Annotated in this window: 43 protein-coding genes (1 of these 43 running past the window's edge); 22 read left to right on the plus strand and 21 right to left on the minus strand. The window is 37.1% G+C overall.

All coding sequences use genetic code 11. From position 1 onward, the window contains the following. Positions 1–147 precede the first annotated feature (147 nt). The 12 genes from AC00Y6_RS05095 to AC00Y6_RS05150 all read left to right on the plus strand — a co-directional run bounded on the left by AC00Y6_RS05095 (position 148) and on the right by AC00Y6_RS05150 (position 16,072). Positions 148–681 carry a beta-barrel domain-containing protein gene (locus AC00Y6_RS05095; RefSeq protein ID WP_474489540.1) on the plus strand — a complete coding sequence of 178 codons (534 nt, stop codon included), beginning with the start codon at positions 148–150 and terminating at the stop codon, positions 679–681. Positions 682–683: 2 nt separating this feature from the next. Next, positions 684–2,009 (plus strand): TolC family protein, encoded by a 1,326-nt coding sequence (locus tag AC00Y6_RS05100; protein WP_474489541.1) that lies wholly within the window; start codon positions 684–686, stop codon positions 2,007–2,009. 338 nt (positions 2,010–2,347) lie between these two features. Continuing rightward, positions 2,348–4,726: a TonB-dependent receptor domain-containing protein gene (locus tag AC00Y6_RS05105; RefSeq protein ID WP_474489542.1), complete on the plus strand. Its 2,379-nt coding sequence runs from the start codon at positions 2,348–2,350 to the stop codon at positions 4,724–4,726. Positions 4,727–4,811: 85 nt separating this feature from the next. Next, entirely contained in the window at positions 4,812–4,997 is a 186-nt protein-coding gene (locus tag AC00Y6_RS05110) for a class I lanthipeptide (protein WP_474489543.1), read from the plus strand. Between the two features lie 143 nt (positions 4,998–5,140). Beyond that, positions 5,141–8,233, plus strand: a complete 3,093-nt coding sequence (locus tag AC00Y6_RS05115; protein ID WP_474489544.1) for a lantibiotic dehydratase — start codon at positions 5,141–5,143, stop codon at positions 8,231–8,233. Continuing rightward, complete coding sequence (locus AC00Y6_RS05120; RefSeq protein WP_474489545.1) at positions 8,217–9,455, plus strand: lanthionine synthetase LanC family protein; 1,239 nt, start codon at positions 8,217–8,219, stop codon at positions 9,453–9,455. The genes AC00Y6_RS05115 and AC00Y6_RS05120 overlap by 17 nt, the downstream gene beginning before the upstream one ends. A 2-nt stretch (positions 9,456–9,457) precedes the next feature. After that, a complete protein-coding gene (locus tag AC00Y6_RS05125; RefSeq protein ID WP_474489546.1) occupies positions 9,458–11,659 on the plus strand; it encodes a peptidase domain-containing ABC transporter in 2,202 nt (733 codons plus the stop codon). A 9-nt stretch (positions 11,660–11,668) separates the two neighbouring features. Beyond that, complete coding sequence (locus AC00Y6_RS05130) at positions 11,669–12,754, plus strand: serine hydrolase domain-containing protein (protein WP_474489547.1); 1,086 nt, start codon at positions 11,669–11,671, stop codon at positions 12,752–12,754. 255 nt (positions 12,755–13,009) lie between these two features. Further along, the gene (locus AC00Y6_RS05135) at positions 13,010–14,278 is read left to right on the plus strand and encodes an aminotransferase class I/II-fold pyridoxal phosphate-dependent enzyme (RefSeq protein WP_474489548.1); all 1,269 of its coding nucleotides are present in this window, start codon (positions 13,010–13,012) and stop codon (positions 14,276–14,278) included. A gap of 10 nt (positions 14,279–14,288) precedes the next feature. After that, complete coding sequence (locus tag AC00Y6_RS05140) at positions 14,289–14,987, plus strand: TetR/AcrR family transcriptional regulator (protein ID WP_474489549.1); 699 nt, start codon at positions 14,289–14,291, stop codon at positions 14,985–14,987. Positions 14,988–15,059: 72 nt separating this feature from the next. Then, positions 15,060–15,434 (plus strand): DUF1304 domain-containing protein, encoded by a 375-nt coding sequence (locus AC00Y6_RS05145; RefSeq protein WP_474489550.1) that lies wholly within the window; start codon positions 15,060–15,062, stop codon positions 15,432–15,434. Between the two features lie 26 nt (positions 15,435–15,460). Continuing rightward, positions 15,461–16,072 (plus strand): 5'-methylthioadenosine/S-adenosylhomocysteine nucleosidase family protein, encoded by a 612-nt coding sequence (locus AC00Y6_RS05150; RefSeq protein ID WP_474489551.1) that lies wholly within the window; start codon positions 15,461–15,463, stop codon positions 16,070–16,072. A 10-nt stretch (positions 16,073–16,082) separates the two neighbouring features. On the opposite strand, the gene AC00Y6_RS05155 is transcribed toward AC00Y6_RS05150, so the two are convergent. Further along, entirely contained in the window at positions 16,083–21,506 is a 5,424-nt protein-coding gene (locus tag AC00Y6_RS05155) for an N-6 DNA methylase (RefSeq protein WP_474489552.1), read from the minus strand. After that, complete coding sequence (locus tag AC00Y6_RS05160) at positions 21,493–21,930, minus strand: DUF1896 domain-containing protein (RefSeq protein ID WP_125019352.1); 438 nt, start codon at positions 21,928–21,930, stop codon at positions 21,493–21,495. Before AC00Y6_RS05160 ends, AC00Y6_RS05155 begins: the two co-directional genes overlap by 14 nt. 164 nt (positions 21,931–22,094) lie before the next feature. Between AC00Y6_RS05160 and AC00Y6_RS05165 the strand changes: the two genes are divergently transcribed. Both AC00Y6_RS05165 and AC00Y6_RS05170 read left to right on the plus strand, forming a co-directional pair. Beyond that, complete coding sequence (locus AC00Y6_RS05165) at positions 22,095–22,907, plus strand: alpha/beta hydrolase (protein WP_474489553.1); 813 nt, start codon at positions 22,095–22,097, stop codon at positions 22,905–22,907. Between the two features lie 84 nt (positions 22,908–22,991). Beyond that, positions 22,992–23,168, plus strand: coding sequence for a histone H1 (locus tag AC00Y6_RS05170; protein ID WP_474489554.1), 177 nt, complete (start codon positions 22,992–22,994; stop codon positions 23,166–23,168). Positions 23,169–23,203: 35 nt separating this feature from the next. Here the strand turns inward: AC00Y6_RS05170 and AC00Y6_RS05175 are convergent, their stop codons facing one another. The 7 genes from AC00Y6_RS05175 to AC00Y6_RS05205 all read right to left on the minus strand — a co-directional run bounded on the left by AC00Y6_RS05175 (position 23,204) and on the right by AC00Y6_RS05205 (position 31,341). After that, a complete protein-coding gene (locus tag AC00Y6_RS05175; protein WP_474489555.1) occupies positions 23,204–24,082 on the minus strand; it encodes an ORF6N domain-containing protein in 879 nt (292 codons plus the stop codon). Beyond that, complete coding sequence (locus AC00Y6_RS05180) at positions 24,082–26,166, minus strand: type IA DNA topoisomerase (RefSeq protein WP_474489556.1); 2,085 nt, start codon at positions 26,164–26,166, stop codon at positions 24,082–24,084. The genes AC00Y6_RS05175 and AC00Y6_RS05180 overlap by 1 nt, the downstream gene beginning before the upstream one ends. Before the next feature lie 6 nt (positions 26,167–26,172). After that, complete coding sequence (locus AC00Y6_RS05185) at positions 26,173–27,657, minus strand: DUF3945 domain-containing protein (RefSeq protein ID WP_474489557.1); 1,485 nt, start codon at positions 27,655–27,657, stop codon at positions 26,173–26,175. Between the two features lie 98 nt (positions 27,658–27,755). After that, positions 27,756–28,037 carry a helix-turn-helix domain-containing protein gene (locus AC00Y6_RS05190; protein WP_124898923.1) on the minus strand — a complete coding sequence of 94 codons (282 nt, stop codon included), beginning with the start codon at positions 28,035–28,037 and terminating at the stop codon, positions 27,756–27,758. 25 nt (positions 28,038–28,062) lie between these two features. Beyond that, complete coding sequence (locus AC00Y6_RS05195) at positions 28,063–28,416, minus strand: helix-turn-helix domain-containing protein (RefSeq protein ID WP_474489558.1); 354 nt, start codon at positions 28,414–28,416, stop codon at positions 28,063–28,065. A 264-nt stretch (positions 28,417–28,680) separates the two neighbouring features. Beyond that, on the minus strand, positions 28,681–29,532 hold the full coding sequence (locus AC00Y6_RS05200; protein ID WP_474489559.1) for an RteC domain-containing protein: 852 nt from the start codon (positions 29,530–29,532) through the stop codon (positions 28,681–28,683). A 576-nt stretch (positions 29,533–30,108) separates the two neighbouring features. After that, on the minus strand, positions 30,109–31,341 hold the full coding sequence (locus tag AC00Y6_RS05205; RefSeq protein ID WP_474489560.1) for a sugar transporter: 1,233 nt from the start codon (positions 31,339–31,341) through the stop codon (positions 30,109–30,111). Between the two features lie 265 nt (positions 31,342–31,606). On the opposite strand from AC00Y6_RS05205, the gene AC00Y6_RS05210 reads away from it, so the two are divergent. From AC00Y6_RS05210 to AC00Y6_RS05220, 3 genes are all read left to right on the plus strand, one after another. After that, entirely contained in the window at positions 31,607–32,365 is a 759-nt protein-coding gene (locus tag AC00Y6_RS05210) for a Rossmann-fold NAD(P)-binding domain-containing protein (RefSeq protein WP_474489561.1), read from the plus strand. Between the two features lie 72 nt (positions 32,366–32,437). Beyond that, positions 32,438–32,827 carry a DoxX family protein gene (locus tag AC00Y6_RS05215; RefSeq protein WP_474489562.1) on the plus strand — a complete coding sequence of 130 codons (390 nt, stop codon included), beginning with the start codon at positions 32,438–32,440 and terminating at the stop codon, positions 32,825–32,827. A gap of 172 nt (positions 32,828–32,999) precedes the next feature. Next, entirely contained in the window at positions 33,000–34,451 is a 1,452-nt protein-coding gene (locus AC00Y6_RS05220) for an LptF/LptG family permease (protein WP_474489563.1), read from the plus strand. Between the two features lie 232 nt (positions 34,452–34,683). On the opposite strand, the gene AC00Y6_RS05225 is transcribed toward AC00Y6_RS05220, so the two are convergent. The 4 genes from AC00Y6_RS05225 to gldD all read right to left on the minus strand — a co-directional run bounded on the left by AC00Y6_RS05225 (position 34,684) and on the right by gldD (position 39,590). Then, positions 34,684–36,060 carry a peptidylprolyl isomerase gene (locus AC00Y6_RS05225; RefSeq protein WP_474489564.1) on the minus strand — a complete coding sequence of 459 codons (1,377 nt, stop codon included), beginning with the start codon at positions 36,058–36,060 and terminating at the stop codon, positions 34,684–34,686. Positions 36,061–36,127: 67 nt separating this feature from the next. Further along, entirely contained in the window at positions 36,128–37,963 is a 1,836-nt protein-coding gene (locus AC00Y6_RS05230) for a hypothetical protein (protein ID WP_474489565.1), read from the minus strand. Positions 37,964–38,026: 63 nt separating this feature from the next. Then, entirely contained in the window at positions 38,027–38,947 is a 921-nt protein-coding gene (locus AC00Y6_RS05235; RefSeq protein WP_474489566.1) for a PfkB family carbohydrate kinase, read from the minus strand. Between the two features lie 88 nt (positions 38,948–39,035). Continuing rightward, the gene (gldD, locus tag AC00Y6_RS05240; protein WP_474489567.1) at positions 39,036–39,590 is read right to left on the minus strand and encodes a gliding motility lipoprotein GldD; all 555 of its coding nucleotides are present in this window, start codon (positions 39,588–39,590) and stop codon (positions 39,036–39,038) included. A 391-nt stretch (positions 39,591–39,981) separates the two neighbouring features. On the opposite strand from gldD, the gene AC00Y6_RS05245 reads away from it, so the two are divergent. Further along, the gene (locus tag AC00Y6_RS05245; RefSeq protein ID WP_474489568.1) at positions 39,982–40,848 is read left to right on the plus strand and encodes a sigma-70 family RNA polymerase sigma factor; all 867 of its coding nucleotides are present in this window, start codon (positions 39,982–39,984) and stop codon (positions 40,846–40,848) included. A gap of 33 nt (positions 40,849–40,881) precedes the next feature. Here AC00Y6_RS05245 and AC00Y6_RS05250 read toward each other — a convergent pair whose 3' ends face one another. The 8 genes from AC00Y6_RS05250 to AC00Y6_RS05285 all read right to left on the minus strand — a co-directional run bounded on the left by AC00Y6_RS05250 (position 40,882) and on the right by AC00Y6_RS05285 (position 49,977). Beyond that, positions 40,882–41,253, minus strand: a complete 372-nt coding sequence (locus AC00Y6_RS05250) for a response regulator (RefSeq protein WP_474489569.1) — start codon at positions 41,251–41,253, stop codon at positions 40,882–40,884. 19 nt (positions 41,254–41,272) lie between these two features. Beyond that, positions 41,273–41,842, minus strand: a complete 570-nt coding sequence (locus AC00Y6_RS05255) for a chemotaxis protein CheB (RefSeq protein WP_474489570.1) — start codon at positions 41,840–41,842, stop codon at positions 41,273–41,275. An 18-nt stretch (positions 41,843–41,860) separates the two neighbouring features. Beyond that, on the minus strand, positions 41,861–42,691 hold the full coding sequence (locus AC00Y6_RS05260; protein WP_474489571.1) for a CheR family methyltransferase: 831 nt from the start codon (positions 42,689–42,691) through the stop codon (positions 41,861–41,863). Beyond that, positions 42,678–43,058, minus strand: coding sequence for a response regulator (locus tag AC00Y6_RS05265; RefSeq protein WP_474489572.1), 381 nt, complete (start codon positions 43,056–43,058; stop codon positions 42,678–42,680). Before AC00Y6_RS05265 ends, AC00Y6_RS05260 begins: the two co-directional genes overlap by 14 nt. Positions 43,059–43,076: 18 nt before the next feature. Further along, on the minus strand, positions 43,077–46,658 hold the full coding sequence (locus AC00Y6_RS05270; RefSeq protein WP_474489573.1) for a response regulator: 3,582 nt from the start codon (positions 46,656–46,658) through the stop codon (positions 43,077–43,079). A 7-nt stretch (positions 46,659–46,665) separates the two neighbouring features. Continuing rightward, entirely contained in the window at positions 46,666–48,129 is a 1,464-nt protein-coding gene (locus AC00Y6_RS05275) for a hybrid sensor histidine kinase/response regulator (protein ID WP_474489574.1), read from the minus strand. A gap of 216 nt (positions 48,130–48,345) precedes the next feature. Beyond that, the gene (locus AC00Y6_RS05280) at positions 48,346–48,522 is read right to left on the minus strand and encodes a histone H1 (RefSeq protein WP_076783442.1); all 177 of its coding nucleotides are present in this window, start codon (positions 48,520–48,522) and stop codon (positions 48,346–48,348) included. 198 nt (positions 48,523–48,720) lie between these two features. Continuing rightward, positions 48,721–49,977: a DUF4960 domain-containing protein gene (locus AC00Y6_RS05285; protein ID WP_474489575.1), complete on the minus strand. Its 1,257-nt coding sequence runs from the start codon at positions 49,975–49,977 to the stop codon at positions 48,721–48,723. A 400-nt stretch (positions 49,978–50,377) separates the two neighbouring features. On the opposite strand from AC00Y6_RS05285, the gene AC00Y6_RS05290 reads away from it, so the two are divergent. The 4 genes from AC00Y6_RS05290 to AC00Y6_RS05305 form a co-directional block, all read left to right on the plus strand. Further along, positions 50,378–53,140, plus strand: a complete 2,763-nt coding sequence (locus AC00Y6_RS05290; protein ID WP_474489576.1) for a hybrid sensor histidine kinase/response regulator transcription factor — start codon at positions 50,378–50,380, stop codon at positions 53,138–53,140. 235 nt (positions 53,141–53,375) lie between these two features. Then, positions 53,376–54,692, plus strand: coding sequence for a sugar porter family MFS transporter (locus AC00Y6_RS05295; protein WP_474489577.1), 1,317 nt, complete (start codon positions 53,376–53,378; stop codon positions 54,690–54,692). Beyond that, positions 54,692–56,251 carry a glycoside hydrolase family 32 protein gene (locus AC00Y6_RS05300; RefSeq protein WP_474489578.1) on the plus strand — a complete coding sequence of 520 codons (1,560 nt, stop codon included), beginning with the start codon at positions 54,692–54,694 and terminating at the stop codon, positions 56,249–56,251. Before AC00Y6_RS05295 ends, AC00Y6_RS05300 begins: the two co-directional genes overlap by 1 nt. A gap of 11 nt (positions 56,252–56,262) precedes the next feature. Further along, positions 56,263–57,671, plus strand: the start of a protein-coding gene (locus AC00Y6_RS05305; protein ID WP_474489579.1) for a SusC/RagA family TonB-linked outer membrane protein. It continues 1,693 nt past the right edge of the window; 1,409 of the gene's 3,102 nt are visible here — the first part of the coding sequence; it begins with the start codon at positions 56,263–56,265; the stop codon falls past the right edge of the window.

Below are 57,671 nucleotides of genomic sequence, written 5' to 3' on the forward strand. Positions count from 1 at the left end.
AAATTATTAACAAAAAACTCTACTTTTGAGTGTGCCTAAGATGGGTGAGATTACAAAAGCAGTTATAATTCTAAACAGTATGACTACAATAACTTAACCAACAACTTTAATAAGACAAATAATGATTTAAGAAGAAATCTTATTGAAATGGATAATCAGATTTTAGAATACAATCGTGAAATTATTGATTTGGAGTCTCAGATTAAAAACAAGGAAGGGGAAAAAGTATATTTAAAAGATCAGCTTGATAAGCTTATGATTATAGCACCATACGATGCAACCGTATCGCAGCTTTTCAACAGCAAACAAAATTTTTCAATAGTAAATAAAAATGAATTATTAGTCATATTAGCCCCGGTACAGGAGCATTTTTACGCTAAAGTAACATTGCCGGAAAGAGATCTGATATATCTTAAAAAGGAGCAGGATGTTAATCTAAAGCTTGATGCGTATAACTATTATACCTATGGGGCTATCAAAGGTAATGTTTCATACATCTCTCCTTCTGATGTAGAAGAAAATTTTTACTGTTTGGTAAAGTTAAGACCGCATACAAGTCAAATGAAATTAAAGGCTGGTTACAAACTAAAGGGAGATATTATTATAGATGAAATGAGGCTTTATCAATACATTATAAAAAAACTATTTAAAAAAATAGACAATACAGTAAATCCATCTTAAAAATGTTAGATATTGTTAAATACGTATTTGTGGTTTTTTCTGTTATATTCCCAGTTACCGGTATAGCACAAGAAAAAATTTCATTTGAGGACTGTCTGGAACTTGCATTCCAAAACAATCTGGAAATAAAAGATGCGGAATATTCAGAAAAAATCGCAGCAATTAGCCATCAAAGTAAAAGGGTTGCACTACTGCCAACAATAAATGGAAATATTGGTAATAATTTCTCATTTGGTAGAGGTATTGACCCCTATACAAATTCATTTATTGATACTAAATTCAAATCTTATTCCGGTAATATTAAAAGCAGTGTAATACTTTTTGATGGTTTTGCAAATATTAATAGTATCAAATTGGCAAAACACGAATTAGACATTAACAAATCAACAATTCACAAAATCAAAAATGATATAACTATTGATTTAGCTTCTATTTATGTAACTATTATTTATTTACATGAAGTTATTAAAGCAAATCAGGAACAAATAGAAACTTCTGGTAAACTATTGGAAATGCTGAATCTTAAGTTTAATCATGGATATATTCCGGAGAGTGAAGTTTTTAAAATGCGATCACAAATATCCAATGAGGAATTGACCCTAATAGAAAATCAAAATTTATTATCAGTAAAATATCTGGAATTAAAACAGTTGTTAAACCTCCCAATCGAAGATGAAATAAAAATAGCTCCTATTGAGTTATTGGATTTAGAGATTAACACAAATGAAAATCACTCGGAAATTATAAACCGCTCCATTGCAATAAGTCCATTGTTTGAAATAGCAAAACTTCGGGAGGAACAATATAAGACAGAATTGTCAATTTCTCGTGCTGGTTTATGGCCAAAATTAGAAATGGGAATGTATTTCGGTTCAGCCTATAGTAACAGTAATATTTTCTATGATTTTAATCAACAGATAGGGAACAATAAAAACTATGGAATTAATCTTTCTCTATCTTTTCCCTTGTTTAATGGACTTGAAACAAGGTATAAAATAAAAGAGTCTAAATTGGCATATGAGCAAAGTTTGATTAAGACTGAAATTGAAAAAAATAACCTGTCAAAAATTGTTCAACAGGCAATAAATGACGCAAACACTTCATTGCTAAAGCTCCGATCCGCGGAAAAGGCTTATGAATATGCTTATAAAAGTTTTGAAGCGGATAATCTGAAATTTGAACTAGGTAAAATTAATATCAATGAGTTTTCGATAACAAAGAATAATTACATTAATGCCCAAGCAGAACTTATAAAAGCTAAACACGAGCATTTCTACAATGCAAAATTGATAGATTTTTATATGAATAATTCTTTTTCAATTAAGTAGTTCCAAAATATTCTAACCCTAAAAGGCAATTCAATAATGTTATTGAGTTGCCTTTTTTTATTTTCAAACCTTTATTTTTATTTTATTATTCTTTAATCAGGGAATAAATAAATTATTTTTAGGCAAAAAAGTATAGTTTTTTCAGATATAAAAAACATACAAATAAATCAGCAAAACCCTTATATACTCTAATGTTTTCATAATAATATTCAGTATTTCAGTATATTGCATATAACTCAGTGTCGCAATTTTATAATCAAATGTTTGGTCAATTAAAATAAATTGTTTTTCTTTGATTAGAGAAAAATAAAGCGTATTATTACAATAAAAACATGATTATGATTAACCGAAAGACACCCGTATTACTTTTTTATCTCGCTATCTCATTTCTCAGCACAGGCATTGCTTCAGCACAGCAGCAAACTCTTAAGGGGAAAGTTGTAAATAAAGACAAGTTGCCTGTAGAGTTTGTTCATGCCACTTTGTTGAAAAATGATACCGTTTTTGTTGAAGGAATGGCTACTGATAGTTTGGGCACTTTCTTATTTAAAGCCGAGAAAGGTAATTACAGGTTGATTTTGGAACAATTCGGTGCTGAGTACTTTAACCAGCATCTGGAACTTAATCAAGATATAGACTTGGGAGAAATTGAAATTGATGAGTCCGTAATGTTGGAGGGGATAACAATAACTTCAAGAAAAAAGCTAATAGAGCAGAAAGTGGATAGAATGGTATTTAATGTTGAAAATTCCATCGCTTCGCAGGGAATGAGCGGATTAGATGCCTTAAGAAACACCCCTTTGGTTCGTGTACAGAATGACAACGTATCAATAGTAGGTAAAGGTGGTGTTGCTATAATGGTAAATGACAGGATGCTTAATCTTTCAGGAAGCGAATTAACTAACTACCTTCAATCTTTAAGATCAGAAGATATAGCAAGGATTGAAGTTATTACGACTCCTCCATCAAAATATGAAGCTCAGGGAAATAGTGGTATTATCAATATCATATTAAAAAAGAACCCTAACCTTGGATGGAGCGGAAATGTAAATGGTGCGTATCAAAAAACCACTTATTATGGTTTGGGGTTTAATGCCACTCTTAATTACCAATCGAATAGAATTAGTTCTTCGTTAAGACTACGCCAATATGACTACTCTTTCAAACCTGAGGGGACACGAAATCTATTGGGGACTGAAAATAGCATTTACACAACTGAAACAAGAAAGGATCAATCTAAAGCTGTAGGTTTAAATTACAGCCTCGATTACAAAATTAACGATAAACAAAATATTGGCTTTATCTATGATTTTAATAGTTCAAGATATAATATAGATGCTGAGGGAACAAGTTTATATGAACATCAAGCTGTAACAGACTCAACTCTCTACACGAAGCAGAAGCAGGTTTGGAAAACACCAACACATACACTAAATGCCTATTACGATATAAAATTGGATTCTTTAGGCAAGAAATTAAGCTTTACAGGAAATTACCTTAGTAATATTCCCGATAAAGTGAATGATTTCAACACTTTAAACAATATAACTACAGATCAAGATGTAGTGCGTAATAATAGTAAAATGAATTACAACATTTATTCAGGACAAATTGACTTAACGCTCCCTTACAAATGGGCAAGTATAGAAACAGGAACAAAATATACCTTACTAGATAATAGTTCCAATGTTGGCTACTATAATCTATTAGGTACTGAATATCTACTAAATCCAGACAACAGTAATGTATTCGATTACAAAGAACATAATTATGCTGTGTATATAAGCATGCAAAAAGACTTTAACGAAAAATGGTCTGCAAAAGCTGGTTTAAGGTACGAGTACACTTCATTGGAAGGGCAAACTCCGGGAAATGGAACCAGCAAAGTGACTGATGACTATGGGAAACTATTTCCTACTGCCTATATTAGCTACAAACACAATGATAATCATTCCTTTTCATTAAATTATTCCAAACGAATTGATAGACCTGGATTTCAATCGTTAAACCCTTTTAGATGGTACACCAATACTTATATGTATTACACCGGTACGCCAACACTAAAACCTTCTTTCAATGACAATGTAGAGTTATCATATACATTTAAGAATAAAATCACCTTTAGTTTATATAACCAATATACAAAAAATAGTATATCCAATATAGCCAGGTTAGAAAATGGTATATATAGTAACACTATAGAAAATAGTTTCAATCAGAACACTACAGGTTTGAGATTGAACTACTATGAAACATTCTTTAAAGTATGGGATTTTGCCTTTAGCGTCAATGGAACTTACACAAGTACAACACCGACAATACAGGAAGTTGAAAGTTTAAAAATGTTTTCGATGGCTTATACGGTTAATAACACTATTGCATTAAATAATAATAAAACATGGTTTCTTCTTTTGAATTTATGGCATGATTTGCCATATGTCTATGCTAATATAAAAATTCAGGAGCAATTAAATTTTTCACCTGGGATAAAAGCGTCTTTTCTTGATAAAAAGCTGAATGTTAGTGCTGTCTTAAGTGATGCTTTCAGAACTTTAAATAGTGAAGGCTACTCTTATAATGCTGGATATCGATCTGAATTTTATAATTACATGGATCAAAGAAGATTTACGCTTAGTATGTCGTACACTTTTGGAAACAACAAAGTAAAAGGAGCAAACAAGAATGTGAAATTTGATGAAAAGTCAAGAGCAAACTAGCATCAAATAAAAAATATTACGCGCGTATAGGAGTAACTCGAAAATCCTTAATAGAGTAGAGATAATCTTTTAAATTTTTAATGTCATGGACAAAAAATTCAGCAAATTGCAATTAAACAAAAAGTCGATTGCAAAATTAAACGAAGCACAGTTAAGTACTGTAAAAGGTGGTAACAAATCCTTAGATTTAGTTAAGGATGGAGATTGTGGATTTACAGCCACAACAAACAACTGCTCTACTACATCAACTACTGGTGCTACTAAGGGGTAATTTTTAAATCCCTTTAATGAATGACCTTCCCAATTTATATTTTGATTGGGAAGGTTTTTAAAAAAAACTAATCGAACCAGTTAAATCCTCATTCGAAAGTTGGAAAACATCAAAAGTTTCATATTGATATAAAAAGCCTAAAATTGAAACACTTCAACCCTACAGATTTTTTTATTACCCGGATACCCGCCTTACCATTTAAGAATGTAAATTCTTTAAATGAAGCTATGATTGACAATGATTTAATGTCAGTAAAAGGTTTCTTTTCCGATATAAGGTTTTTAAACGCCTTATATTTTGCCTCTAACGATTTCTATCATATTACAATTCAATGGCTAAAAGAAGAGGAAGTCTTTGATGCATCTGATAAAATCCTAATTAGCTTATATAAATATTACTCACGTATGGCTGCAAGATGCACACCGTATGGTCTATTTGCAGGTTTTGGTATGGGTACAATTCATAATAAGGAATCGAATCTATCATTAAAAGATTTTCACCTTAATCCTAAAGTAAGAGCAGATGTGTTTTTCCTTAAGAAAATAAAAGATTATATACTTAATGAAGAGCATTTGAATAATATACCATATTATTCAAATAATACCATCTATGATTTTGGTGATTATATCAGGTATATCAGTTGGGACGGCACCTATAATTATGAAATTTCTGAGATAGATAAAGATTTCTTCTTGGAATCCATAATAGATTTAGCTAAGAATGGCGCTCTCTTGGATGATATCAGAAAATTTCTAACCGATCAGTTGCCATCCGGTGAAGTTGATGAGATTGAAGATTATTTAATTTCTCTGATCGATTCTAATATTTTAGTAGATAGGCTACCTCCCTTTATGACAAGTACTTTGGACCCTGTAAAAGAATTAAAAACGTACTTGGAAAAATATACCATACCTACTAATATACTTGATGAAGTGAAATCAGTTCAAGATAAAATTGATAGCACTTCAATTTTTTTGGAAGAGACTGTCATAAATATTGATAATTTAACCAAAAATTTATCCACAATTATTGATTTAAAAAATCAAATGTTACAAATTGACTCACAGATTTTTTTAGATGAGTCTAAAATAAGTAATAAAGTAACATCCCTGCTTTCAAAAAGAGCAGAAGAACTAATCCCTTTAGTAAAAAGAACAACTAATTACAGGCTCGATAACTTCACAAATAAATTTTATTCCAAATTTGAAAATATGGAAGTACCTCTCGTCAAGGCTCTCGACCCTGATTTTGGAGTAGGTTATGATTTTCAAGTTAGTGGAAACCTTGAAGAAACCCCTCTTCTTGATGATATATATTTTACATTCAAAAACAGAGAGAATACAAGTAATATTTCTCCTTTACTTCAATTAGTGCTTGATAAGTATATTAATTGTTTTTCTTACACTGATTTTAAAGCGATAACTATCACAGAAAATGATATAAAGAAAATAACTGACAGTAACCCCGATGAATTATCATTTGGATATAATCATCACATATTTGGATCATTTATTTGTGATTCACTAAATGATCTTGATTCTGGAAATTTTAAATTTTATGCAAATTCTCCTATACCAACCCCATTTGCAAATATTGTATTATCAAGATTTGCCTATCATGATGATGAACTAAATGAAAATGTAAAAAAAATCACAGAAAGAGATAAAGAAGATCTTATATATGTTGAATTGATACATCATAGAGAAGATAGATTAGGAAACGTATTATTAAGACCTAATTTCTACAATTTCGAATTATCATACGCCTCTGAAAGCAAAGGAAGTGATTCTAACATTATTCATATCAATGATTTATGGGTTAGAATAGAAAATGGAAAACTAATTTTAAGATCAAAGAAATTAAATAAGGAAATTAAGCCAAGATTTACAAACGCATATAATTATAGTGAGAATCAACTTCCTGTGGTGAAATTCTTAGGAGATTTTCAATTTTATGGCGTTGACTTAGGATTTAAATGGGATTGGGGTATCCTCGAAAAAAACGCCTATTTGCCACGCGTGGAATATAAAGAACTAATTTTATCAGAAGCTCGCTGGAGAATTAACCAGGATAAAAGCTTAAATATTAACAAATTAGTAAAGCTCTTAAAAGATTTATGCATACCCCGTTTATGTACAATTAAAGAGCGAGATAATGTACTTCTACTAGATATCAGTAATGAAATATGTCTAAACATACTATTGAAGCAAATAAAAAAAGAAAATATTTTCATTTATGAATTCTTTGAAACATTGCAATTGCAGAATTCGAAGAATGAATTTTTCTCTTCTGAATTTATCTTTCCGTATACAAGTGACATCGAAAATATTGAAGTAAATAATAATTTAGAAGAATGTGACTCATCTGCTAAACGAATATTCTTTCCTGGTGATGATTGGAGCTTCTACAAAATCTATTGTAGTTATAAATTTGGCGATACTATCGTCAAAGATGTTATTAGCGAATTTGTTAAAAGGATTTCAACAAACGATACCGAAGCACCTTGGTTCTTTATAAGATATCAAGATCCTGAATATCATATCAGATTTCGGATAAAGGAAAAATTGAGGGATTTAGATTTTGATAACCTGAATAGGCTTCTTAAAGATTTTAGTGGAGATGAGTTAAGCTTTGTTGTTCAAATTGACACTTACAAAAGGGAAATTGAAAGATATGGATGGAAGAACATAGAGCATTCTGAAGAATTATTCCATCATGATAGTATTTCTATTATGGAATTTTTGAAAATAAGAGATACTGATGAGAATACAAGATGGAAGGTGGCTATTCTTTCCATTCACTTCTTTATGCGGGATTTTGAAGTTCCCACAGATATAAGAGTAAATCTTTTTAATGATCTCTATCAGAATTTTATGGCTGAACATGTTGACCAATCTAATCATGAATATGTCCAAAAGTTTAAAAAATCAATAGATAAAAAATATAGAGAAAATAAAGATTTCGTAGAGAAAATACTATTTCGAAATGATTATACTGATATCGAGGAGTATGTAACTCCCTTTGCGAAGAGATCAGAGCGAATTAAAAATATAGCTACTGCTATAAAAAGCAATATTCATTCTGAAAACGACTACATAAAACTTTTGCAGGATTATGTACATATGAATATGAATAGAATATTCCTGACAAAAGCAAGAATGCACGAATTCGTTATATATTATTTGCTTTCAAAAACATATAACTCAATATTGAAAAGAAATGATAAAGAAAGCTGAAATTGACATTATTGTTGATGATATAAGATTAGAAATTGAAAGAAATAACAGTGTTTTTACTGATGCTTCAATTGAGTATGGTAAGATGGGAGCTGCACTTTACTATTTCTATTGCCAGAAATATTACAATAATCAGTCATTCGTTAAAAGAGGAGAATTGTTGATTGAAGAGTCTATAACAATACTATCAGAAACTTCAAAGAAAAATGAATATATACCGAAGTATAAAGGGGATTCTGTATCACAATCGTTATCCAGTTTTGGGAAAGGACTTTTATTTATTCAAAACAGATTTGAATTGGAATATGATTTTTCTGAATATTATTCTATGCTCAATGAAGTACTTTATGAATCCACTAGACAAGCAATAAATAGAACTGATTATGACTATTTCAGCGGGTGCTTGTCTTCTGGTTTCTATTTTTTAAATCAATATTACTACAATAACAACGATCAGCACTCAATACAAATTTTAAAGGAAATTGTAGATTCAATATTAAATAATGCAACTCATCATAATAAAGAGGAAATATACTGGAGATCTCCCACTTATAACAATCAAGTTTATTTAGGATTATCCCATGGTTCAGCAATGATCATTAATTTCTTAACGAAAATCTTCCTTTTTAAAATCCATAAAGAGAAATCAGAGGAAATAGAATCTGTTGTAAGAAAATCAATACGTTTTCTTATGAATAGAAAAAGAAATTTAATAAATGGATATTTCCCTTATAAATTTCCTGCTATTGAGCCGGTTGCGGAAACACAATTTTCGATGTGCTATGGTGATCTGGGTATCCTTTTAGGAATATATAACGCTACCCGGGCTTTTGATTTAGTTGATTTGAGTGAAGAGGTAAACAAGATGTTGCATACATGCTCATCGCGAAAAATAAATAAGAACCAAACGCAGGACGCAAGTATATTATATGGTGCAGCTGGCTTAAACCAAATATTTAAGGATTTATTTGAAGCTTCAGGAGATTCTATTTTTGATAATGCTTCCCATTATTGGTATAAACAGATATTACAATATAGAAATAAGGAAAAATTAAAATTAGCCGGATTTATATTTGATTATGAGGAAGACAAAAAGATTCATCCTTCAGCGAAATACTCATTTTTTTGGGGTATTGGAGGAATTGGAATAACTCTTATGCTAGAAAATGATGAATCTCTTCCAAATTTGAATGAAATAACTTTAATCGGAATCAAAAATTGAGTATGAAGTTTATTCCTCAGCATGACCAAATGGATTGTGGTCCAGCCTGCCTGTCAATGATTGCTTCCCACTACGGCAAACACATTGATTTACAATTTATAAGAGATAAAGCCTTCCTGACTAGAGATGGAGTTTCTTTACTTGGTTTGTATGAGGCTTCTAACGAATTAGGATTTGAAACAACAGGAGTTCAATTAGGTATTGAAGATATCGAAGATATTCAGTTGCCTTGTATTCTACATTGGAATCAGAACCATTTTGTTGTATTGCGTTCTGTAGGCACAAGATTCATTTCGAAAAAGAAAATCTTTAAAATTGCTGATCCGAGTTATGGATTTCTTTCAGTTGATGAAGAGAAATTCAAACAATCTTGGTTATCCAATAATAATGAAGGTGTTGCTTTACTATTAGATCCTAAAGAGAAATTCTTCGATTCCACATTCATAGCAGAAGATAAGATTTCGCTCAAATCGATGACTTCTCATATAATTCCTTATAAAAAAGAACTATTAAAACTTTTCTTCTTTTTGTTATTAGGTGCTGCAACGACCCTTGTATTTCCATTTTTAACTCAAAAGCTTATTGATGATGGCGTCAACAAAAAAGATATAAACCTAATAGGTCTAATTTTACTAGCCCAACTTTTATTTTTTACCGGAACTATAATCTTTGACATCTTTAGAAATTGGATCGTTCTTAAAATAGGCACTAAAATCAATATAAAAATAATTTCAGACTTTTTAAACAAGCTATTAAAACTCCCAATTAAATACTTTGATACGAAAATGATGGGAGATTTTAATCAACGTATTCAAGATCATGAAAGAATTGAACAGTTTTTAACATCCCAAAGTATATTAACTCTTCTGTCATTTATTTCATTTTCAGTATTCTTTGGAGTTCTTTGGTATTATGATTATAGAATTCTATTAGTTTATTCAATATTAACGACCCTATCCATCATATGGTCTATGTATTGGCTAAAGAAAAGAGAGATTATAGACTATTTTAGATTTCACCAACGTAGCCAAGATAAAGAAGCCATTTATGAGATAATAAATGGGGTAACAGAAATGAAGTTAAACCAATATGAAGAATTGAAGAGAAAAGAATGGGAAGACATTCAACAAAAACTCTTTAAAACCAACATAAGAGTTTTAAGGATAAACCAAATCCAATTAACGGGTTTTGAATTCATTAATCAAACGAAAAACATATTAGTGACCTTCCTTGCTGCTTATTTTGTAGTAACTGATTACATGTCTTTAGGGAGTTTATTAAGTATTTCTTATATCATCGGGCAAATGAATAGCCCGGTCAATCAATTAGTATCATTTTTAAAATCATTACAAGATGCCAAACTTAGCCTATCACGGTTAAATGAAGTAGAAAATCATAAAAAAGAAGAACAGGAAGAATTAAAGCTCTTAAATATTAAATCTAATCATCTTTCAAATGGAACGATGAAAGGCATTACGTTAGAGAGTGTTTCTTTTCAGTATGAAGGACCAAAATCTCCTTTTGTTCTAAACGATATAAAGATGTCCATTCCCGAAGGTAAAGTCACCGCCATTGTAGGAGCAAGTGGCAGCGGTAAAACTACCCTGATGAAACTTCTTTTAAGATTCTATGATCCTACAAATGGGTCAATATCCTACAATGGAGATAATGTACTTTCCTTATCACCAAAAAGTATTCGCGAAAACTGCGGTGTTGTCATGCAAGACGGTTATATCTTCTCTGATACCATAGAGCGGAATATTGCTACAGGCGATGAGCACATAAACAGGAAAAAATTAGATCATGCAATTAAAGTAGCAAATATTGAATCTTTTATAGATAGCCTGCCATTGGGCTGTAATACAAAAATTGGTGCCGCCGGAAACGGTATTTCGGGAGGTCAGAAACAGCGTATTCTGATTGCCCGTGCGGTTTACAAGAATCCACATTATATATTCTTTGATGAAGCAACCTCTGCCTTGGATGCGGAAAATGAAAAAATCATTCACGATAATCTTCAGTCCTTCTTTAAAGGTAAAACGGTTTTAATTATTGCTCACCGCCTTTCTACAGTGAAAAACGCAGACCAGATCATTGTACTTAAACACGGTGAAATTGTGGAGCAAGGCAACCATCAGGAACTGGTAGCAATGAAAAACGAATACTACAACTTGGTAAAGAATCAATTGGAGTTAGGCAGTTAAATACAATGTATGAGAAGGCTTAGTGAGAAGTTTGCACAAAAAGTTATTTACTCAATGATGGTGAAGAAATTCTTCCTTCCTATTTTTTCATTCCTACCCTTAATTTTGTTAGGGCAAAACGACATTCAGGAAATCGTAAACAGTGAATATGAAAAAGGACATTTTAATGGCACTGTTTTCTATGCTGATAGAAAGCAATCCGTAAAAATCAACAAAGGGTTTTCTAATATTCAGTTTGATGTAGAAATAAATAATCAGACTCGTTTCCCAATTGCTTCTGTAACCAAATTATTTACATCGCTTTCCGTTTTACAGCTTCACGAAAAAGGACTGATTGACTTTGAAGATAAAATAGGGAAATACATTCATAGTCTACCCGAAAACTGTAACGACATAACTATTCGGGATTTAATGACACATCATTCGGGATTGGAAAATGAACCAGTTAGTGCAGTTATGAATAAGTATTCTTTAGACGATTACATCAGGAACTTTGTAAAGAAACCGTCAAGCGATACGTTGAAATTCAACTATAACAATGTCGATTTCGTTTTACTCTCCAAAGTCATCGAAAGCATTACAAAGAAGACGTTTACAGAGTCAATCGAAGATATGATTATCCTACCGCTGAAACTGAAAAACACAGGATTTGTAAGCGAAAACGACATCATAAAAAACTTAGCTTATGGCTATCATAACTATTCGTTTGGAGAAGGCGAAAAAGACGAACCTCTTTTTAACGACAGAAGATATATTTCTAATTATTACGGAGCAGGTGGAATGTATTCGACTACCGAAGATTTATACCAACTTTTATTAGCTTTAAAAGACAACAAACTGATTTCAGAAAAATCAAAAAATGAATTTCTTCTCAAACCGCAAACCGATGATTTTGTAGATTGGCTTTCCGGCAAACCTACATTTGGATTTTACTTTGACAACAAAAAAAATGTGTACAGAAGAAGCGGAAGCATTGACGGATTTAATTCCGAAATCATCGTAAACAAAGTTTTTGACAAAGTTTTAATCATCTTTTGTAATACCGATACCGCAGATTTGATGAGATTAGCAAACAAGATATATTTTAAAAAGTAAAAGAATTGGATTAAATAACCTTACAGCAATTAAAAGCGAATACTGCAACTTAGTAAAGAATAAATTGGAATTTGGCGGTTAGATATTACCCCAAACAGAGATAAATAAAAATATTTCGTATTGTTTTTTCTCATCAAAAATACTTATTTAATGTTTATATCAGTAATTTAAGGTTGAATTTTATGTTCTTTTATTTCCCCGTAAAAGGAAAATAATATAAATTTATACCTATTAACTTTTTATAAAACATTAGGCATGGATATTGACTTTACTAAAGCAAGTTTTAAAGATTTTGAAAACATTCCGGATCTTGACATTTTTGAAAGAGCAAAAGCTCACGAGGGATACCTGAACTACCTGCGTGAAAACGAATTTATGAACTACCGTCTGCTTGCCACTTCGGGCTGTGGTCCCGAAATAGAACTGGCGGAAGATGGTTACATCAAGAAAGGAGATTACATCAGCTTTGTCTGCAACGATTATCTGGGCTTTACCCAGCATCCCGAAGTAAAAAAAGCGGTGATTGCCGGTATTGAGAAATATGGAACAGGAGCCGGAGCCTCACCACTAATTGGTGGTTACTTTGATTACCACAAAGAGCTGGAAGATAAAATATCCGGTTTCTTCAAACGTCCGCAAGGTTCATCTATTGTATATACTACCGGTTATACCTCAAACAGCGCCTCTCTGCTTTGTCTGCTAAAAAAAGAAGATATTGCTATTGTGGATATGGCTGTCCATTCTTCCGTATATGAAGGTATTATGGGGACTACAACCAAAAGATTTATTCATAACGATATTGAATCGCTGGAACGGATTCTTTCACATGCAAAAGATAGCTACAGAACCAAAATGGTCATCATAGACGGAGTTTATTCACAGGACGGAGACATTGCCAAGCTGAAGGAAATATTAGAAATAACACATAAATATGGCGGCGTACTACTGGTAGATGATGCACACGGTATAGGTGTCATAGGAGAAACCGGAAGAGGTGCTATGGAATATTTTGATGTACTGGATCAGGTGGATGTCATCACCGGTACATTTAGTAAAACATTTGGTAATGTAGGCGGTTATTTGGTGGCTAATAATCCTCATCTGATTTCTTATTTACAATTTCAGTCACGTCAGTATGCCTTTTCAGCATCAGCATCACCCAACGTTATCGGTGTAAGCCGTGCCATAGATCTGATAGACGAAGAACCACAATGGCAAAAGCAATTATGGGAAAATATTAATTATTATAAAAAAGGACTTTTGGATATTGGTTTAGAAATCGGAGATACCGAATCAGCCATAATTCCGGTAAAGATTGGGGATGTTCATAAAAACAGCCTTGCAGGGAAAATGTTGCTCGAAAATGGTGTCTATACCAATCCTATCATGTATCCCGCAGTATCATTGAAAGATTCACGTATACGAATGAGCCTGATGGCAACACACACAAAAGAACATCTTGATAAAGCGCTGAATGTATTTGATTATGTCAATAAAAAGTTAGATATTGCAAAGTCTGTGTAAAAGAGAAATAATGGGACGAAAGAAAAAAATTGAACTAGAAAATACAGAAGATTCAACCCCTAAAACAAGAAAAACCTTATCAGGTCCCCTTCGGGACAAATCCAGAACAATGGCAAGGATGGTAGCTGCCGTAGGGAAAGTAATTCAAAAAAAGGGCTATCCGGGGCTTACTGCTCCCAACATCGCTATTGCTGCCGGTGTGGATAAGAAATTAGTATGGACATATTTTGGTGGAATTGACAATTTGATTGAAGAATACGTTCGTCAGAAAGATTTCTGGAAATTTGCAGCAAAGGGATATATAGATGATTTGTTAAAAAATCCTGAGGATATTGGCAAAAATGAAATTGAAGGCCTATTACAAAATCAGTTAGATGTTCTTTTAAAAGACAAAGTGCTGCAAAAAATTATTCATTGGGAATTGGGTGAAACCAATAAAATATTACGAAAAATAGCTGACCGACGTGAAGACATTGGTGAACAGTTATTTTCACTTATCATGCCTGATTTTGAGAAATCCAATACTGACCTGAGAGCCCGTTTAGCTTTGCTTATTGGTGGTATCTATTATCTTTCGTTACATGCTAAAACCAATGGTAGTGCATTTTGTGGAATCGACATCAATGAAGATCCCGGAAAGGAACGCATCGAAAACGCCATAAGAGATATTATTTTTGAAGCTTACGAAAAAGCGGGAGTGAATAAATAGATTTAGAAATCCGGCTTTAAAGTCGGATTTTCCTTTTAAACATCAAATATCATACTACAGACACTATTTTAAATGGAAGGAATTATAGGAACAATAGCCAAAGTTGTGATTGGTTTGGTCGCTTTGGAGCATCTTTATATTTTGTGGATAGAGATGTTTGCCTGGGAAACAAAAGGCAAAAAAACATTCAAGACGTTACCTCGCCACTTGTTTCACGAAACAAAGGGATTGGCTGCCAATCAGGGGCTTTATAACGGTTTTCTCGCAGCAGGATTATTGTGGTCGCTTTTAATATCAGATAATGTATGGCAACATAATATTTCTTTGTTTTTTCTGATATGTGTTTTTGTAGCGAGTACTTTTGGAGCCATTACCGCATCTACGAGTATATTTGTAAAACAGGGATTACCTGCATTAATCGGTATTGTGCTTGTACTGTTAAGCTAATCCTTTAATGTAATGATTGTCTTATTATGATAATAATAAATCCTGAGAACACTTTCCCTGTTAAAGATGTTTTGTTCACATTTGCACTGGCATCTGAAGCAGCCGAAGTATTTAATACCTATCCGCATCTGATATGCGGAATCGGTAAAGTAAGTGCCGCTTATGAGCTGATGAAAGCCATACAACAGAAAAGACCTTCGGTAATTATCAATTTGGGTTCTGCCGGAAGTAATCACTTTCAAAAAGGCGATATAGTATGTTGTACAAAATTTGTACAAAGGGATATGGATGTAAGAGGATTAGGGTATGTGCAATACGAAACACCTTTGTCCGGATTACCGCCCATTCTTGAATACGGTCTGAAAATGGAGGGATTATCAGAAGGAATTTGTGGTACCGGTGATAGTTTTGAAATGGCACATTCCGAAACAATTTACAACGTTGTGGATATGGAAGCTTATGCATTGGCTTTGGTGGCTATGAAAGAAAGTATTCCTTTTCTTAGCCTTAAATATGTTTCAGACGGAGCTGATGACAATGCTGCCGAAGACTGGACGGTTCAGGTACACAACGCAGCGATTGCATTTGGAAAAACACTCAATCTTAATAAACAGAATGCAAGTGTGTTGCAGGAATAATACAATTTTCTTACAACACACCTCTTGACAAGTGAACACCTTTTGTCCGCACTATGCTTTCTGAAACCTTTGGAGTCTCTTCTTTTTTCTCTTCTTTTTCGGTTTGCTCTTCTTTCGTTTCCGGTGCTATAGATAACATGATCTTTCTATCCACCGCAGCCAATTCCGTTTTGAGTTCGCTTAATCGGGTTTCTTTGTTCCATGTGCCGTTTACGATTTCCTGAAGTACAGGAAGATCTTTTTTAAGTTCGGTTATTTTCTTTTGTTCCTGCTCTATATATCCGGGCAATTTTTCCAATGCCTTTAGAAAATTCATCACTGCCGTTTCAGGATCTTTTGCCATGATACCGTTGTTATAGGTGTATTTGATATTGCCTTCACCCTGTATCAAAAAACGGTTTACACGAATATCAACCCCTTCTTTTTCGGATACTTCCGTTTTTACTAATAGCTGGAAACCATAAAGACTGCCTATCTCCTGATACTCGCCACCGGTGCGGGCTTTATCCGCTATCTGGTTGAGCTTTGCACCGATTTGTTTCACATCGGCATTTGCCGACAAACCATCTAACTGAACAGGATTGGCTATACTACCATCGGAATGCTTCTGTATACGCTTTTCCAAATTATTCCAATCAAGACTCATTCGTTCCAATCGGGATTTTGAACCTTCCAACATAGCGGTAACATCTTCTAACTTGTGTTTAGAACTGTATTTTGAACGGTTGAATGCCTGCTTTTCGCTTTCCAGTCCGGCAATCTGTTTTTCCAATTTCGCTTTTTCCAATAAGTCTGTGTTTCCCGAAAGAATCGCCACGTATTCAGAGAAATTCATTCCGGTTTTTTCATCCATCGCACCTTCATCAATGGTACGTTTACCCATACTGTTACTTTTCAGCTGACCTATGAAAACCTGCTTGTTGTATAGTGTATTGAATTTATAGCTGTCCAGTGATTTCTCAACTGCATAGATGAAAATATCTACTTTGTTATCTGCAAAGAACTTGGCAATTTCATTTCCTTTACGAATGGCACGCCCGTCTCTCTGGGCAAGGTCTGATGGTCGCCAAGGGATGTCGAGGTGGTGGACGGCAACCGCACGCTTCTGTGCGTTCACACCCGTACCCAACATTTCCGTAGAACCGAACAGTACTCTGATTTTTCCCTCATTTACATCACTGATAAGCTGCTTACGCTGTTTCTCGTTTTTAGCTTCCTGAATAAAGCGGACTTCATGTGCAGGGATACCATGATCTTCAACCAGCTTGCGTTTGATTTCCGAATACACATTCCATTCGCCCGGCTTGTAGGTGCCGAGATCGGAGAATACGAACTGTGTTCCTTTCTGTGCGTTAAACTTGTTGTAGTATTTGGCAATATTGGCAGCACAATGTGAAGCTTTGTTGTCGGGATGGTCTTCATACTTACGGTTTATCATCCTCATATCGAGTGACATCTTACGGGCATAATCCGTAGCGATGAGCATTTTTGCCTTTTCTTCACTCGGTGATAATGGCGGTCTTCCCAAAAGTTCGGCATTTCCCGTTTTGGCAAATTCCATCAGTTTTTTGATAAACACTTCCTGCTCCGGTGTTGGCGGTATGTTGTAGAGTATTTCATTCTTTTCGGGGCGGTCTATACCGATATCTTTGGCAGTACGGTAATCCGTTATTTCCGAATAGAACTGTGCCAGCTCCGGTACTTTGATGAAGAAGCGGAAACGCTCTTTGGATACAATATTATTGGCTACCGAAAATTCATAATCCGTAGTTTTTCGGGCATAAATAGCTGCCCAGGCATCAAAACAGTTGATACCCTGTTTTTCCAATGCCTGTGGTCGCAAATATTTAAACAGCAAATAAAGTTCTGTCAGCGAATTGCTGATGGTTGTGCCAGAAAGGAAAGTAGCTCCCAAATCCTTTCCGGTGCGTTCCTGAATGGTACGGATGGCAAACAACAGGTTCATTGCCCGTTGACTACCTGCCATATTACCCAATCCTGCCACCCGCTCATGGCGGGTATTGAACATCAGGTTTTTGAAACGGTGGCTTTCATCAACCAACAAATGATCAATGCCCATCATTTTGAAATCTACTACATCATCTTTCCGGTTTTCAATATCGTGTTCGAGTGTTTTCAGTTTTACTTCAAGGTTCTGCTTGCGTATCTGTACGCCTTTGAGCATTCCTCTTGAAATCTCATTCCTTTGTGCTTCCAAAGCGTTAAGATTGTCTTCCACGTTCTGTAGCTCACCCTCCAATATCTCTTTTTGCATTTCGGGCGATTGGGGTATCATTCCGAATTGGTCGTGCGTCAAAATCACACAATCCCAATCGTTATTTTTGATGTCGCCAAAAATTCGTTGTCTTTTTTGTGGTGTAAAATCTTCCTTACCCGGATACAAAATTTTAGCGTGAGGATATGCCTTTCGATAAGTTTCTGCTATTTCATGTACATTGGCTTTCAGTCCTAAGATCATGGGTTTATGTACCATACCCAACCGTTTCATTTCCTGAGCAGCGGTACACATAATCAAGGTTTTTCCGGCTCCCACTTCGTGATCGCAAATGGCACCGCCATTGAGCTTTATCATCCACACGGCATCTTTCTGGCTTGAATACAGGTCTTCAATCCCTAAACCTTTTCTGTCCAGTCCGGGAAACTCCTGATGACTCCCGTCATATTGTGGACGTACAAAACAATTGAAAGTGTCATTGTATTGATCGGTTAGCCTTTTCTTAAATTCATCATTCTGGGCATGAAGCCACTCTGTAAAAGCAGTACGGATTTCATCAATCTTGGTGTTCGCCATCTGTATGGCTTCCATATCCCGTACTTTGACTTCTTTATCATCTATTGTAACCTTTTTGGTAATATCAGGCGTGGTATTGACCAGAGCGTGCTTCAGCAAAGCAATTCCATCATAGGTTCGGCTTTGCGATTTAATGGCATACTTATCCCAGATATGGACGTTTTTGCTGTTGCAATTGATATTGAAATCATCCGTGGTTTCGGAATAATGGATACGTACATCCGTATCGAACAGGTGCGAAGCGAAGCGGGCATAAATCCCTGTCGGTATCCATCGTTCACCTAAATTAAAATCCAGTTCTTCAAATTCGATACGTCTTGGTCGAGCCTCTTCCAAAGCCGAAAGGCTTTCCTTTGCTTCTTTGTCTTCGGGGTAGTTTTCTACATAGTTGCGTACATCGTTTGCTTTTTCAACCACGTTTCCGGCAATCCATCTTTCGGTTATTTCATAACCTTTCTGCAAAGGATCGTAATAGATACGTCCGTGCAGGGCATTCTTCAGTTCATCAGCAGGCATTCCGCTGATCTCCGACATATAATCCAAATCAACAGTTCCGTATCTATTGAGCGATGCGGACAGGGCTTCATCGGGATTATCGGTAGCAAGCGTGGTGGTGGAGAAACTTACCGGACGGTGGAATATATCCGATTTGTGAAAGACACCGCCAACCACACGTTCCAGGTAAGGAATTTCCTGTCCGGCACTATCGGTTTTGATGAGCTTGATATTATCGGCACTGTTCAGGTTGCCGTATTTTTTTACAAAAGCGTCGTATAATGTGTTGAGCTTTTCCCGCTCGTCTTTATGTTCGGTTTGCTTTTCAGCTTCTTTCTGGTAGAGATCAATATAAACATCACGCAGGTTGATATAGGCTTCCATTCTTAATTTTTGGCTTTGCGGTATAGCCAAAGGATGAAACACAGCGTTTTCCCTGTAAACATTTATATTTTTCAGGTAGCCAATCGCCCCTTTGAACGATACCAGGCTATCGTTTCTGTGAAAAGCCTGCAACGGTTCGGTGTATGGTTCGGGTTCTGTTGGTATAACTTGTATGGGGATTTGTTCAGATTTGCCGTTACCGTTCAACCCTGAAAACAGATCGCCTATAACCTCTTGCTGTCCGTTTGAGGGTGTTTCTGCTTTTGGGATATTTTGGTTTGGTGTGTAGGTTTGCTGCATCGTTCCGTTGAACAGATTGCCCTGATAGCTTTTCCTTACCGCTTTCTTTTTGGTAGCTGTTTTCTTTTTGACCGTTGGTGTCGAGGGAACCATTGCAACGGGCTGTGGACTTTCAAAAAGGTCGAACAAATTCAGTTGTACCTCCTGTTGAGGAGCTACATTTTTTGATTGAATTGGTTTAGGTTGTTCCTGCAAAGGTTGCTTTGCAACTTCCGGTTGAATAATTGGTTCAATTTTAGGGGCAGGTAGCGGAACCTTTGCTTGTTGTATTGGAGTGTCCGTTTTTTTACCGTTGTATAAGTCAAGGTTCAGATAGTTCCCGAAATCTTCCCTGAGCAATTTTGTTACATCATCCGCAATACCTTGGGCACCTCCGCTGTGCAGATAGATAGGCTGTTTACGTCCGTACTGGTCTGTACTTTCGATAATCTCATCAAAGACCGTACAAGCTGAGTACATGACCCAGGCGTTTATTTTCCGGTCGTCTTTAGCATCAATGGATTGACAGAAATCTTTTTCGTTTTCGGTGAGCTCTTTTTTGTTCTTATTCTTTTGTAAGATGACCAGATCACTGCCTACTTCGGTTCCGGCATGGTCGGTAAAGAGGTTGCTTGGTAACCGGACAACGGATACCAGATTGTTTTCTTTCATCAATGCCTCACGTATCGGCTGATTGGCAGGACTGTCCAATACACCCTGCGAAGTGATGAATGCCAGAATACCACCATCACGCAACATATCGCTTCCCTTAAGAAAGAAATAGTTGTGAATGGCTTTTGCTGCTAATGCTTTTGCGGGATCATTTCCTCTTGTATAGGAAAGGTCGAAGACGGAAGCGGTACCAAAAGGAATATTGCTGGTAACCAAATCATAGCTTTCTTTATCTGCTTCAGGTATGTCCTCAAAACCCCGAACGTGTGTATTCACATCCGGGTAAATATGTTTTAGAATTTTTCCGGTAAGCAGGTCTTTTTCATAAGCAGAAATATCCCGTATAGCTCCAAAGCGTTCCTTGAACGTTTCTATAAATGCACCGGCACCGGCAGAAGGTTCCAGCATTTTATTGACGGTAATGCCGTTTTCTTTCATCACATCTGCCAATGCTTTGATCAGTGGCGGAGGTGTGTAAAAAGCGGTAAGTACAGAGTTTCGCATACTGTCCACATAGCGGCGGTATTCTTTTTCGTCTGCGGAATTTTCTCTTAAAAGCTGATGCAATTCTTTTGTAGCTTCAAAGAATTGGTGGTCTGTTTTCCTCCAATTGTTGATGTCTATTTCGTTTGCTACAGGATTCAGAACGAACTTTAGACCGCCAAATCCGCTGTATTGCATCATTAGCAGTCTTTCGCCCGATGTGGGTGTCCGTTTCTCCTTATCAAGTTTAAAAGCTGTTCTTAGGGCATAAATGTTCTGTTGGAGATGGAACTTTTTACTGAAGCCCATTTTCCTCAATCCATATTGCGATGGTTCCTGTTATTTCGGTATAGAGCAGGTCGTACTCTGTGTTATAAGCGAAATCATCGGTTAGTTGATAGTTTTTGAAAACGGGTTCACAGACAGAAAACATTTTCAGGGCAAATGGTCGCAACTCTTCATCTGCCATGATGGTATCGAACTCATTACAAACCACCTGAAATATGGTGTCAAACTTGGAGAAGTGCAAGCCTTCAAAAAGTATGTAATTGGCTATTTCATTACATTGCTCAATGGAGTTTCCTGATTGAAAAGCACCCTCATAAGCATTGGCAGCCCATGAGGAACGCTGGTCTATAAATTTTGTGTCAAAGGCTTTTTCGGGAAAACTGGTATTTAATAATTCCTGTAGTCGTAACTTAAAATACGAAAGGTCTTTTTGCTGTGTATCCATGCTATATTTTGTTTAGAATTTTGATGAAAACCTAAAATTATAGCAACAGATAAGTGCTTCTAAAAAAGTGGTAGTGTTTGGCGTTAAGAGGCAGGATTTGGCGTAAAGAAGTTAAATAACGAGGGATTTAATTTGTATTTTTACTAAAGCAAATTTCAAAAAATATGAAAAACATTTATTTCGCTTTCTTGTCAGCAATTCTTTTTCTGACAAGCTGTTCTAATGCTTCACAGCCAAACGACCCGATTCCGGAACACGAAACTTTTAAAATTCAATCCCAACAAATTGGCGAGGAACGAACCATCAATATATGGACACCTGAAGATTACAAAACAACCTCCGACTCTTTACCGGTTATGTATATGGCTGACGGTGGAATTAAAGAAGATTTTCCGCACATAGCCAACACACTGGCTGAACTTATTAAGGAGAAAAAAATAAAACCACTTATTCTTGTAGGCATTGAGAACACCCAGAGAAGAAGAGATCTGACAGGTTATACCGAAGTGGAAAAAGACAAAGAAATTGCCCCAATTGTGGGAGGTTCGGAAAAATTCAGAGCATTTATAAAAGATGAACTTTTTCCCGAAATCAACAAAAAATACAGAACTACAAGCGAAAAAAGTATCATTGGCGAATCTGCTTCAGGGCTTTTTGTAATGGAAACTTTCTTCCTTACTCCTGAAATGTTTGATAACTATATCGCATTTGACCCTTCACTTTGGTGGAACAATCATTATTTGGTAAGAACAGCAAAAGAGAATTTAACAAAATTTCCTACTACGGGAAAACGAATTTGGTTTGCAGGCTCGAACGCAGAGGATGTTTCGCCTTATACGAAAGAGTTAGCCGGTATTTTTAAAACAGAAAATTATCCAAATATCAAATGGAATTATTCTGACGAACCCCAAGAAAAGCATAATACCATTTTCAGGGCAACGAAAGAAAAAGCAATCGTTTGGACTTTGAACCAATAAGCAATGAAAACCAATCCACGGGTGAATAACCGAATTGAATTAATTCTCTATTTTTGTATTGTCAAATTTTAATCCATTATCATAATGAAAGAACTAATCGAAAAAATCAGTACAAGCTTTGAAGCATTAAAAGCTGATGCAGAATTACAGGCAGAAAAAGGAAACAAAGCCGCAGGTACAAGAGCAAGAAAATCATCTTTGGAGCTTGAAAAGCTATTGAAAGAATTTAGAAAGGCGTCTTTAGAAGCATTAAAAGCTTAAAACAATAAACCCTCCAAATTTCGGAGGGTTATTTGTTATGGATTTAAGAGTTGAAGCATCCTGCCCACTTCAATATCCATTCTGGAAAAGGCAAACCATTTTTTGCCAAGGTCTTTGAGTGATGCCCCGATATGATAAAGTTCGGTATGATCAATAATTAAGAAGCGGTCATGAGCATCGGAAAAAATCTCTAATTCAATGGATGGATATTGGCTGTTATACCGTTGTAAATCGAGCCGTAACTGATTACTGATGCTTTTGGTATAAATCATTGCGATAACACCATCACTACGTTTGCCTAATAAAGTAAGCACCGTATCGTCCACATAATTATCCAAAAGGATAATGGAACTTTTAGCACGTCGGATAATATCGGAAACAAAGGTATAAGCATCAAAAACCTGCCCGTTGTAGAAGATGCCTTTTTCGTTGTGAAGCTTATCACTTTCCAAAGCTTTGAATATTTCTTCAAATTTTTGGTCTGCTTCCAATTGCTTCAATTCAATCTTATCCAAACGATGAAAAAGAGATGCATTACTGATCAGCATTCTTCGCATTTCTACGAAAGCATTCATTATTTCAATACTTACTCTAATAGCAACGGTACTTTTTAGTACACCGGAAAGCATTGCTATTCCTTGTTCAGTAAATACAAATGGTAAATATTTTCGATGCTGACCTCTTCCTGCGTTTAAGGTCACAAATTGTGACCTTAAAAACTCCCATTCTTCGGATGTGAGCTGAAAGCAGAAATTTTCAGGGAATCTTTCTTCATTACGCTTTACTGCCTGGTTGAAAACCTTAGTTTCTACCTGATAGATATTGGCGAGATCGGTATCCAGCATTACCTGTTTCCCTCTGATGCTGTAAATTCTGTTTTCTATTTCTTTTTGAGGAATAATATTGCTATTCATTATTTCCGTTTACGTTTATTCTTTTCAAATTCAAAGGAGGTTTTGCAATCCTCATTCAACACGATAAAAGCATCGAATTTCTTTCCGGCTTTGCTTGTCATTCCTTTTATGAGATTGGTCTTTCCGTTATTGACAAGTTTTTCAATATCGGCTATGCTGATTTGTATACCACACACATTACGAAACTGTACCCAACTACACACTTCATCTGAACATTTCACAACCTTATCACGGATAATGAGTTGCTGGCTTTTGCATTTTGGGCAAACCAATTTAGGTAGATTGTTTTGAGCAATGGAAGTTTGCAATAATTCATCGGTAATAGTGGAAGCATATTGTTCCATTTCCTTTTGAAACGTTCCTGCATCCGCTTCGTTGTTTTCGATTTTCTGCAATGCCAATTCCCATTCGGCGGTCATTGCCACGTCAGCAATTTTGCGGTCTTTGACCAATTCATATACCTGCAACCCTTTTTCGGTGGGGATTAAGGATTTCTTATCCCTTCGGATATAGTTGCGGGTAAACAGTGTTTCGATGATGGCGGCTCTTGTAGCCGGAGTACCGATGCCGATATTTTGCAAGGCTTTTCGTTCGTCCTCATTTTCTATTTCCTTTCCGGCACTTTCCATAGCTGATAAAAGCCCTGCTTCGGTATAAAGTACAGGCGGTTTGGTTTTCTTTTCCAGAACGGTAGCTTCATTGATTTTAAGTTCATCGCCATTTTTCAGTTCGGGTAAGTCCTGAATAGCTTCGGTATCTTCATCAGAAAAACTGCCTTTAATGGCTCTCCAACCTGCTTCGATAATCTTACAGCCTTTTGTGGTAAAATCATAATGGGTTACCTGTAAAGCAACATCAGTTATCTCTTTGGTGCAGGCTTGTGAAAGGGCTTCAAGCAAGCGAAAGGCAATCATATCATAAATTGCATTTTCCTTTACATTTAATGCTGATGGTGTTTTGTCTGTAATTAGTAACCCGTGATGGTCTGTTACACGCAAATCATTTACGATGCGTTTATTAAAACGTCCCCATTTCATTTTGGTTACAGCTTGCTTACAGGTTTCTCTGTCTTGCAAGGATCTTACAAGATTTGGAATTTCTGCCCACATATCTTCGGGAATGTATTTGCTTCCTGTACGTGGATAGGTAATAAATTTCTTTTCGTAAAGGCTTTGAGCAATATTAAGCGTTTCTTCAGCTGACAGGCTCAGTTTTTTATTGGCTTCTTTTTGCAATCCCGTAAGGTCAAACAATAAAGGTGGTTGTTCTGTAACACTTTTTGTTTCTACTGATATTACAGTTGCTGAACCGCTTCTCTGAATGGCTTTCAGCGTATCATCGGCAAGTTTTTGATCTTCCCATTTGGTCCGGGAAATACTTTTAAAATCTATCAGCTCTTTGTGGTGCAATAGCTGTATCTGCCAATATTTCTTTACTGAGAAATTTTTGTTTTCCAGATAACGTTTGCATATCAAAGCTAATGTTGGTGTTTGTACCCGTCCGAGTGAATAAATACCATTACCTGCGGCAATGCTCAACGCTTGTGTAGCATTGATGCCTACAAGCCAGTCGGCACGGCTTCTGCCTTGTGCTGCCTGATACAATCCATCAAATTCTTTTCCAGATTTCAGATTATCAAAACCTTGTTTGATGGCTTTTTCGGTAAGTGAACTAATCCAAAGCCGTTCAAATGGTTTAGTGCATTTGAGATATTCATAGATATAGCGAAATATGAGTTCGCCCTCACGACCTGCATCGGTAGCTACTATAATGCTATCGCTCTTATTAAAAAGCTGCTCAATAATTTTCAATTGTTTTAATGCTCCTGTATCGGCTGTATAACCTTTGTCTTTTTTGACTTTACGAACGGTCAGTATAAATGGATTGGGCAATATAGGCAAAGTTTCTTTTTGAAATCCTGAAATTCCATAATCTTCTGGCATTCCTAATCCGATTAAATGACCGAATGCCCATGTAACAAAATAGCCGTTACCTGTCAGGTAACCTTCTTTCTTTTCAGAAGCTCCTAACAGGTTGGCTATTTCCCTTGCTACACTTGGTTTTTCTGCAATGATTGTCTTCATATTTGTTTACATTTTTCTTCCTTTGGATTTTGCAGGAGCTTTTGGTTTTTCCTGTTGTTCCTGCTGCTTTTTGTCCTTCGGTGTTTGCTGTCCTTTTTGCAAAGGTTCTTTAAGGTTTTTGGTCGCTTCATTGGTTTTACCTTCAGAATTAACCGCAGTTTGTGTTTTATGGGCTTCGGTAGGTTGTGTACGTTCTTTATACTGGTTAGGAAATTCAAAGCCTGTTTTTCCGCTTTCCTTATTATAAGTGATATAACCGTTATATTCCTTACCTTTTTTGTCAACTAAGCCACTGACATAAATCGTTTGACCGTCTTTGAATTTGTTGTATTGCTCATTGTCCAGCTCTTTACCTCTGAATGATTTCGGAGCTTCCTGTGATTGACCTTGCTCTTTAGATTGTGATTGCTGAGTGCCCTCTGTTTGTTTATTTCCTTGGGCTTGTTGATTGGTATTGCTTCTGTCAAACATAAACTCTACATAGCGTTTGTCCGCATTGAACTGTACCGTTGCGTCAAACTCAGTTCCTTTTTTAGAAATCATTCCTTCCAACTGAAGTGGTTTTCCTTCCATCAGCGTTTGCTTCTGGGCATCATCCAATTTTACTCCTTTGATTTCATCTGGAATTTTTATAAAATCTGTACGTAGAGCAACCAATTCATTAGTCAGCCTGTCTACACTGATAATGGAGGGCATCATTTCTCCTGTTTTGGTATTTTTGAGATCAACCACACGTCCCATATTTCCGCTGTCGAGAAGGTTTTTCTTATCTTCATCGGTAAACTTATGCCCGAAAAATTCAAAGTTTAAGTTGGGTTCTTTACGGATACCGTGTACTGCCGCTACTACTTTTCCTTCCTGATTTGTTTGTAAGGATAAACGAGCATCCGTACGAACAATAGCACCATCAAGGTTCACGCTTACAGGAACCAGTTCGTTGGTTTTATAACCCTTTAATAAAGGATCTAAAAGGTTCATTTTTTCAAGGCGTTCTTTGCCTAATCCAAGATTGTTCATGGTTTCCCAATCGATCTGTTCCGGCTTAAAGCGGTATTCGCTTGTTTCCGGTGTTGTTTGTGATGTTGTTTCCATATTATTTTGATTTTCTTGTTTACTATCCTGTTTCGTTTCTGTTTTCACCTCGTGTTCCTTCATTACTTTTTCACCTTCGGGAGTTGGCTTATCTACCTGCTTCTGCATTTCATTTGCCATATCAATAGCGATAGGTGCAGGAACTTTGAAAAAGGAGAAGTTTGTAGGGTTCTTTAACTGGCTGAGAAAATTGGAAAAGAAGTTGGAAAAGAAATCGCCACTTTTGTCTACATGCATAAATTGACTTTGATTCTTTTTGTCAGGATCAACGGTTACCATTTTTCCATTTTCATCGATGCTCTTTACAGCCTGGATTTTCTTTTTCTCTTTATCCAGTACCAGCAGTATGTCCGATAATTGTTCCGGAACGTTCTGTTTGTCTATTGTTTGCTCACTCATTTCTTTAATATTTTGAAGTTCAGTGCCGAAAGTAAAAGAAGTATTGGCTGCTTTGCATCAAGTGGCCGTCAAAGGCAGCATTTGGCGTTCATTGGCGTTCATTTAGTAAAACTTTCTCTAATGAATTGATGTACATCGGATAATTTGTAATACAATTTACCGCTGATAGTATAATAGCGTAGTTTGCCAATTGTACGGTAACGTTGGAGGGAGCGATTACTTATTTTAAGCATTTGCATTAAATCCTGATTATCGAGTAATTCCTCTCCATCAATACTGTTGCGTTGTTTTTGTAAGTCATCAATATGTTCGCTAAGCATATCGAAGCGATCCATTATACGTTCCATCCATGCCAGAAACTCCATTCTATCAATATTCATAGGGATATTCTTTAAGGGGTTATACCTATTTTTTATCTGTCTTTAGTCTTCTGCCTTTTTCGATATAGCTTTTTCCTTTTGCCATAAGCTCTTCTACAAATTCATCGCTGCTTTGGATAGCATTCGCGTTCAGCATTTCCTTGATTGTTCCAATGGTGTAGAAGTATTGACCGTAGATTTTTGAATAAGCTATTTCACCTTTGGTACGCATTCTCCATAAAGTCTTTTCACTTATATGCAGGTATTGGCATACCTCATGGTTGTTAAGCCATAAATCATCATAACTGGTATTATCTAATCTTTTCAGATACTCGGCAATCGCATCGATACGGCTGTTAAGCTGTTTCCATGCGTCCTCTTCGATAGTTATTATTTTCATTTTGCAATAGTTTATCATGGCAAAATTGAAGAGTACTTTTTGAAAAATCGTGCAAGGAAAAGCCAAGGAACAAGCAAGAAATAATGTTAAAATTGAATATTTAACAAATTTTAACCTTTTCATTATTGAGTGATATACAGATTATTGAGATTGTATTTGTCTCATTTAATAATTTGGATATTGGTGTTATATATCTAACTACTTGGCAAAAAAAACGGGTGGTTTTGTTTAAATCCACCCGTTATCTCTGTAAGATGTACTTCATTAAGATTCTTTATCCATATATTGCTCCAGAGAGTTTTTAAGATGATTCAGAAATGAAGCTCTATCTCCAGTACGGTCCTTCATTCTGTGAAAAGCATGATGAATGTCTCCAAGTTGTACATTGAACAGTTCCTGGGCTATTGCACTTAACTTTGTTAAACTAATACGTCCATTTGAAACTGATGCTGAAGCATACAATGCATAAATCAATTCAATAAGAGCACTCTTAGAATCGGTCCAGTGAATATCACTATTATCCAAAATAAGATTTACCGTTGATGGTCCTTCCGGAGCATTATTGCAAATTTTTGAATTCAAATAAAAGTATAGATTTTCGTTTGCTATGATTCTTGCAGTTTTATAATCATAGTAAGTAGAAAAATGAGTGTCAATCTCAAAAACAAAACTATTTAGACCATCATAGAAATTTATATTTCCTAATCTGAAGTAAATATTATCTTTATCAACTCTACCTGATTTGTAATACCGATAAAAATCTGATAAAAGAATGTGGTCTTTGAATTCTTTATTCAACTTTTTCATTTGGTTTGAATAATAGTTTAAATAAAGTTGACCATCACTAACAGGGCAGGTAGTTTCAATTCTTGATACCTTATTATAATATACAATTTTGCCCAAAATCTGAGGTTTGATTCTTTTGAAGAAATCTATTTCTTCATTTTCTTTAGCGAAACCATGTTTTAATACATCCATCTTTAGTTGACGGAGTAATTCTTGTAGGTAACCTATCATTTTATAACACTCTTCAATAATGTTATCCGTAGATAAGGCAACTTTTCTTTCTTCTTTTTGTATCTGTGACAATACATCTTTGTAAATAAATTTAGCCATGATAAAAACATTTAAGTGAATAATATTTCAAACACTTAACTTAATTTTATTTTCCTTGATTGGAGATATATTTATATGTTTTTTATGACTTTACTATTTTGAATTTTAATCATAATTAATTTAAACTACAATTATATTTGATTTTTAATGTTTTTAAATTACTTTTTAATATTATATTTTACAAAAAACAATTCCTCAATCGAGGAATATATTTTAATAAATAATTCTATTAGTAATAGACTTATGCTCATAGTAATTCTATACAAACGTTAGTTTTTAGAAATTACATGAATTAATGATGATGGGTTTCCGAATAGAAATAGAGTAATTGAGGAGGGGACATTTTTCCTTGATAAAATGAAAATCCGGATTAATAGAATTTATTCTAAATTTTATATCTTTGTGTATTGATTTACAAGGAAATTGAAAGAGTTCTAAAGAATTGAGAACCATTACCAAATCGTTACTGACAGCGAATTTTAATTTCTTAATCTATTATCTATAAGCTACTTTAGCTATTATTAAAGTTTTTAATAAAAAAAATAATATTATAGATGTAAACCTTCCCTTTGATTTCTAGTATGACTTCTGAGAATGAGCGTTTTTTTCGGCTGAAATGAACTTCAAAAGTAATGGCTTAACAAATGTAAGAGCATAAACAAAAGCAATTGCAACAATCACAAATCCTATCAAACCAATATTGTCTAAGCCAACTTTAGTTGTGACGATCCCTCCAATATAAGCACCACTGCCAATCCCAATATTATAAATAGCCGAAAAAATAGCCATGGCAATATCTGTATTATCTGGTGAAAGCCTTATGATACGGGCTTGATAAGACAAGTTAAAAATGGAAATAGCAACTCCCCACAACATTATAACAAAAAATGTAGCGGTCTCACTAAAAGAAAACACTTTGAGTGCAATAAGAGATACCATAATCCCGCCAATACTCCAAAAGGCAAATGTAAGAGACCATTGGGCACTGAATCTTGTGAACAATAGGCTTCCAAGAATACCGGTGAAACCAAAAAGCAGCAAGGCCAGAGTAGTAACATTTTTAGACAGATGTATAACATAGGTTAAAAATGGCTCGATATAGCTGTACCCACAAAAATGCCCTGTAATGGTAATAGCGGTCAAAAGATAAACACTTAACAGGGCTTTATTTTGAAAAATATGAGGCAGACTTTCTGCAGATTTTTTATTTCTGCTAGGCATAAGGGGCAAGTCTCTCATCAAGACAATCATAATAAGGAAAGCTACCGCAGCAATAGACAAGAAAGTCACCCTCCACCCTAAGTACAATCCTATTGTCCGACCAATGGGTAGCCCCAATATCATAGCCAATGATGACCCAACAGTAAGGATGCTCAGCGCAGCAGATTGCTTGCCAGGCGGAGCCACACGCACTGCCAATGGTGGTGCAATAGCCCAAAATACCGAATGTGCACAAGCAACACCCAAACGCGATGCCATCAACATATCAAAGGAATCAGAAAAGTAAGAGGCAGCATTGCTAAGAACGAAGACAATAAAAACTCCGCCGAGCAGTTTTTTGCTCTCGGTTCGGGCAAAGATCAGCATCAATGGTAAAGAGAGTAATGCTACTGCCCATGCATAGACCGTAATCATAATGCCAGCCCCCGTCTCGGTCATTTTAAAATCTGTAGCAATACTACTTAGCAATCCAATAGGAATAAACTCGGTGGTATTAAATATAAATGTGGCAAAGGCCATACAAATTACAGGAAACCATTGCCCAATATTTGGTTTCTGAGTCGTATTATCTTTTGCTTGCTGAATCATTGATGAAATATAGTCAAATTAGAAATAATTCAAAATCCTAAAAAATCAGATTAGTATATCTAAGCCATGGATTCTGAGCGTTACTCAAAGGCAAATATAAGAACATATGATTTAAAGACTTCTTTATGAGTGGTTCAAATTAATTATAGTATTAGTTTTGACTTTCTCCAACGACAGAAAAATTATAAAATAACAAATCTTATTATGATAGAATCTCATTATCTTTAATAACTTAAATCATTCATCTAATATCTCATAATTTCATATGAAAAAACTTGGCATCATCGGCCTTGGATGGTTGGGAAAGCATATTGCAGAACGGCTTTCTGACCAATATGCGATTTATGCTACTACGACTTCTGCATCAAAAGCTGCCGAACTACAAACCAAAGGTTATCACATGACGCTGGCAGATTTCCCGGATCAGATGGAGACCAGCATCAAACCTTGGTCTATTTTAACAGAGCTGGATGCCGTAATTGTAACCATTCCGTTTTCGGGGATTCGCGGGGCGCAGATATCTATGAAGTGGCGGCAGGAGAATCTGCTCCTTTTCCTCGATCATTACAAGGGAGAGCTTTTCCTGATGAGCTCTACTGGTGTGTACCCACAAAGCGATCAGGATTTTACCGAAGATGATATGCCTGTAGAAGCCGTTGACAGTGAAAATTTTCTTCGGAAAAAGTTTCCGCAAACCAATATTCTCAGGTTAGCCGGGCTTATGGGCGACCAGCGACTTCTGAAAAATTATAATATATCTAATCTTGATCAACCCGTCAATCATATCCATTACACAGACATTGTAAGGCTTATAGAGAAGATGTTGAAACAAGGTTCCGCATCAAAGCTGTATAATGTAGTAGCACCAATGCACCCGAGTAAAGAAGCGGTTATTAATGCTCAAAAAGGCTTATCCCACGATGGCGAAACCTTTCCAAAAGGCAGGACAATATCCGCCGGGCATCTCATCAACGAATTAGATTTTGAGTTCCGTTATCCAGATCCGCGGTATTTTCATCTTTAGTATCAATTTAATTTTTGCAATTTCCTTTTGGAACTATTATTGAGATTATTCAAAAAATTAAAAAATATCAATATGAAACCAAACACCATCAAAAAAGTTGCAAAATATGGATTGGGCACCATGCTCATCGCCGCTGGCATCGGTCATTTGACATTTGCCAGAAAAGAATTCCAGGCACAGGTGCCAGAATGGGTACCATTACAAAAAGACGATACAGTCATTTATTCGGGCGTAGTAGAGATTGCGGTAGGTGCAGCCATTATAGCCGCACCAAAAAAATATGAATCTCTTGTTGGTAAAGTTGCTGCTGGACTTTTTGCGGCTGTTTTCCCGGGAAATTACACCCAATACAAAGAAAGACGTAGTGCTTTTGGCCTTAATACCGATAAGCGCCGTTTTGCGAGACTTTTCATACAGCCTTTGCTCATCTTTTGGGCCATCAAATCCACAGATCGGAAATAATCCTAAGAAATATTCCACAAATAATTCCACTTCACGAGAGTGGAATTATTATTTAAGATTAATTTTTTGGGATAAAAAAGGAATACAAAAAACTATTAATAATTGCTAAAAATGCCGTTACGAATTTCGGTATTGCTTTTTTTACAGTATTTTTGAAGTTTAAATTTCTGAATTGAAAAAATTAGATCAATATATCATCAAAACCTTTTTCGGGCCTTTTCTTTTTATCTTCAGTGTGCTGTTCTTCATATTTATTGTGAACATTATCTGGACACAGATGGGGCAGCTTGCCGGGAAAGGCCTTACCTATTGGGAAATTACCAAGTTTCTTTTTTATCTGGGAATCAGTGTGGTGAGTATGGTGCTTCCGCTTACTATTTTGCTCTCCTCCATAATGACCTTTGGTGATTTTGGAGAGCGTTATGAACTGGCCGCTATGAAAGCGGCGGGGATTTCCCTAGTGCGCGTAATGATGCCCCTTTTCATCACTGTTTCTATACTTGCAGGTATTCTTTTTCTGTTTTCTAATAATGTCATCCCCGATTTTCAGCGGAAGGCGAAAAATATGATGTTCAATATCATCTCAACCAAGCCGGCCATCAATTTTACTCCTGGCGTTTTTATAGACCAATTATCAGGTTATTCAGTAAAATTTGATAAAATCTATGGCAAGAATGGCGAAAAGCTGGAAGGGGTTTTTCTTCATAAAAACGCCAGTAATTATGACGACCAGCAGACCATTATTGCAAAAAGCGGAAAATTTGCACCTGCAGTAGATCGCAATTACCTAAAATTAATTCTCTACAATGGCTATGTTTATACAGATAATGTATCCAACAAATCTTACGAGGAGCGACAAAAACAGCCAAACCAATCTGTAAAGTTTGACAGTTTGGTAAATCATTTTGACATTAGTGAAATTATTAATAAAGGTATCGAAAACGAAAAAATTACGGATGACTACCGCTTCCAAACTTATGGTGAAGTCGCTAAAACACTTGATAAAAACCGAAAAGATAATGCGACGGTGATGGGTTCATTAAGTGCACCTGTTATTACACAGACCAACAATTACGTTCAATACATTGATAAGACCAAAGTTAAAGAGAAGGTTTTGCAGCCTTACAAAATTGATACATTAAAAGAACCAAAAAAGCTGGATGTCCTATGGAGTGCCTATAATAGAATAGAATCACTGAAAAGCACGGCTACGGCTAACGAAAGCGCGGTAGACGACCTTTTGAAACAGCATAATAAAATCGTGATTTATCAGCAGCGGATCATCTCCTATTCGTTCACCTGTATTATTTTCTTCCTGATTGGTGCCAGTTTGGGTTCCATTATCAGAAAGGGCGGCATGGGACTGCCGGTCATCATTGCGATTGTTATATTTATTATTTTTTATGTCCTAAATCTGTCTGTAGAAAACCTATCCTGGAAAGGAGTGCTGGATCCTTACTTAGCAACCTGGCTGCCCAACCTTGTATTGTTCCCTTTCAGTATATGGCTAACGTACAAAGCCCTAACAGACTCCCAATTGTTTGATATAGAAAAATATCGGGCATTATTCAAACCGATTATTAACAGGTTTTCCAAACCTAAAGAGCATCAGCGATATCAATAGATTATTTTGATCTATTGTTATTTACTCGTTAAGACTCATCCTTAGATTAGCAACTGATGATTGTTTATCATTAATCTTTTGCTGATGTTAGTTGAAAATCATTAAAGTCAAAACGTGATTTTCTTGTTATTGACTAACATTAATTATCTGAATAAATACAATAATAATATATCATAAAAAAGCAGTACAACCATCAGGCTGTACTGCTTTTTAAATTTTTAAGAATAGTATTCTACTTAACTTTTGTAACTGAACTTTTTTGCCAGTTGTTGTGGAATTTGCAGTCTTTATATTTATCATCAATAGAGATAAAAACTGATGGGAACTTTGCATTCACCCATTTCTCTACAATTTCGCTCTTCTTCTTGTTAAGTGCAAGATCCTTGATTCTCTCATAATCGGTAGAAAGTTCCAATTGATGAGCATCTATAATACCATTAACCTGTACGATACTTAGCATTTTTCTTTTCTGTTGATCTTCCTGCTGAAATGGCTCTGTAATATCACCATCCTTAAGACCCGCAATCTGATAAGAAATTGTGGGATCTAGACTTAACTTTTCAATTTTATCAGACCCATCCTGAGCATTGGTCATAATCCCTGCACTATACTTATTGCTCTTATCATCAGAGAATTTGTAAGCAGCATCTTTGAAAGTCATTTTTTTATCTAGCACCAAGGTTCTAATACTATCCAATTCTTTTTTGGTAGCAGCCAATTCATCGGCATTAGGTACACTTTTTATAAGAATATGGCGCGCATCATACTTTTTACCATTTCTTTTGATTAATTGTATAAGATGGAAACCAAATTCAGACTCTACAGGATCCGAAATCTCATTTTCTTGAAGATTAAGTGCAGCAGCCTCAAAAGGTTTCACCATTTGGCCCATATTGATATTTTTGTACAATCCTCCTACCGCAGCAGAACCTTCATCTTCAGAATAAATTCTGGCAAGATTCTCAAAACTTTGGCCATTTTTGATCTCCTCTTTGATCTTGTTGAGTTTGGCTATGATTTCTTTTTTATGCGATTCAGAGAGTTTGGGATACATGCTGATTTTGGACAGCATTACCTCATCCTTTACGTTGGGTAGCTGATATTTGTACTGATTGTAGAAATCAGTCACTTCACTAGGCGTAACATCTGCTTTATCAGTAATCCTTGCATATTTCTGCTGGCCGTAATAGTTATCGGTATCAATTTTTTCTATGGCAGATTTCATTTCAAAAGATGTTCGGAACTTATAAGCCGCCAACATTGCTTTCTCATCTGGGAATTGCCCAAGAATTTGGTTATACTTATTTCCCGCCATCTCTTTGATAGCAGCACTACGGTTTTCTATCAATGTATCTTTTTTAGCTTCATAAATGAGCAGTTTATTATTAAGGATACTTTCCATAAACTCACATTTATCACCTACATTGGCACCTTGCTGCTTGGCATAATTAGCCTGTTCATCGATATCCGACTCCAGTACAATCTCGTTACCTATTACCGCAGCAATCCCATCTATCAACTGGCCTTTTTTCACCTGTGCGGAAACATTTGTACTGATAAAAACAGCAAAAACCGATAAGAAAAAAAGATATTTCTTGTAATTTGACATTATTTTTTAGATTATTAAGCAGCAAAATTAATATTATCAGTCAATTTTGCTTTATTTTTAGTTATAATTATTTCTTAAAATTTTTGTTAAGTTCTGCCATAAAGGCTGGCTGAATCTCTACTTTTGTTTTGGCACGTTGGTCAGCGATGGTCTTTTGCAAAACCTTTTCGGTTACTGCATCTGTCATCTCCGGCTCGGCTTCGGCCAGTGTCATCTGCTGCTCGGGCAGGATATCATCTATTGCAATCACCACATCGCGCTCGCCAATTTTGGTTAAAAATGTTCCTTTTTTAAAAGGTACATGATACTTTTTGAATATGTCTCCACTTTCCTCTATTTTACCTTCTTCAAAATGTACCAAAACTTGGTTTTTATCATTAACCCTGTTTTTAAAGGTCTCTTTTAGAGACTGCCACTTTTTGGGATCTTTCACTTCCTTCTCTAACTCTTTAACCAACGCAGGATCTGAAATGACAGCCGCCCTGGATTCCGCTCTTTTTTCCCAGACAAACTTAGCTTTGTTGGCATCATAATAATCTTTGTAGAATTTGGGATTATTTTTAACTTCATTTTTAAGATAATCAGAGAAAATATATTCTGACAGTAGATTTTTCTTAAGCTCGTCCAATTCAGGTTTTACATCTGGTAACTTGTCAAAGTTCTTGGCATAAGTCATCATTACAAACTGATTCGCTTGATAATTAACCAATTCCGACCATTGCGTGGTTGGCATTTGCTCCAGATTTTTATACTGAGCATCCAGCGCCTTCTTAAAATCCTCATAGTTTACACTGCTTTTACCATAGGTGAAAAGTAACGTTTTAGCACTTTTGGGGTTAAGATAAGCCTGATAAGATTTTTTAATTTCTGCAAAATCTTTGGTTTCCGCATATTTGCCTTCAGCCTTCAAATAATTCACCATTTTCGAGTTTAACTCTTCTCCGTAGCTGCTGTCCATCATTTCCTTTTGGAAAAACGATCTATTCTCATCCGTCAATAAATAAGGTTCTATATTATAGATATTGAAGATAAAATAGCTATCGCCAATTAAAAGTGGTTCTTTGGTGTAAAAATCCTTTTTTTGACCTTTCAGCGCGTTGTAAACTTCATCTGGCAAGATAGGAGACCCCATTACGCCGCCTCCAGAATTTTTAGCTTCTTCGGTGGTCGCAAATTCTTTTACCACAGCTTGGAATTTTTTCCCCGCCGCTAATTCTTTGTAGATTTTATCTTTAGTTGTCTGATAATTGGCGTCTTTGGGGATGCTAAGCACTCCAAAAAGCAGGTATCCTAGGCTTGGCCTGGTGTTGACCACTTTTGCAAAGGCCACTACATTTTGTCTGTCTATCAGGTTTGTATAAGAATTGACCGCGGTAGCTTTAATCTGCTGATAAAGTTCATAATCCAGCATCCCGGGTTTGATATAAAAAGGTTTGGCAGCTTCTGGTGTAGAATTTTTTGTAATAAAATCTTCCATACTTACTTTGCCAGCCTTTACCTCGTTGTAAAGTTGCTTGTAGTCTGTTTTGTCATCAGATTTTTTTTGTTTGATGAATATTAAAACCTCCTGCTCTGTCTTGCTTGAGTTTACAAAATCCTGCAATAGCGGATTGACAATACTTTGAGGATAGAATTTTTTATCTCTTAACTCTGATAATTTTTGATTAACCGCATTTACATAGAAATTAAGTGTATCAGCTTTTTTATCTTTAGCAAGCTGCTGCAATAGCAAAAACTCGACTGTTGAACTGACCGCTTTATCCGGACCTACTTTCTCAAGGCCGTATTTATTTTCTTTGATATAATCTTTTACAGAGATGCTGTCCTTACCTACAATCAGATATTGTGAAAATACCGATTGCGTAGACAGCGCCAATATAACAGGAAAAAAAATCTTCTTCATACTAAACATATATTTACCTATAATTACCTATAGACCAAGTGGTGAATTTACGAAACTTAACAATTATATAGCCGACTCAAAAGAAGTCAACTCGCGGAACTGAAGAATCCTGTGATTCAAATCTTCTTTTGTAACCGCCTGAATCCTCTCTGTCCCAAATTTTTCTACCGTGAAAGATGCCATGGCACTTCCCACGATAATAGCCGTTTTCATACTTTCAAACCCGAAATCTCCCTTTTTGGTAAGGTAAGCTGCAAATCCGCCGGCAAAAGTATCACCTGCTCCAGTTGGATCAAAGACATCTTCTAGTGGCAATGCCGGGATGGCAAATACTTTTTCCTCGTGAAAGAGCAAAGCGCCATGTTCCCCTTTTTTGATAATGACATATTTAGGACCCATTGCATGGATTTTTTTGGCCGCTTTCACTAGGGAATATTCACCCGAAAGTTGTCTGGCTTCTTCGTCATTAATTGTGATAACATCGGTTTTGGCAATCACCTTCATCAGATTGTCCCATGCGATGTCCATCCAAAAATTCATGGTATCCAAGATTACCAGTTCTGGTTTTTTGGACATTCTTTCCAACACAGATAACTGAACCATAGGATCCAGATTTCCTAATAAAAGAACATTGGCATCTGCAACATGCGCCGGCACTTTGGGATCAAAATCTGCCAAAACATTCAGTTCTGTAATTAATGTATCTCTGGAGTTAAGATCATTATGATATTTGCCGCTCCAGAAAAAAGTTTTACCGTCTTTCACCACCTCTACACCATCGATATTGATATTTTTGGAGGTTAGCATATCCAAATATTCCTGAGGAAAATCGCCACCTATGACAGAAACCAAACTTACATCTGTATCCAAAGCCGAAGCTGCCAAACCAATAAAAGTGGCGGCACCACCCAAAATCTTGTCTGTTTTACCAAATGGTGTTTCTATAGCGTCAAATGCGACAGTTCCTACTGCTAATAATTTCATATGTTAAGTTTTTGTCCAGCATTGCTAATACAGGCCGGAAGTTTTAATATTATATTTTATTTTTTTCTTAATACCGAATTTCCGATTTCTATTTCCATTCAAATGTATCGATCATGTGGAGGAGATCCTTTTTGATATAATCAACGGCCGGCGCCAGAGAATCGGGTTTCGGCCTGGAATTAAAATACAAATTCCCGGTAACGAAATGCCTGGTGCTATCCGTCACAAAAAACTGGATATTAGATGCCGTCTGCCCTTTAAGTTCATAAAAATTGCCATATACCTTTTTCTTCGGATATTGGAAAAACTTGGTATCTATGGAGCTGGCCTTGATGGTATGCTCATAAACCATTTTCTCTACCTCTTTCACATGCAAAGGAAAATCATTTTTGATAGGAAAATAAGTGATAAAAACATTAGCCTTCATCTTGGGGTAAGACAAATTGTACCAGCAAGGCTGCTTGGCATCCTTAATTGTGGCAAAATCAGAATAGTCAAAAGAATAACTGCATGGCGCGCTAAACCTGGTGTAATTGGGATTGGGATATTCCAAACGCAGGTCTCCCTTGGGTTTTGGGACAGGTTCTTTGCCACATGAACACAATGATAGACCAACAAAAATTCTGATCAGATTTTTAAACATTCGGCAAAAATAACAATAAGAATTGATACAGAGAATTTTGAAAACCTAATTTTTATTAAGAATACCTGATTTACAAGGAAATGACTATATCTATTAATAGATCAAAGCTTCTATTTTAACAAAAAACGACTAAGAAGCGCCAGCGCGTGAGGGCGGAGGGCATTGGTGGAGCTCCTGCGCCGAAGAAGCAGAGCGACTGCCCGCAGACCGCCCCAAGGTGCGACGAGTGGTGCGAGCGAAGCGAGCGCCAACGAGGATCACCGCGGGACACGCCCAAAGAATAAAGCAATGTGTTAAAATACGTTATAGTTATTATCTGAAGAAATTTTTTGTAACCTTTTTGATTTCTCCGTCGTATAATATAAGCAACCTAAAGAATGAGGTTTTTATAATGAGACAATTAAAAATTACAAAACAGGTTACCAACAGGGAAACCGCATCACTCGACAAGTATCTGCAAGAGATTGGGAAAGTAGAACTGATTACCGCTGATGAGGAGGTAGATTTGGCACAGAGAATTCGTGCCGGAGACAGGGCTGCGTTGGAAAAACTGATCAAAGCGAATCTCCGTTTTGTGGTTTCGGTTTCTAAACAGTACCAGAATCAGGGACTTTCTCTTCCGGATTTGATTAACGAAGGTAATCTTGGATTGATGAAAGCAGCGAAAAGATATGATGAGACCAGAGGTTTCAAATTCATTTCGTATGCGGTATGGTGGATCCGTCAGTCTATTTTGCAGGCTTTGGCTGAGCAGTCTAGGATTGTAAGGTTACCTCTTAATAAGATTGGTTCTATCAATAAGATCAACAAAGCTTACGCCCACCTGGAGCAGGAAAATGAAAGACCACCTTCCCCGGAAGAACTTTCTGAAGTTCTTGACATGAGTGAAGAGGACATTAAGGAATCTATGAAAAACAGTGGCCGCCACCTTTCTATGGATGCACCACTTGTGGAAGGAGAAGATTCTAACCTATACGACGTTTTGCGTTCTGGCGAGTCTCCAAGCCCGGATAAAGATCTGATGCTGGAGTCTCTTCAAATTGAAATCGAAAGAGCACTTTGCACGCTGACGCCAAGGGAAGCTGATCTTGTAAGGCTTTATTTTGGTCTTAACGGCAAGCATCCAATGACGCTGGAAGAGATTGGTGAAACCTTTGACCTTACCCGGGAAAGAGTACGCCAAATCAAAGAGAAAGCAATCAAAAGGCTGAAACACAATTCCCGAAGCAAGATTCTGAAATCTTACCTCGGAAAATAATTTTTCGCGACAACAATATCAAAGCAGGTTTTTCTAAGCCTGCTTTTTTTGTTGGAGATGGTAAGCCACTTTTTCCTCCAGGTCTTCCAGATTAAAGGGTTTGGCTACGAAATCATCTGCCTGCGCCAGCTTTGCAAGTTCCTGTATATCATTGTTAGCCGTCACATAGATAACCGGAATATGTTTAAATGCCTCGTGGCTTTTCAAAAGTTGAGTAGCCTCTACCCCACCGATATTTGGAATCCAGTTATCCATCAAAATAAGATCAGGTTGATAATCTGTAACTTTTTGAATAATGTCATGCGAGGTTTCCGAGATTTCAACCTTATATCCGTTGGATTCGAAGATGATGGTGATCACCTCCAGGATACTTTTGTCATCATCAAAAATTAAAATCTTGTCCATAATTATAGTGTTATTGTTTTTATAGTTGATTAATTAAACCGGCTAAATCTTCCGGTGAAAACAGCAGATCATAATCTACCTGACGCAAGGCCTGCTGCGGCATATAGCTGATTTCGGCAGTCTCAGGATTCTGAATCCAAACCCTTCCTCCCGCCTTTTTAATGATTTTGAGCCCGGCTACACCATCTGCATTAGCTCCGGATAAAAGTACTGCTACCAGCTCTTTGCCAAATACTTCTGCTGCAGAAATAAATGTAATATCTATAGAAGGCCTGGAGTAGTTAATCCTCTCGGATCTATCCAAAGACATTGTCTTGCGCGAGTCCAATAAAAGATGATAATCTGCAGGTACCAGATAAATCTTATTAGGTTCCAATTCGGTTTTATCTTCTATTTCCATAACTTCTTGCACGGCATACTGTTGCAACAAAGTTTCTAATATATTGGCAGCCTGAGCCTTGCGGTGAATAACAATCAGAATTGAAAAATCAAGACTTGGTTTCAGATGGCGGATCATCTCTAGGATGACCTGCAAGCTGCCTGCGGATCCGCCGATAACAACCAATTCTGTATGATTTTCGCTTTCCATAAAATCCAAAGTTATGGATTAATTAGAGATTATTTTTTTCCAGATCTTCTCCTCACCTATACGATGATAAAATTTTTCTAAACCGGAAAACCTTAATGTTTCCTTAGATCCCAACGCCAGATATCCCAAATTTTCCAAACTGTTATCAAAAAGATTAAACACTCTGTCCTGAAGTTCTTTATCAAAATAAATCAAAACATTGCGGCAAATAATGAGCTGAAAGCTATTAAAAGAACTGTCTGATACCAGATTATGAGTAGAAAGAATCATTTTGTCCCTAAGGCTTTTATCCAATCTCGCACTGTCATAATTGGCGGTGTAGTAATCTGAAAAATCTTGCCTTCCGCCGGAAAGGATATAGTTCTCCGAATACAGCTTCATCTGCTGCAAAGGAAAAACGCCCGCTCTTGCGGTTTCCAAAACTGCAGGATTAATATCTGTGGCGTAGATCAAAGATTTGTGGTAGAGGTTGGCCTCCTTCAACAAAATAGCAATGGAATAAGCTTCCTCTCCCGTAGAGCAGCCAGCCACCCAAATCCTAATCAGCGGATATGTGCCAAGCTGTGGCAATATCTCATCCCTAAGGCATTTGAAAAAAGAAGGATCTCGAAACATCTCGGTAACATTGACGGTAATCTCTTCCAAAAAATGTTTGAGATAATCCGGCTCATTAATAACTTTATAGCGTAGTTCTGCGAAGCTTGTAAAACGGTCCAGCATGCATATCCGGTTAATCCTCCTTTTGAAAGAAGCCCGGCTATACAAAGAAAAATCGTAGCCGTATAAGTCATAGATGTCCCTAACCAACTGCTCTATTTCCTCATCCTTTATAATATTAGGCTCCAGCATCTAATTCAATTTTTTTTATAGCATTCATCAGTAGATCGACATCTACAGGTTTTTTGATATAATCGTTAGCTCCTGCATCCAAACATTTTTGACGATCTTCCTGCATGGCCTGCGCCGTCACTGCAATAATGGGGATATGTCTAATCTGCTGATCTTCACGAATCAATTTTATCGCTTTGTAACCATCAGTATCAGGCATCATCATGTCCATAAGGACCACTGATATATTATCGTCATTTTTTAATATGCCAATAGCGTCTTCCGCCGAGATAGCTGTTTCCGACGTGTAACCACGGGCCTTCAGTGTCAATTTGAGCGCAAAGATATTGCGCGGATCATCATCTACGATAAGAATTTTTTTTGTCATTACAGATGGTTATTAATATTAATTATCGTAGAGCCATACACGTAAAAGTGACAGAAGCTGGTCTATATCCACAGGCTTTGTAATATAATCTGAGGCACCTGCCTGAATGCATTTGTCCCTGTCCCCAACCAATGATTTGGCTGTTACCGCAATAATGGGCAACTTAGAATAGGCCGGCATTTTCCTTATTTCCTTTATAGTATCATATCCATCCATTTCGGGCATCATCATATCCATCAGTATTACATCAATATCGGGATGTTCTTTAATCTGTTCGAGTGCCTGTTTACCGTCCATTGCCAAGACAACTTCCACTTTATAAGTTTCCAGCGCTTTGGTTAACGAGAAAATATTACGAACATCATCATCTGTGATAAGGATCTTTTTGCCACTTAAAACCTCGGTGAGCGAGCCCAGCGTTTTGCTCCTGATCACCTCCGCTGAGCTGTTTTTTTCTTCTACCAAATGGAGAAAAAGTCCCACCTCATCCAAAATACGCTGATAAGAATGAGCGGTTTTAACTACAATAGAATCTGCATATTTCTTGATTTTCAATTCCTCGGACTTGGAGAGGTTACGCTCTGTAAATATAATGATGGGCAAATTCTCCAATCCTTCATAACTTTTGATAGATTCGATAATCTCATAACCATTTCCCTTTGAGAATCCAATATCAAGAATCACACAGTCCACATTGCCACTTGTAAGGGCTTTTACACTGTCTTCCACATTATTTTCTATGGATAATGAGATATCAAAGTTACTGAGAAAGTAAGAGAGTGCACTAGCATGTTTTGAATTTTCTTCGGCAATTAAGACTTTTTGTGGAGATCGGCTAAGCGCTTCTTCTATTTTTTTGAAAACATCTGTCATCTGTTCCAGCGCCACAGGTTTATTAATGAAATCAATAGCGCCCTTCATAAGACTTTCTTTCCTAACCTGTAGAGAAGACATCATATGTACCGGGATTGGTTTGGTTTGTACATTCGCCTTTAATTGATCCATCACCTGCCAGCCGTCTTGCATAGGAAGCTGTACATCCAACAGGATTGCTACCGGATGATATTCCAGAGCGGCAGAGAGAGCTTTGTCACCTCTCACAACTACCACACCCTTATAATGCTGAAGATGTGCATATTTTAACAAAGCTTTAGCAAAATTGATATCATCTTCTACAATCAATATTACCTTATCCCCAGGCGCGATGGAAGCTCTGTCGTCATCTACATCTGCCGGAATCTCTAATGTAGCTATCGCTGAATCCAGTTTATGAATATTTTCTGTTAGAATTTCTTCGGACAAATCATCCTGCTTTTCTTCGGCAGAATGGGTATGGACTTCATTCACTGGAATAATGAGGCTAAAGGTACTGCCCTCGTTAACTTCACTTGTTAGCTCCAACCTTCCGCCAAGTAATTTTGCAATTTCACGACTGATAGACAAGCCCAAGCCCGTTCCTCCAAATTTTCGTTGGGTAGAACCGTCAGCCTGTTGGAATGCTTCAAAAATTAATTTTTGCTTATCCTGCGGAATACCAATGCCGGTATCTTTTACATTAAAAATTATAAAATTAGCATCTAAAATATCTCTTTGTATAGATAACTCTATGCTACCCTCTTTGGTGAATTTAAAGGCATTAGATAAGAGATTTCTAAGCACCTGATCAAGCCTTAGCCTGTCAGTTTCAATGGTGTTGCTGATGGTATTATCAATATGAATATTAAATGCCACGCCTTTTTCCCTGACAACGGGGCTGAATAAATTACGCAAATCTTTAACGACCTCATCTATAGAGACTGGCTGATACTCCAACGCCATTTTCCCAGATTCTATTTTAGCCAGATCAAGAATTTCATCTATCAAGGTGAGTAAACTGGTACCGGAACTTTGTATCACTTTTGCAGATTCTATCTGATCTTCGTTAAGGTTTTCATCAGGATTTTCTGCCATTAGCCTAGACAAAAGTAAAATAGAATTAAGCGGTGTCCGCAGTTCGTGCGACATATTAGCCAAGAACTCAGATTTATACTGTGTACTGAGTGCCAGCTCTTCAGCCTTTTTCTGAATCTCAAGATTATGATTGGCAATCAGCTGATTTTTTTCTTCTAACAGTTTTGAACGTTCCTCAAGCTCAATATTACTCTGCATCAGTTCTTCCTGCTGCACTTTCAGTTCTTCTTCCGAGGCCTGTAGTTTTTGCGTTTGCGCCTCCAGTTCTGTATTCAAGTTTTCAAGCTCTGCATGTTGTACCTGTAATTCTTCGGTCTGTGCCTGCGTTTCTTCCAGAAGGCGTTGCTCTTTTTCTCGCGCTCTTGCCGCCATAATTGCCAGACCAATATTGCGCGAAGATTCTTTAAAATAATCGATCCTGATCTGATCAAAGCTATCAACAGAGCTAAGTTCAACTATTCCTATGGTTTTGTAGTTACTGTATAACGGCATGAGTAAAATCCCGTTGATCTTCACTTTTATACTTGCAAAGCTGACCGAGAAGTCTGCATCGTTTAGATCATTAAAAACTTTTACTTTCTGTTGCTCAAATACCTGCCCCACCATGCCTTCTCCAATAAGAAAGTTCTTCTTCATATGATCCTCCATTCCAATAGCAGTGCTAAGTCGCAGTACTCCATCTTCCAAAAGGTAAATAGCACCATTGGAGCAGTTGCCATACTCTATGAGATGTTTTAAGGAATTCTCAAGAACGTCTTTTACACTATTTTTGCCAACCAGTGATTCATTAAGTGATGCCAAGCCCTTTTGAAGCCAATCACTGTTATTAATTTTGTCAAAAGAATTTTTGAGAGAATCGGTCATGTAATTGAGAGATCCTACAAGATCGCCCAGATCATCCTCTGCATTATCTGTCACTTTTTCGGTATAGTCACCACTTGCGACTCTGTTGGCAATTTTTTGAATGGCACTCACCCGTCTCTTCATTTCCGCATCTTTATCTTTCAATTCCTTCTCCATAGCGTCTCTTCTCTCCAAATCATTGCGGAGTTTGATATAGAAAATCACAGTAACAAGAAGTGCGGCAATAGCCGATAAAATAATGAACCAAACAGTAGTTGAAGTGGAAGTATCTAAATCTCTGTTTTTTTGCTGTAATTGTGCTTCCTCGTATTTTACAAAATCTTGAGCAATGTTCCTGCAATTATCCATATAATCCTTCCCCATCTGCATTTGTTCCTGCGTCATCTGCTCACCTTTGCGTTTGTTTTCTACAAAACGCTGAAGGTTGGAAAAATTAGCCTTCATGTTTTTTTCCAGCTCATCTAAACGTTTTAGTTGGTTTGGATCGGTAATATCCAACTGCCTCGCCCTTTCTATTGCTTGAGGGTATTCTACAACGCTTCTCTTATAAGGCTCTAGGAACATTTCCCTCCCTGTGAGCTGATAGCCACGGTTTCCGGTTTCCGCATCCAAAAGGGCTATCAATACATCTTTCACAGCCATTACAGAACGGCGGCTAACGCTGAGGCTCTCCCTATTATGCATCTGCTTCTGAATACTCCAGTAAGACGCTACAGAACTGGCTATCAATATTAAAAGAGAAAATCCTACTCCGAACTGTAAATTTCTGACGAATTTTTTTGGCATATCAAACTTAGTTTAGCGGTAATGAAAAATAAAATGTAGAACCTTCGTTTATTTTGCTGGATACACCAATGGTGCCGTCGTGCTGTTTTATTATTTCCGAACAGATGTACAAGCCGATCCCCATTCCCTGGAATTTGAGAGAAGATTCTTCTACACGGTAAAATTTATGAAAAACAGATTCCTGCTTATACTCAGGAATTCCGATACCAAAATCCGTGATACTGACTTTGACAGACTCATCATCTGCAAACATGGTGACAATAACGTGGTTATTTTCTGGAGAATACTTAATGGCATTGGTAAGAAAGTTAACCAAAACCTGCTCTATCCTAATGGCATCAAAAGGAAGAAAAAGCGGAGCTTTTAAACCATGGCGTTCTATTTTTAACTTATGATCGTGCGTTTGTAGAATGGTATCTATCGCATTATCCACCACTGCAGTAAGGTCATTTTGCTTTTTATTGATTTTCAGTTTCCCATTTTCTATTTTGGAAACATCCAAAAGATCCGTGATTAAAGTATTCAGCTTTTCTACCTGCTCAAGAGACTTGGTAACAAAACTTACATCGTTACTATCATTAACCTTTAGCTTACGCTCCAGCAATTGCATATACGCTTTGATGCTGGTGAGTGGCGTTTTCAATTCGTGGCTGGCAATACTTAGGAATTCATCTTTTTCCTTTTCTATTTTTTTTTGGTCATCAATATCTGTAAAGGTTCCTACCCAGTTTTTTATCAATGCGCCATCGTATACAGGCGTCATACGCAAAAGATGATACCTATAATCACCCGTTCTAATATTCTTGATACGGATTTCCAACTCCATATTCCTACCCGATTTTCGGCACTTTTCAAATTCCTTTTTAACATTTACATCATCAGGATGGGTCTCGGGAAATACTTTATCAGAATCAGAATACTGATACCATTTTACATTAACAAAACTCACCACACCATCTTTATCCAATGTAAAGGCAATCTGAGGGAGCGCCTCCAGCATGAGGTGAAAATGATCAATCTCAGAACGCATGCTCACGTGCGCCTCTCGCCTGCCCTTTACCTCAAGCTCTAGATTTTGCTTGGTCTTTTTGATTGCCATATTTTGCTCCTGCAAATTATAGTAAGCCTTTACCTTAAGCAAAAGAATCTCCGGATCTATAGGCTTTGTCACATAATCTATACCGCCGGAAGCATAGCCTTTGGCAATAAACTTCTTTTCGGTATTTACGGCAGACAAAAATATAATAGGGATGTCCTTGGTCCTGCTGTAGCCTGCTAATGTTTCCGCCACCATAAAACCATCCATATCAGGCATCTGCACATCCAGAATTATAAGAGCATAGTTATTCTTAAGTGCTTTTCCCAGGGCTTCTTCGCCGGAATCGGCTGTATCAACCAAAAAATCTTTTGATTCTAATAGTTTTTTTAATGAATATATATTATTTTGATTGTCATCTACAATTAAGATCATAAGATTTTATACTTCAAAAAAATTAAAAGTGAATAGTTTGTCATCAAAAATACTCACAAAACTTGTAACACCCCACTACTATCAAAAATAATGCAAAAAAAAACAGCTTGTGGCAAAGCGCAAACTGAATTAGCTGTAAGTAACAACTTTAAAGCCAAAAAAAATTTAAAAATAATCCCCATTTATAAAAAAACAGGGATTATCATTTGACCGAGATTATTTCTTTGATTCTTCTACAGAAACTTTTCGGAAGTCTTTGAACAGTTTTCCAAGTTCCAAAGCTGATTTTCTAGCTCTTGTACCAGCTGCTTTGTTACCTTTTTCTACTTGCTGCTCTGCCTCTTTGCTGAAACTTTCAAATTCCGCATTGATTTTTTCAATTAGCTCTTTCATAGTTGATATAATTAATTAATTGGACTGCAAATATAAAAGTTTAGATCAATTATACTTCATAATTGTTTAAATCTTTTGATCTGCAATATATTTACACCAATAATTTCTTTCTATAAAATATTATTTTAAAAAAAATCCATCGCAAAAAGTCTTGCAATGGATTCTATTTTAATTTGATTTGATAATGTTTTCCGTCTTTTATTCCTTAATGAATTTCAGAACGCTGGTTTTTTGGTTCTGATTAATTTTAATGTTGTAAACACCCTGTTTCAGCCCCTGAACATTGATGGTTTTAGCAGAGGAAGACATTACCTTTCTGCCATTCATATCATAAATCTCAGCTTGTAATGCTCCATCCTTTTTAATAGTTAATACTTTGGAAACCGGATTTGGGTAAATGCTGAGAGTGGCCGATTTATTAAAATTATCCACAGCCAGATTAGGTTCCCCAGCCAAAGACAAGAGTGTATTTTCCGTCAGTTTTTTCACATTCTGATTGCTTCCCGTTCCCGGCGCATACCAATCATAAACCCCGGAACCGTACCATACAACAGTACCGTCACCGGAATGACGAGGATTAAACTTGGCACCCTGGATTTCGTTGCCATCACAGTTTTCCAGCAGGATTTCCGCATTCAGCGTATTAGTAAAAACAGCTCTTCTCTGCGCCAATGTGGAGTTTGCGCCACCTGCATCGTCAAAAACCCTTCCCCAGTTAAAATTATACTGCAAAGTCCTGTTTTTCTTCTGTGTATCTGCGCCCAAAAACTCGATACTCTGCGCTGCAAAAGTACAGCCCACAGACGATGTAGCAATGCCGGTAACCAAAGCAGGCGATGCTGTACCACTCCAGTTGGTTCCCCATGCGGCGGCTGTATTGGCAGGGTTTACAGCGGTATCACCAAAACTCTGGTTGGGCCTGTATTCCCAAGGGTTGGACAATCCATCAAAAACCCCAATAACTTCCAGACTTTTCCCTGCAAAATTCCCTAGGAAGATATTTTTCCCAGAATGGTAGAATTGTTTGATTTTCCACATAAAGTCATCCTCCGTTTGGGAACATTGCCCGTTCCACTGGAAACCTGTCTCTCTAAGGACACAATGTTTATCTCCGTTGGATTCTGATGTGCCGCGTGGCCATTCATTCAGCCGTTCTGTGTAAGTAGCGCCGTCGCTCTGTATCCAAATAACATCGTAACCGCTGATATCCGCACCTTCTGCAACATCCTGAAAAGACAGATAAGTACCGCTGACTTTGGAGGAATGGGCAGGAACAAAGCTTTCCATAAACCATACGGCAGCAGCCCTGTCATCATCATAAGTCAATCCATCGCTGGCTGTTGGGATATTACTGTTATAAAAATCGGCCTGACCTATGAATGCAATTTTCTTTGTTTGAGCTGTTGCGTTGGCGATCATCATTGCCAATAGCAATCCTGAATAGATTTTTCTCATAATTCTGATTTTATTTGTTTTTAATATTAATTTGATAACATAATTCACATCAATGGACATCAATCATCATTAAATGGATTAAATCATTGTATATCAATCCACAGTGCTTATTCCAAATGTATCAGCAATGGCTATTGTGTTGTTTCAGAAATTGTTCAAAATGCTCTGAAAATGTTAAAAAGAATAAAAAAACACATCAAACACCGATGGATAAAGAAAAGTTAAAATCAGTAGAAATTGAAGAAATAGGTTGGGATTATAAAAATGTTACATGACATTTGTAAATGTAACGTGTTAAAATTAAATTAAAGCTAAATTAATATTCAATTAATATGAAAAGTTTTTACTAAAAATTGTCTGTGTGATTCAACTTTATTAATATTGTCTTAATATGACAATCATGAAAAACCGTAAAAACCCTGTATTTCATCAGGTTTATAAAATACTTCTTGTAATTTGCGCCGTATTTTTACTGTTGACTTGTAAAGATTCCGAGAAATCCCCGGAGGTTATCAATATCGGGTTTTCCCAGGGATTAGGAAATCATCCGTGGCGGCAGGTGATGAATCATGCCATGGAAATACAGGCCTCGCTCCACACAGAGGTACAGCTGAATATCAGAAAGGCAGAAGGGTCTGTAAGCAAGCAAATCAAGGATATACAGGCTATGCTGGATAACCATACCGATGTCATCATTATATCACCGATAGACCCCAACTCGCTCACTCCGATCGTGGAAAAAGCGTACCAACAAAAAGTACCTGTCATCCTGCTGGATCGCAAAATAAATTCTAACAAATACACCACATATATTGGCGCTGATAATACAGAAATAGGCCGCGATGCTGCCAACTATATTATCTCTGATTCTAAAAGTGAGAAAAAAATCCTTGAAATTAGAGGTGATGACCAATCGTCTCCCAGCACTGAGCGAAGCATCGGCTTCGAAAGTGTGGTTAATAATAACCCTACTTCCAAACTTGTAAAAAAATTCCGTGGATTGCCGACAGAGCAATTTAGGAAAACGTTGGATTCTTTGCGTGACCAAAATTTATACGTATTTGCTTTTAATGACGAGCTCGCCGGCAATGCCTGGCAAATCGCACGCAGCCAAGGCGTGGAACATCAGATCAAATTGATTGGCGTAGATGGCCTCAATACGAAAGAGGGCGGCATCCAGATGGTTTTGGATGGCAAACTGAATGCTACAATGCTATATCCAACCGGCGGTGCCGAGGCGGTAGAAATGGCCATCAAAATACATAACGGATTTGTTCCGCCAAAAAGGGTTAAGCTGAATACCGTTATTATCGACCGGATGAATGCCGAGATCATGCGGAACCAATTTGATAAAATCAATGAACAGCAGACGGTGATTGAAGATCAGGTAAATGCGGTGAAGAAGCAGACCCAGCTGTATTCTTCCCAAAAGTTGCAGTTCCGCTGGTCTGTGATTATCCTGATTATGATGTTTTGCCTTGTGGCGTACGCCATCTACCTCATCTACGCCATTAAAATCAAAAACAAGCAGCTGACGCTGACCAACGAGCGAATTACCATCCAGAGAAATCAAATTGAAAATATTGCCAACGAACTGAAATACAGCAACGAGGCCCGTTTAAACTTTTTCACAGGCCTTTCGCACGAATTCAAAACACCTATAACACTTATTATCAGCTCAATAGAATCTCTAAAAGAGGCCAGCAGAAGTAAAGGCTCGAAGCCATCATACGAACTAGAACTGATTAACAAAAACTCCAACAGACTGTTAAGGCTTATTGACAACTTATTGGATTTCAGGAAAATAGAAAATCAAACTTTTAACCTTCGGGTATCCAAAACCAATATATTTGATTTTACTTATGCTATTTTCCGTGATTTTGAGAATGAAGCAAAAAAACGGAATATAAAATTTGACATCCAGTGCCAAAACAAAAACCTGGATCTGTATATTGATAGGAACCTCATGGATAAAGTTTATTTCAACATATTGTCCAATGCTTTCAAATTCACGCCGGACAATGGTAAAATAGAAATCAACATTCTGGAGAAAGGGAACCAGGCGGTCATTAATTTTAAAGACAATGGTATCGGTATCCCTGAAAATGAAGTAAAAAATGTTTTTGAAGCTTATTTCAAAGGTTCCAATAACCGCAAAAATAGTTCGGGTATTGGTTTGCATCTCAGCAAACAGTTTATCGATCTTCATCTTGGCCAGATAGAAGTCAATTCTTTCCAGGGAACCGAGTTTGTGATTACATTATATAAGGGGAATAAACATTTTAATGAGGACCAGGTGATCCGTGAGCTGGCGATTACCAGTGCCGATATTGTAGCAAGCAAAGACCTGCCCCAATTTTCCGATGAAGAATTCTACATAGGAAACTCTAATCTGGCCGAGGAACGGTACAGCCTGCTTCTGATAGAAGATAATGCCGACCTCACATTTTTCCTGAGCAAAAAACTCCAGAATGAGTTTGAGATGATTTTATCCGACGGTACCGATGCTGTGCAGAAAGCCGTCTCCGAAGTACCGGACATTATTGTGTGTGATGTGAACCTGCCGGACAAAAACGGATTCGAGATCTGCGAAATCCTTAAAAAAGACCTCAGAACTTCGCATATTCCGGTTATAATGTTGACTGCGCTGGATAATAAAGAATCTTATCTACAGGGATTGCAATCCGGGGTGGATCTTTATCTTACAAAGCCCTTCAGCTATCCTATCCTTATACAGTCTGTAAAATCACTTTTGTACAACCGGCAAAAACTCAGGTATTATTATACTAATAATATTGGTAAAATTGTTTCCAGCAAATCTTTTGGCAGCATAGAGCAGGCTTTTGTGAGCAAGCTAAACCAGATTATCAAAAGCAATATAGATAACCCGGATTTTTCGGTAGAGAACCTGGCGGATGAGCTGCATATCTCAAGAATTCAGCTTTACAGGAAGATAAAAGCGATGTTTGATGTCAACGTTAGTGATTACATCAACAATTTCCGGCTGGAACAAGCCAAAACTATGTTGCAGGATCCGGGATTCACAATTTCTGAAATCGCATACAAAACCGGCTTTTCGTCTCCTAATTATTTCTCTACGGTTTTCAAAAACAAATTTGGCATTTCTCCCAACCAATTTCGGAAATCTCCTTCGGAGGATTAGACTGTATAAGTTGCCCGATTTAACATAAATTATGGTAACAATTCTATAAAAGAAGGTAACAATTCTGTAATCTTAAAAAATACTTAGCTCAAAATAAATATTTAAATAATTGATTATCAGTAAAATAAAACAAGTTAACAATTAATTAATATTAATGTAATATTTTGATACATAATTAGAAGACCACATTGGCATCTGGTGATATATTAGTCGCAAACAAAAAATAATTTATCAGATGAATAAAATTGTAATGTGGTCTGTTACCGCAGCTTTGGCCGGCTTTCTTTTCGGCTTTGATGTGGTAGTAATCTCAGGTGCAGACAAAAAGTTGCAAATCCTTTGGAACAGTTCAGATGCCTTTCACGGGGCCGTAGTTATGGGCATGGCACTTTGGGGAACGGTGATTGGTGCTATATTTGGTGGCATCCCAACCAATAAATTTGGCCGAAAAAAAACACTATTGGTTATCGGTATCCTTTATGCACTGTCTGCGTTGGGAACCGCCTTTTGCAACGATCCTTATCTTTTTGCTTTTTTCCGTTTTATGGGCGGTTTGGGCGTCGGTGCTTCTACAATAGCTGCTCCTGCCTATATATCAGAGATTGCCCCGGCAAAAGACCGCGGCAAACTGGTTTCTCTTTATCAGTTCAATATTGTATTGGGAATATTGGTGGCTTTCCTATCCAATTATCTGCTTAGCGGTATTGGCGATGATGACTGGCGTTGGATGCTTGGTATACAGGCTATCCCTGCAACAATCTATACTTTGTGTACACTCTCTTTACCGGAAAGCCCAAGATGGTTGGTTTCCCAAAATAAAATTGATGAGGCAAAAAAAGTCATCAAAATCATTAATCCAGACCAGGATGCTGACGTAGTTATCTCCCAAATGGAAGAAGACCACGCCGAGGCTCCGAACGAAAACATCTTTATGAAAAAGTATCGTTTTCCTTTGATCTTGGCTTTCCTTGTGGCTTTTTTTAACCAGATGTCCGGTATTAATGCATTTTTATATTATGCTCCAAGAATCTTTGGCGAAGCAGGACTTGGTGAGAAAACGGCACTTCTCAGCAGCATCGGAATTGGTATTGTAAACATGGTTTTTACCCTGCTGGGTGTTAACCTAATAGATAAAGTAGGAAGAAGGACATTAATGTACATCGGATCTGTAGGTTATATTATTTCTTTGAGTTTGGTCTCTATGGCGTTCTATTTCCACTGGTCCGGTATGGCGATCCCTATTTTCCTGTTCGTTTTCATCGCATCACATGCTATTGGACAGGGAACTGTGATTTGGGTATTTATTTCTGAGATTTTCCCAAACCACTTGCGTGCATCTGGACAGGCGTTTGGCAGCTCTACGCATTGGGTTCTGGCAGCAGTTATCCCGTCTCTGATCCCTACTCTGTTCTCTACTATTGGTGCAGGAACTGTCTTTCTCGTCTTCACCATAGCAATGGTATTCCAATTATTGTTTGTCATTTTTATGATGCCTGAGACCAAAGGTGTTTCTCTGGAAAAATTAAGTAAAACTCTTATAAAACAAGATTAATGAAAAAATTATTGATATCCGCCCTGGCTAGCGCTAGCCTGATCTCCGGATTAAACGCTCAAGATAAAAAACCTAACATGTCAGAAGAACAATTATATAGACCCAATTATCACTTCAGCCCAAAAAAAGGATGGATGAATGATCCTAACGGATTGTATTACAAAGACGGAGTTTACCATTTATTCTTCCAGCATTTCCCGGATGGTAACAAATGGGGACCAATGCACTGGGGACATGCAACCAGCAAAGACCTCATTACCTGGGAAGAACAACCGATTGCGCTGCATCCTGATGAGCTGGGTTATATATTTTCCGGCAGTTCTGTAGTGGATAAAAACAATACATCCGGCTTTGGCGACAAAAAAAATCCACCGGTTGTGGCTATCTACACTTATCACAACCCCAACAGGGAACAGGACGGCAAAATCGATGTGGAATCTCAGGGGATTGCCTACACACTGGATAACAGCAAAACATTTACAAAATACAGCAACAATCCTGTACTGAAAAACCCTGGCATTAAGGATTTCCGAGATCCCAAAGTTTTCTGGGACAGCAAAAGGCAACAATGGATTATGGCTTTGGCAGCGCAGGACAGAGCCCATTTCTATGCCTCAAAAAACCTAAAGGACTGGACGTTCCAGTCAGAGTTTGGGAAAGACCTTGGTGCCCATGGCGGTGTTTGGGAATGCCCAGATCTTTTTCCTATAAAAGTGGAAGGCAGCAACGAGGAGAAATGGGTTTTAATCATTAACATCAATCCTGGCGGCCCGAATAAAGGTTCTGCCGCACAATATTTTGTAGGTGATTTTGATGGTAAAACATTTACTCCTGACGCTCTTTTTACCAAACAAATCCAAAGAGATAAAGCGGCTTGGCTGGATTGGGGGAAAGACAATTACGCCAGCGTTTCTTTTGACAATGTACCACAGAACAAGCGCATTATTATCGGCTGGATGAGCAACTGGGAATATGCCCAAGATGTCCCTACCAATGCATGGCGCAGCAGCACCACGATCGCCAGGGAGGTCTCTCTCAAAAAGACCAATGAAGGCTATATCCTTAAGAATTTCCCTGTGTCCCAATTAAAGAATTATGAAGGAAAAGCCGTTCAGAAAAAACTGCAGCTTTCGGGAGATCAGGTCTTGATTGATAAAAAACAAATAGACCTTACCAAAGCCGTTTTGGATATAGACCTCAAAAAACTGACTTCTGGCACTTACACATTCGCGCTTAGAAATACATTGGGTGAAGAAGTGATTTTTGGTATCGATAATAAGAATAACGAACTTTTCATAGACCGATCCAGATCTGGGAATATCAATTTTGGGAATAATTTCGCATCGCCTATTACAAAAGCGCCTTTGTCCCAGAGCCTCGCCAATGCAAAACTCAAACTGTTGCTGGACAAATCTTCGATAGAGATTTTCCTTGATAATGGAGAGAAAGTGCTTACCGAAATATTTTTTCCCAACGAGAGCTTTTCTACGCTTTCCGTATCTACAGATACCAAAGGCAGCAGCATAGGCCTAACTGCCCATCAGCTTAACATCAAATAAAACTAGATATTATGAAGAAATACAAAATAGCAATTGCACTTTGCCTTCTGCCGTTTTCTTTTGCCATGGCGCAGGAGATTATCAAGGGGAAGGTAGTGTCTGCTAACCAAAAACCGCTGAGCGGCGTAAGTGTCTCTGTATCTGAAACCGGAGAAAACACCACTACCGACAGCAAGGGAGAGTTCAAACTGAATGATCTTGTAAAAAGCAATACGCTAATCTTTACTTACCCCGACTATTCTACACAAGAAGTAGTGGTGGATGACAGGACAGTCTTCAATATTATTTTGGCTTCTGAGAAAATCAAAAATATCGAAGAAGTAGTAGTAACCGGCTATACCAAGCAGAAAAAAACAGATATTACCGGTGCGGTTTCCATCGTGGATATGAAGGATCTCAACAAGCAAGCCGAGCCAAACCCGGTAAAATCCCTCCAAGGCCGTGTAGCTGGTGTCAACATCTCTACAGATGGATCGCCTTCCGGAGGGAATACCAAAGTCCTGATCCGTGGTGTAGGTACGCTTAACAATACAGATCCTCTATATGTTATAGACGGGGTTCCCACAAAAGCAGGCATGCATGAGCTTAATCCCAGCGATATAGAAAGCATGCAGGTGCTGAAAGATGCCTCCTCTGCGAGTATCTACGGTTCCCGCGCGGCTAACGGCGTGATCATTATTACCACAAAAAAGGGTAAAAAAGGTAAATTAAAATTGGATCTTAATTACTACACTGCCTACTCTCAATATGCTAAAAAAACACCAGTTCTTACTGCAAAACAATTTGGTCAGGTTCTTTGGCAGGCTAATATTAATGACGGTCTCGATCCTAACAGTAACAACCTGAGCTACAACTTTGACTGGAATGTACAAAATGGTGTCCCTACCCTTAACGGCATCTATGTTCCCGAATATCTTGATGCTGCAAAAACCATCAAATCTGCCAATACCAACTGGTACAATGAAGTTTCGCAAACCGGGATTGCCAACTCTCTGGATGTCTCCGCCTCCAGTGCTTCGGATAAGGGTTCTTCATTCTTTTCATTGGGATATTATGACAACGATGGTATTGTAAAACTCACCAACTTCAAACGTCTGTCGGCAAGGGTTAATACCACTTATAACTTTTTTGACGGCAAACTTAAAATTGGGGAAAACCTGACTTTCAATAAAACCAACGAGGTAATGGATCCGGGTGTTCTGGATCCCGCATTGCGTGCTTTGCTAATCATTCCTGTCCGCACTGTGGATGGCATTGGCTGGGGCGGCCCTGTTGGTGGTATGAATGACCGTCAAAACCCAATGAGGCTGCTAGAATACAACAAAGATAACGGCTACAAATACCAGCGGTTCTTCGGGAATGTTTTTGCAGAGCTGCAATTAGTTAAAAACCTTACACTAAGGTCTAGTTTTGGTGTTGA

The sequence above is a fragment of the Epilithonimonas sp. genome (genome assembly GCF_056329745.1).

Coding starts and splice junctions, on each gene's coding strand:
- AC00Y6_RS05215 (WP_474489562.1), top strand. CDS start 32,438: ATGAAACCAAACACCATCAAAAAAGTTGCAAAATATGGATTGGGCACC.
- AC00Y6_RS05110 (WP_474489543.1), top strand. CDS start 4,812: ATGGACAAAAAATTCAGCAAATTGCAATTAAACAAAAAGTCGATTGCA.
- AC00Y6_RS05270 (WP_474489573.1), bottom strand. CDS start 46,658: ATGCCAAAAAAATTCGTCAGAAATTTACAGTTCGGAGTAGGATTTTCT.
- AC00Y6_RS05255 (WP_474489570.1), bottom strand. CDS start 41,842: ATGGAAAGCGAAAATCATACAGAATTGGTTGTTATCGGCGGATCCGCA.
- AC00Y6_RS05280 (WP_076783442.1), bottom strand. CDS start 48,522: ATGAAAGAGCTAATTGAAAAAATCAATGCGGAATTTGAAAGTTTCAGC.
- AC00Y6_RS05290 (WP_474489576.1), top strand. CDS start 50,378: ATGAAAAACCGTAAAAACCCTGTATTTCATCAGGTTTATAAAATACTT.
- AC00Y6_RS05230 (WP_474489565.1), bottom strand. CDS start 37,963: ATGAAGAAGATTTTTTTTCCTGTTATATTGGCGCTGTCTACGCAATCG.
- AC00Y6_RS05125 (WP_474489546.1), top strand. CDS start 9,458: ATGAAGTTTATTCCTCAGCATGACCAAATGGATTGTGGTCCAGCCTGC.
- AC00Y6_RS05185 (WP_474489557.1), bottom strand. CDS start 27,657: ATGAGTGAGCAAACAATAGACAAACAGAACGTTCCGGAACAATTATCG.
- AC00Y6_RS05260 (WP_474489571.1), bottom strand. CDS start 42,691: ATGCTGGAGCCTAATATTATAAAGGATGAGGAAATAGAGCAGTTGGTT.
- AC00Y6_RS05245 (WP_474489568.1), top strand. CDS start 39,982: ATGAGACAATTAAAAATTACAAAACAGGTTACCAACAGGGAAACCGCA.
- AC00Y6_RS05225 (WP_474489564.1), bottom strand. CDS start 36,060: ATGTCAAATTACAAGAAATATCTTTTTTTCTTATCGGTTTTTGCTGTT.
- AC00Y6_RS05095 (WP_474489540.1), top strand. CDS start 148: ATGGATAATCAGATTTTAGAATACAATCGTGAAATTATTGATTTGGAG.
- AC00Y6_RS05300 (WP_474489578.1), top strand. CDS start 54,692: ATGAAAAAATTATTGATATCCGCCCTGGCTAGCGCTAGCCTGATCTCC.
- AC00Y6_RS05190 (WP_124898923.1), bottom strand. CDS start 28,037: ATGAATATTGATAGAATGGAGTTTCTGGCATGGATGGAACGTATAATG.
- AC00Y6_RS05150 (WP_474489551.1), top strand. CDS start 15,461: ATGATAATAATAAATCCTGAGAACACTTTCCCTGTTAAAGATGTTTTG.
- AC00Y6_RS05180 (WP_474489556.1), bottom strand. CDS start 26,166: ATGAAGACAATCATTGCAGAAAAACCAAGTGTAGCAAGGGAAATAGCC.
- AC00Y6_RS05120 (WP_474489545.1), top strand. CDS start 8,217: ATGATAAAGAAAGCTGAAATTGACATTATTGTTGATGATATAAGATTA.
- AC00Y6_RS05170 (WP_474489554.1), top strand. CDS start 22,992: ATGAAAGAACTAATCGAAAAAATCAGTACAAGCTTTGAAGCATTAAAA.
- AC00Y6_RS05130 (WP_474489547.1), top strand. CDS start 11,669: ATGAGAAGGCTTAGTGAGAAGTTTGCACAAAAAGTTATTTACTCAATG.
- AC00Y6_RS05100 (WP_474489541.1), top strand. CDS start 684: ATGTTAGATATTGTTAAATACGTATTTGTGGTTTTTTCTGTTATATTC.
- AC00Y6_RS05160 (WP_125019352.1), bottom strand. CDS start 21,930: ATGGATACACAGCAAAAAGACCTTTCGTATTTTAAGTTACGACTACAG.
- AC00Y6_RS05175 (WP_474489555.1), bottom strand. CDS start 24,082: ATGAATAGCAATATTATTCCTCAAAAAGAAATAGAAAACAGAATTTAC.
- AC00Y6_RS05140 (WP_474489549.1), top strand. CDS start 14,289: ATGGGACGAAAGAAAAAAATTGAACTAGAAAATACAGAAGATTCAACC.
- AC00Y6_RS05275 (WP_474489574.1), bottom strand. CDS start 48,129: ATGATCTTAATTGTAGATGACAATCAAAATAATATATATTCATTAAAA.
- AC00Y6_RS05285 (WP_474489575.1), bottom strand. CDS start 49,977: ATGAGAAAAATCTATTCAGGATTGCTATTGGCAATGATGATCGCCAAC.
- AC00Y6_RS05295 (WP_474489577.1), top strand. CDS start 53,376: ATGAATAAAATTGTAATGTGGTCTGTTACCGCAGCTTTGGCCGGCTTT.
- gldD (WP_474489567.1), bottom strand. CDS start 39,590: ATGTTTAAAAATCTGATCAGAATTTTTGTTGGTCTATCATTGTGTTCA.
- AC00Y6_RS05250 (WP_474489569.1), bottom strand. CDS start 41,253: ATGGACAAGATTTTAATTTTTGATGATGACAAAAGTATCCTGGAGGTG.
- AC00Y6_RS05155 (WP_474489552.1), bottom strand. CDS start 21,506: ATGGGCTTCAGTAAAAAGTTCCATCTCCAACAGAACATTTATGCCCTA.
- AC00Y6_RS05205 (WP_474489560.1), bottom strand. CDS start 31,341: ATGATTCAGCAAGCAAAAGATAATACGACTCAGAAACCAAATATTGGG.
- AC00Y6_RS05105 (WP_474489542.1), top strand. CDS start 2,348: ATGATTAACCGAAAGACACCCGTATTACTTTTTTATCTCGCTATCTCA.
- AC00Y6_RS05200 (WP_474489559.1), bottom strand. CDS start 29,532: ATGGCTAAATTTATTTACAAAGATGTATTGTCACAGATACAAAAAGAA.
- AC00Y6_RS05145 (WP_474489550.1), top strand. CDS start 15,060: ATGGAAGGAATTATAGGAACAATAGCCAAAGTTGTGATTGGTTTGGTC.
- AC00Y6_RS05210 (WP_474489561.1), top strand. CDS start 31,607: ATGAAAAAACTTGGCATCATCGGCCTTGGATGGTTGGGAAAGCATATT.
- AC00Y6_RS05135 (WP_474489548.1), top strand. CDS start 13,010: ATGGATATTGACTTTACTAAAGCAAGTTTTAAAGATTTTGAAAACATT.
- AC00Y6_RS05165 (WP_474489553.1), top strand. CDS start 22,095: ATGAAAAACATTTATTTCGCTTTCTTGTCAGCAATTCTTTTTCTGACA.
- AC00Y6_RS05195 (WP_474489558.1), bottom strand. CDS start 28,416: ATGAAAATAATAACTATCGAAGAGGACGCATGGAAACAGCTTAACAGC.
- AC00Y6_RS05235 (WP_474489566.1), bottom strand. CDS start 38,947: ATGAAATTATTAGCAGTAGGAACTGTCGCATTTGACGCTATAGAAACA.
- AC00Y6_RS05265 (WP_474489572.1), bottom strand. CDS start 43,058: ATGACAAAAAAAATTCTTATCGTAGATGATGATCCGCGCAATATCTTT.